Origin of the sequence: Streptomyces sp. NPDC007088, from assembly GCF_042869355.1 — a bacterium.
GTDB lineage: Bacteria > Actinomycetota > Actinomycetes > Streptomycetales > Streptomycetaceae > Streptomyces.
Window position 1 is genome coordinate 225,526 of record NZ_JBIAFO010000009.1, and the last position, 54,876, is coordinate 280,401.

The window sequence follows — 54,876 nt, forward strand, 5'->3', positions numbered from 1 at the left end:
GGTGCTGTACCGCGCGGCTCATGGCCTCCAGTAAACCCGGCGGCCCCCGGCCCGGGAACAGCGCCCCGCGACGAGGGCCTGCGTGGTCTCCCGCCCGCGACCGGGAGGGCCGCTCAGGCGTCCCGGCGGGCCAGCCGCCGCCCGCCCGCGGCGAGGGCCGCCGCCGTCCACAGCGCGAGGACGCCGAGACCGCTCCAGGGGCCGAGCGGACCGCCGTCCGCACGCAGGTGAAGGACGAGCTGGCCGGCCCGGTCGGGCAGGAAGGCGGCGGCGTCACCGACCTGCTCACCGATCACGAACGGCGTCATGAGCAGGAGCACCACCGTGAGGGCGAGGACCGCGACGCCGCTGCGCAGAAGGGCCGCGAGCCCCATGGCGAACCACGTGACGAGGGTCAGGTAGACCGCGCACCCCACGGTGGCCCGCCAGCCGGCCGCCGAGCCGAGCCCCACCGAGGCGTCCCCGGTGACCGCGGCCCCCAGGAGCGCGGAGGCGAGCCCGGCGAGGAGTCCGGCGGCGAAGGCGTACGCGCCGACGACCGCGATCTTCGCCCCGTACCAGCGTCCGCGGCGCGGCACGGCGGCGAACGCGAGCCGCAGTCCGCCCTCGCGGAAGTCGGAGGTCATCGCGAGGGTGCCGTGCGCGAGGGCGGCCACCTGGCCGAACAGGACGCCGAAGAAGGCCCTGAACAGAGGGTCGCCGCCGGCCCCGCTCGCGGCGTTCAGCGCCCCGAAGCCGGCCGTGACGAGGGGGACGAGGAGGAGCCCGGCCCGCAGGGCGGGCAGGGAGCCGTGCCGGATGTTCTCCGAGCGCAGTACGGCGACGGTGCTCACGAGGCGCTCTCCTGGTTCTCGGCGGTGTCGGTGGTGTGCTCCGGGCCGGGCCCCTGTTCGCGGCGCCCGCCGTCGTACTCGGTCCGTGTGCGGGTCAGTTCGAGATACGCCTGCTCCAAGGTGCCGTCCACGGCGTGGAGTTCCAGGATGGCGACGCCCTCGGTGGCGGCGATCGCCCCGACCTCGTCGGGGCGCGGCCCCTCGACGGTCCAGGCGCCGTCCTCCCCGGCCCCGGGCGCGTGGCCTCGGGCGCGCAGCGCCTGGGCGAGGCGGTCGGCGTCGGTGCTGCGGAAGCGCACGGCGGGCCGGGTCCCCTTGTCGACGAAGTCCCGGAGCGGCGTGTCGGCGAGCACCCGGCCCCGGCCGAGCACCACGAGGTGGTCGGCGTAGCCCGCGGTCTCCTGCATGAGGTGGCTGGAGACGAGGACGGTGCGGCCCTCGCGGGCGAGTTGGCGCAGCAGGTGCCGCAGCCAGATGATGCCCTCGGGGTCGAGGCCGTTGGAGGGTTCGTCGAGGATCAGTACGGCGGGGTCGCCCAGGAGCGCCGCGGCGATACCCAGGCGCTGGCGCATGCCGAGCGAGAAGGAGCCCGCGCGGCGCCGGGCCACCTCGCCGAGGCCCACGAGAGCGAGGACCTCCTCGACCCGGCGTCCGGGCACCCGGTTGCTCGCGGCGAGGACCCGCAGGTGGTCGCGGGCGGTACGGGAGTGGTGTGCGGCGCCCGCGTCGAGCAGCGCCCCGACGTGGCGCAGCGGCTCCTTCAGCCGGTGGTAGGGCGTGCCGCCGAGGGTCGCGGTGCCCGAGGTGGGCCGGTCGAGGCCGAGGACGAGGCGCAGGGTGGTCGACTTCCCGGACCCGTTGGGCCCGAGGAAGCCGGTCACCTTGCCGGGGAGGACGCTGAAGTCGAGGCCGTCCACGGCGCGGACGCCGCCGTACTCCTTGGTCAGCCCGGATACGTCGATGCTGGTCATGGCCTCAGCCTCACGTCCGCGGGGGCCGGGCACCTCCCCCGGGCGGGGGCTCCTTCTCCCCCGCGCGGGGGAAGCCGGTGCGCGGGGGCCGCGGCGATGATGGGGGTATGGCCCTCTCCTCCCCCACGGGCGCGGTGCGCTCCCTCGCGCGTCCGGCGTTCCGCGGGCTGACGTACGCGCGCTGGCTGCACCTGCTGATGGTGTGCGCGTGGCCGTCGCTGCTCATGTTCGTCTTCACCGACCCGCTCACGACGATGGCCGTGGCCGCCGTGTCGCTCGCGTGCGTCGCGCTGGTCCCCGCCATGCGCACCGCCGAGGCGCTCCAGGCGCGCCTGCTGTTGGCGCGGCACGGCCCGCGGGGGCCGAAGCCGGACATCGAGGTGGCGCCCTCGCGCGGTCTGCGGGACTGCTGGCGGCTGATGCTGTGGCTGGAGACGCGCCTGGTGGTCGGCGCGGTGGTGTCGGTCCTCTCCCTCCACCTGCCCGCCACCGCCCAGGCGCTGTTCACCGGTGAGACGTCGGCGGACTTTCTCCGGACGCCGCACGGCGGCTGGTGGCCGGTGCTGGCCCCCCTCCCGCTCCTCGCGCTGTACGCCCTCGTGGTGGGCGCGGGTGGTCTTATGGCGGTCCTCGCGGGAAGGCTGCTGGGCCCTTCGCCGCAGCAGCGGTTCGCCGCTCTGGAGGCGCGGGCCGAGCGGTTGCAGGAGCGCAACCGCATCGCGGCCGAACTGCACGACTCGATCGGTCACGCGCTGACCGTCGCGGTCCTTCAGGCGGGAGCGGCGCGGACGGCGGGCAGCGCCGAGTTCACCGACCGGGCGCTGACGGCGATCGAGGAGACCGGGCGGGCGGCGCTGGAGGACCTGGAGCGGGTGCTGCGGGTGTTGCGCGATCCGGAAGAGGGCGGGGGCGGGCGGCCGACGCTGAAGCAGGCGGAGGTCCTGTTCGACTCGGCGCGCGGGGCGGGCGCGACGGTGGACGTGGAGGTCACCGGGGCGCTGGAGCGGCTGCCCGGGGCGGTCTCGCGTGAGGGATACCGGATACTCCAGGAGTCGCTCACGAACGTGCTGCGGCACTCGGGCCCGGTTCCGGTGCGGGTGCGGATCGCGGTGGCGGACTCGCTCGCCCTGGAGGTCAGCAATCCGCTGCCGGGGGCCAGGGCCCCGTTTCCCGGTGGGGGCACGGGGCTTCGGGGCGTCAGGGAGCGGGCCGCGCTGCTGGGCGGCGCGGTGCGGGCGGGCAGGGAGGAGGACGAGTGGCGGGTGAGGGTGTCGCTGCCGCTGGGCTGAGTGGTACGGGTCCGGGCGGGCGCGAGGGTGCCCGGGAGGAGGACGCCTCCCGTGGCGCGACGGTGACGGTGCTGCTCGTGGACGACGAGCCCTTGGTGCGGGCCGGGCTGCGGGCCGTCCTGGAGGCGCGGCCCGGTATCGAGGTGGTCGGCGAGGCGGGGGACGGGGCGGCGGTGGTCCCGCTGGTGCGCCGGCTGCGGCCGGACGTGGTGGCCATGGACGTCCGGATGCCGCTGATGGACGGGATCGAGGCGACCCGCGCGGTCCTCGCCTCCGTGGACCGCCCGCCGAAGATCATCGTCGTGACGACCTTCGAGCAGGACGAGTACGTGTACGCGGCGCTGCGCGCGGGCGCGGACGGCTTCCTGCTGAAGCGGGCCAGGCCGGCCGAGATCGTGCACGCGGTGCGGCTGGTGGCTGAGGGCGAGTCGCTGCTGTTCCCGGCCGCCGTGCGGGCGCTCGCGGCGACGTACGGCAACGTGCGGGCGCGTACGGCCATGGAGCGCGCGGAGCTGACCGGCCGCGAGGAGGAGGTGCTGCGGCTGATGGCGCGGGGCCTGTCGAACGCGGAGATCGCCGCCCGGCTCGTGGTCGGGGCGGAGACGGTCAAGAGCCATGTGAGCGCACTCCTGGCGAAGCTGGGGGCCCGGGACCGCACCCAGGCGGTGATCGCGGCGTACGAGTCGGGGTTCGTGTCCCCGGGCTGAGTCCCGCGGCCGGGCCGGGCGGCGGCCCCGGGCGCCGGGACCGCGCCGGCCGGTGTGCCCGCAAACCCGTCCTCTGCTCTCGGAGTGCTGTGCCTCACGCCGTTGATAACAGGGCTGTGTACCTGCGGCCCCGAACCCTCCCGGCTGTCCCCTCGGCCTTGTACGATCCGGCCATCACGCGTGCGAGCTGGGAGGACGGGACCTTGGGGCAGCTGACCGGCGGCGATCCCTCGCTGCTGCGGCGGATCAACTCCGCGGTGGTGCTGCACACCTTGCGCGGCGGGGCCCGTACGACGCTCACCGAGATCGCCCGGGTCACCGGACTGTCCCGGCCGACCGTCGAGGGCGTCGTGGACGATCTGGTGTCCGGCGGGCTGGTCGTGGAGACGGCGGCCGAGGACGGCGGGGCGCGCCGGCAGGGCAGACCGGCCCGGATGTTCCGGTTCCGGGCCGAGGCGGGGCATCTGCTGGGTCTGGAGATCGGTCCGCACCGGGTCGCGGCGATGCTCGCGGACCTGGACGGGCGCATTCTGGGCACCGCGGCGAAGGACGTGGCCGCCTCCGACGCGGCCGACGAGCGGATCGACCGCTTGCGCGGGGCCGTCGCCGAACTGCTGAAGCGGTGCGGGGTGGCGCGCGGTTCGCTGCGCGCGGTCGGGGTGGGCAGCCCCGGCATCGTGGAGGCGGACGGCACGGTCCGGCTGGGCACGGCGATGCCGGAGTGGACGGGGCTGCGGCTCGGGGAGCGGCTGCGCCGTTCCTTCCGCTGCCCGGTGCTGGTCGAGAACGACGCGAACGCGGCGGCCGTCGCCGAGCACTGGAAGGGCGCCGCGAAGGACAGTGACGACGTGGTGTTCGTGCTCGCGGGGCTGAGCCCGGGGGCGGGTTCGCTGATCGGGGGCCGGCTGCACCGGGGCTTCGGCGGGGCGGCCGGGGAGATCGGCGCGCTGCACCTGCTGGGCCAGGAGGTCACCCCGGAGACGCTGCTCTCGACGACGGACCGGCCGCTGCATCCGCTGGACGAGCGGGCGGTGGCCGAGGTGTTCGCGCTGGCCCGGCGCGGGGACGCGCGGGCACGGGCCGCGATGGACCGCTTCATCCAGCGCCTCACGCACGACGTCGCGGCCCTGGTGCTGGCCCTGGACCCGGAACTCGTCGTCATCGGCGGCTGGGCGGCCGGACTGGACGGCGTACTGGAGCCGCTGCGTGACCAGTTGGAGAAGTACTGCCTGCGCGCCCCCCGGGTGGAGCTGTCCATCCTCGGGGAGGCGGCTGTCGCGACGGGGGCGCTGCGCGTGGCGCTGGACCACGTCGAGGAGGAGCTGTTCGCTGTGGAGAGCACGGTGTCGGCCCGGCGCCGCTGAGGGGCGGCGGGGGTTCGGGGGTGTCCGGGAAGTCCTGTGCCATGCCCGCGGTTTCCGGTGCTCCCCCGGTGTCCGGCCGGGAGGTGCTCCCGGGCCGTGGTGCCGCACCGAGTCCCCCGCGGCAGGGGCACCTGGAGCCTGGGCCGGGGCGGTGGGCGTGCGTGTCGAGCGCTCTGGGTGCTGTGGGGGCTTCGCGGGGACACCCGAGCGGCCGCGCCGACGGCCTCCGCCGCGGGGGCGCCGCCCGGCGGCCACTGGCCGGGTGCGGCGCGCCGGGGACCGGCGGGAACGCGAGGGCGGGCTCCCCGGCCATGTCCGGGGAGCCCGCCACGAGCGGGGCCGCGCCTGGTCAGGAGGCGCGGCGGTGAGCGGAGTCGATCTCGACCCCGGCGCCGGTGCCCGCGTCGCCGAAGGTGAGCCGGCAGGTGTCGGCGCGGTAGGTGGCGACGGACACCGCGACGATCTCGTCCCCGGCGAAGTAACGGGTGGTCACCACGAGCACCGGGGAGCCGGGCAGCCGGTCGAGCCGTTTGGCGTCGCGCGCTGCGGCCGAGCCCAGTTCCACCGAGCGGTCCTCGCCCGCGAGGTCGAGGTGCTGGAACTCGCGCAGGACCGCGCGGGCGCGGGCCGCTCCTGACGGCGCGTCGATGGCGCTCAGGCCGGGGACGGAGCGGGCGGGCAGGTAGAGGACCTCGGTGGCGACGGGCAGCCCGTCGTCGGTGCGGGTCCGGGTCACGGTGTGCACGGGCTCCTCGGCGCCGCCCAGCAGGGCGGCGACGGGCGCGGGGGCCGGTGCGAGGTGTGCGTCCTGCGGCTGCCACCCGTCACCGGTGCCGCCGTGGCCGTCCTGGCGGCGGCCGCCGACCGCGACGCCGACCCGGGGCGGGGCGACGGTGGTGCCGACACCGCGCCTGCGCTGGAGCCTGCCTTCGAGTTCGAGCTGTTCGAGGGCCTGCCGGAGCGTGGCGCGGGCCACACCGAAGCGGGCCGCGAGTTCGCGTTCGTTGGGCAGGATCTGCCCGATGGCGAACTCGGAGTCGAGCGCCTCGCCGATCACTGTCTTCAGATGCCGGTGCTTGGGCTCCGGCACCGTCTCCAGCCTGGTCCCCACCCTGTCCTCCGCTCTCCCCGTGGCCCCGCCGGCCCGATCGGTGCCTCGCGGTCCGCGCTCCCCGACGCCGTGACGGACACGCGCTTTTAATCGGTCTTCTTTATTAAAGGACCTTGCACTATCCGGCTCTCGCGACGATAGGCCCGGCCACACCCTTGGTCAAGACCAATCCTCCCCCGAAGGGGCAAGGAGGGGTCAGTTCCGGGCAAAGCGTTCATGAGGTGTTCGCGAACGGGCCCCGGAACGGGTGCCCGCCGCGAGCGGCTCGGGGGTGTCAGCCGGAGGCCGCGGACGGGACGGGTGACACCCGCGGCGCCGCCGCGGGGGCCGGCGTCCGGGCTCCGACGGCTACGCCGACGGCGACGAGGAGGCTGCCGAGGGCCTGGGCGGTCCCGTAGCCGCCGGTGCCGAGGAGGGGGGCGGTGGCGGCCGCGCTCACCGGGATGAGCCCGGAGAAGAGCGTGGCCCGCTCGGCGCCGATCCGGCTGATCCCGGCGTACCAGCACAGGAACCCGACGACGGTGACGACGGCCGCCTGCCACAACAGGGCGCCCGCCTCCACGGCGTTCGGGGCGCGCAGTGCGGCGCCGCCCCCGAAGGCGAGGGCCAGGCACGCGGACTGGACGGCGGCGAGCGCGCACACGGTCGCCGTCAGCCGCAGCGGTCCCAGCACCGGCAGGACGGGCACCGCGAGGAGGGCGAAGCCGCACTCACCGGCGAGCGCGGCCACCGAGAACACGAGCCCCGCCGTGTCCGTGCGCCCCCAGCCCTGCACGACGACCGCCCCGGCCGCGACGCACAGGGCCCCGGCGAGCAGGGCCCGGTGCGGGCGGCGGCGCGAGAGCAGGGGCACCAGGACGGCGACGACGACCGGGGCGCAGCCGACGAGGACCCCGGGCACGGCGGGTTCCGCCGAGCGTTCCGCGGCCAGCACGGCGAGGTTGAAGCCGACCATGCCGACGGCCGCGAGCACGGCGAGCCGCCCCCACTGCCGGGGGCCGAGTTCTCGTGGCACCCGGGGCAGGCCCCGGGGCAGGAACGGGAGGAGCAGGAGGGCGGCGAGCCCGTAGCGCAGGGCCTGCCCGTCCGCGTACGGGTAGTCGGCGAGCAGGCTGTTGGCGCTGAAGGACCCGCCGACGAGGACACAGGCGGAGGCGGCGAGGAGCGCGCCTCTGACGGGCGCGGTGGTGTGGAGGGGCATGCGTCGAAGGTAGGAGCGCGGGCGGACCGTTTTAAGGTCCACTGGGGCCCCGGGTTCGGGGACCACTTCGGCGTCGAGGGCAGGGGGCGGGGTCGCGTGGGCGACGAAAAGGCGGTTGTGGGAGGGGAGTTGCTGCTTCCGGCCGTGGCCGGTCCGGTGCGGGGGCGGGGCCGTGCGCTCCAGTCGGCGCTGCGTACCGCCGTACGGGAGGGGCGGCTGGCACCGGGCGCCCGGCTGCCGTCGAGCCGGGCGCTCGCCGCCGATCTGGGGGTGTCACGGGGCCTGGTGACGGAGGCGTACGAGCAGTTGACGGCCGAGGGCTATCTGCGCAGCGGTCACGGCTCGGGCACCTGGGTGAGCGGGGCGGCGCGGGAGGCGGAACGACCGCCCGTTTGGGACAGGGCACCCCGGCGGGAGGCGGCTGGGGCCGACTTCACCCCTGGGCTGCCCGATCTGTCGCTGTTCCCGCGGTCCGCGTGGGCGGCCGCGCAGCGGGCGGCGGTGAGCGGGACGCCCCACGCCGATCTGGGCTATCCCGATCCGCGCGGGGTGCCCCGGCTCCGTACGGAGCTGGCCGGGCTCCTGGCGCGGCGGCGGGGCGTGGCGGCCGATCCGGAGCGGCTCGTGGTGTGTGCCGGAGTGGCGCAGGCGCTGGCTCTGGTCTGCGCCGAACTGCGGGCGCGGGGGGAGCGGGTGATCGCGGTGGAGGACCCCGGAAGCCCCGGTCACGGAGCGCTGTTCGAGACCGCGGGGGTCGGGACGGTCGGCATCCCGGTGGACACCGAGGGCATCGACGTCGGGGCGCTGCGGCGGTCCGGGGCGCGGACGGTCGTGGTGACCCCCGCGCACCAGTTCCCGGTCGGCTGCGCGTACTCGCCCGGCCGGCGGGCCGAACTCCTGGACTGGGCACGGGAGGTGGACGGCCTGGTGCTGGAGGACGACTACGACGGGGACTTCCGCTACGACCGGGCCCCGGTGGGCGCGCTCCAGGGCCTCGATCCGGAGCGGGTGCTGTACTGCGGTTCGGCGAGCAAGTCCCTCGCGCCCGGACTGCGGCTGGGCTGGCTCCTGGCACCGGCACGGCACGCGGGAGCGCTCGCGGACCGCAAACGCACGACGGACCTCGGTGCGCCGGTACTGGAGCAGGAGGCCTTCGCGCATTTCCTCGAACGGGGCTCCTACGACCGCCAGTTGCGGCGCTGTCGACAGGTGTACCGGCAGCGCAGGGACGTCCTGGTCGCGGCGCTGGGCCGCCTGATCCCGCAGGCCGGGGTCACCGGGATCGCGGCCGGACTGCACGCTCTCGTCCAGTTGCCGCCCGGCTGCGGGGACGCCGCGGCGACGGTGGACCGCGCGGCGCGGCTGGGCGTGACCGTCGTTCCCCTGTCCGCGTACGGGGCCGCCGGGAGCACCGTGCGGCCCGCGCGGAGGGAGGAGGGCGCCGTCCTGGTCGTCGGCTACGCCCACCTGTCCGAGAGCCGGATCGAGGAGGGGGTCCGCCGCCTGGCCCGTGCCTGCGGAGCCTGAACTGCCGGGAGGGGGCGGAGGTCAGGCGTACGCCCCGCCGTACCCCTTCACCGGCCCTCCGGGCCCGCGTCGCCCTGCTCTTCCTCGGCGCCGGGCGCGGCCGGGAGTTCGGTGAAGGAGTACGGCGGCCACGGGCCCAGGTAGCGGATGACGGCGGCCGGTTGCTCCTCCTGGATGTCGGCGAGCAGCGCGCCGACGGTGTCGATGTCCTCGTGGCGCACCAGCAGGGCGCCCGCGAAGACGCTCACCTCGCCGGAGCCGGGGCCCCGGCCCGCGCGTTCGCTGATGTCGTCGGCGACCGCGGCGAGACGGCGGCGCACCGCCCCGTGGAGGGTGTCGGCGAGCCGGTCGGAGGCTTCCTTGCGCATCCGGTCGAGGCGTTTGGCGAGCATGCGGCGCAGCCCGGGAGAGCGGCCCGCCATCTCCTCCTGGATCGCCCTGGCCTCCTCGTCGTCCTCGGTCACCGCCTCGCGGTCCACGCTGATCTCGACCCGTACCTCGGCGCGTCCGCGCAGCGTGTCGAGCATGGCCCGCAGGACCTCCGCGCGGCCGGTCAGCCAGTTTCTGACGCGCTCCTCGGCGCTCGCCTCCGGTCCGGCGGGGACCAGGACGTTGAAGGTCATCGGCAGCGCGGTGCCCACGCGTTCCCACACGGCGACGAGGGCCGCGTCCTGCTCGGCGACCCACCGCCGCACCTGCTCGTCGGGGCCCTGGTAGGGGGCGGGGGCGCTGCGGTGCACGAGGGCGGCGAGGCCCGTGCCCGGCGCGGTGACGAGGTGCAGGGGGCGGCCGTCGAGGCCCGAGACGCGCGGCGGCAGCTCGGTGTCCTCGGGCACGAGGGCGTAGATGTAGAGGGCGGTGTCCGAGGTCGGCGCCTGGGCCTGCGCGGCGGCGTTCCCGGTCCGCTCCGGTATGCCCGCCGGGTCCCCGCTCGCTGCCGGGTCCTGCGGGCGGGCCTGCGCGAGCTGTTCGCGGGGGGTCGTCATCGTCCTGCCTCCTCGGCCCAGCGGGCGGGGTTCACCAGCTTGTCCACGACGTCGTCCACGACCTCGTCGAGTCCCCGGTGGAGGTCGGCGACGGAATCGGTGATGCCATGCTCCTCCTTGATGTCCTCCATCGCCTCGTCGAGTTCGAGGAGGGCGTCGCCGAGGCGTTCGAGCTCCTCGGTGGTGAGCGAACCGCCTTCCATTCGGCGCACGGCCTGGCGCTCCAGCGCCTCCTGGATCACCTCGACCAGGGTCACCACGAGGGACAGCACCCCGTGTTTCAGGCTTTTCTCGTCCACGGTGATGGCCATGGTGTCCTCCTTCGAAGGGCCTGCGGTGGGCCTGCGAGGGTCGTCAGCGGGCGGGGGCGGGCAGCGCCGTAGCGCCGGCCGCGTCCGCCGGCTCGTCCCCGCGGTCGGTCAGTTCGCGCAGCTTCTCGTACCAGTGCGCGGTGTCGGTGGCGGCGAGGCGGACCTCGCCGAGGCTGTGGGTGCGCAGCTCCAGGACGGTGCCGTCGCCACCCGGGCTGTGCCCCGAGGTCTGCCGTACGCCGAGCAGGTCGTCGGCGGGCAGCGCGAGCGCGGGGCGGGCGTCGAGGGGCGATTTCCAGACGAGTCCGCCGGGCGTGAGCTTTCCGGTACCGCCGCGCCACAACGGGCCTTCCCGGCGCGGCTCCTGGTACCACAGGTGGCCCTCGGCGAGCACCTGCTGGGCGGCGCCCGGCAGCAGCTCCCCACCGAGCACCCCGGGCAGGGCGCGGTCGAGCAGGTCGCACAGGGCGCGCGGGTCGGCGGCGGACAGCAGGGCGGTGGTCCCGCCGTCCAGGGTGAGCCGGACCCGGGTGCGCGGGGCGCCGCCCGCGCTGCGCTCCGTCTCCGGGCGCACCTCGCGGATCGCGCTCAGGTCGGACTGCCACATGATCTCGCGCGGATCGCGCCGCAGGACGACCAGTCGCCGGTCGGTGAGGAACACGGTGCCCGGACGCCAGGCGGTGTAGACGCCCTCCTCCAGGAGGTGTCCGCCGTGCATCTGCGCGACGTGCCGCTCACCCTCGCGCAGGTCGAGCCCCTCGCGGGCGGCCGAGCCCTCGACCCAGGCGCGGGTGTGCTCGTCCCACTGGCGCATCATGCCGTGTTCGAGCATCGTCTCCATGCCGGCGATCGCCGCGCGCAGGCTCACGCCGATGAGGGGGATGTCGGCGACCGAGATGATGAGGTCGAGATGGAGGACGGCGCCCTTGTTCAGCAGCACCTCGACGAGGTCGTCCAGCGTCACCCGCGGATCGCGGGTGGGCTTCACGGGAGGCCGCTCAGCCACCGTCCTCGGCCTCCTCGCGCGCCGACGCGGCCCCGGCGGACTCCCCGCCCGCCTCGTCGGCCTCCTGACCGCCGGACTTCCCGGTCCTGCGCCGTCCGGACTTCCCGGCGTCCTCGGCGTTCTCGGCGTTCTCGGTGTTCTCGGCGTCCGCGTCCGTCTTCCCGGAGTCGTCCCGGGCGTCCTTACGCGTCCCCCCGGCAGTCCCGTCCCCGTCCCCGTCCGCGGTCAGGGCGCCGGCGCCGCGCCCGTTCTCCAGGGACTGCGCGCTGCGCCAGCCGCACCACGGGCACCACTCCTCCAGCAACTGCTGGGTCGGGGACCGCTTACCGCACTGCGGGCACTCCTCCTTGTCGATCCGGGTCTCGCGCCACGCGGCGGTCTCCGTGTCCGTCCCGGCGGGGAACTCCAGTCCGTAGCGCGAGGCGGTCTCGAAGGAGGCGAGGGCGGCGCGCAGCCGGATACCGAGGAGTTCGACCCCGGCGACCGACACCATGATGTCGGCGTTGAGGACGAGGCCCTTGTCGAGCAGGGTCTCCACGACGTGTGCGAGGCTGCCCTCGCCCTCCCTGCTCGGTTCCATGATCCGGCCCTGGGCCATGGGGCTCGCGGAACCGCGCGCGCTCAGGGTGCCGCGCGGCCGGGGCGGCTCGCTCGGCACGACGGACCGCTGTCCGGGCGTCGGCTCTGGCTGGTTCGCTCTCATCTCGTTCGTATGTCCTGCTACGGACGCCTCATGCGGCGCGGTGAGGCGGCGCTCGTCACGGAACGGGGACGGAGCGGGGTGGCGGGAGGGTCCTGAGGGATTTCTGTTGTCGGGGACGGGCCGCTTCCGTCTCCCAGGGAGGGGCCGCGCGAACGCCGGGCGGCCGCCGAGGAACGCTGCACGTGGAGGAGCCGTTATGCGGGAAGCCGGTCACAGCGGGCCCGACACCGGGACGGTGCTCGCCGCCCGGTCCGGGGACGGGGAGGCCATGGACCGCCTGCTGGCGGACTGCCTCCCGCTGGTCTACAACATCGTGGGCCGCGCCCTCAACGGGCACAGCGACGTCGACGACGTCGTGCAGGAGACGCTGCTGCGGGTCGTGCGCGGGCTGCCCGAGCTGCGCGATCCGGCGGCGTTCCGCTCCTGGCTGATCGCGATAGCCGTACGCCGGATACGGGACCGGGAACGCACGCTGCGCTCGGCCGGCCGGCACCGCGCCGAGCTGGAGAGCGCCGAGCAACTGCCCGATCCGGCGGCGGACTTCGTGGGGCTCACCGTCCTGCGCCTGGGCCTGACCGATCAGCGCAGACAGCTCGCGGAGGCGACGCGCTGGCTGGACGGGGACGACCGGTCGCTGCTGGCCCTGTGGTGGCTGGAGGAGACCGGCGAGCTGAGCCGGGCGGAGCTGGCCGAGGCGCTCGGGGTGTCGCGGCGGCACGCGGCGGTCCGGGTGCAGCGGATGAAGGAGCAGATGCAGACCGCGCGGCTGGTGGTCGGGGCGCTCGCGGCGGCCGGGGACTGCGCCGAGCTGAGCGAGGTGCTGCGCGGCTGGGACGGCGTGCCCTCCCCGTTGTGGCGCAAGCGGATCGCGCGTCATGTGCGCGGCTGCGCCGAGTGCGGGCACGGGGGCCGGCTGCTGCCGATGGAACGGCTGCTGGCCGGTCTCCCGCTGCTGCCGGTGCCGTACGCGGGCCCGAGCCCGTGGGACGCGGCCTCGCTGTCCGACGGGTTCACGCCCTCCGGTCCCGGCCCGCACGGCGATCCGCACGCCTTCGCGCACCCGGACCCGTACCCCGCCGCGCCCGCCTCCCCCGCGCCGGTCCCGCGCACCACCGCGTCGAGCCCGCGGCGCGGTGGTGCGCACCGGGCCGGCCGGGGCGGGGCGCTGCGGCGTCACCCGGTGGCGAGCGCGGCGGCGGCCGCGGCCGTGGCGGCGGCGGTCGTCACGCCCTGGCTGCTGAGCGGCTCCCCCGCCGCGGACAGCGGGACGGTGCGTACGGCGGACGCGCCCGCCGCTCTCCCCTCGCCGGTGCCCCGTACCCCCGCGCCCTCCGCCTCCGCCTCCGTCTCCCCGGCCCCCCGTCCCACCGGCAGCGCGAGCGCCTCCCGTACCGCGAAGCCGGACCCCTCGCGCAAGCCGGCCGCGAGCCCCTCCCCAGCTCCCGTCCGGAGCGCCGGGGCGCCCGCCGCCCCACAGGTGAGCACGGTGTCCTCGGACCGCAAGGGCGTCGGGGTCTGGGCCTTCCCCGGCGCCGACCGGGCGCTGGCCCGGTCGGGAGCGGGCTGGTACTACACGTGGGCGGCGAGTCCGCGGGGCGTCGTCGGCTCCGGCGCCAAGGGCTTCGTGCCGATGGTGTGGGGCGAGAAGTCCGTGGACGCGGCGAACCTCGCGACGGCCAAGGCCAACGGCCCCTATCTGCTCGGCTTCAACGAACCCGACATGGCCGAGCAGTCGGACATGTCGGTCGACCGGGCGCTGGAGCTGTGGCCGAAGCTGATGGCCACCGGCAAGGTGCTCGGCAGCCCGGCCGTCGCGTACGGCGGGGACACGGCCGGCGGCTGGCTGGACCGTTTCATGACGGGGGCGGCCGCGCGCGGCTACCGCGTCGACTTCGTCGCCCTGCACTGGTACGGCGGCGACTTCCGGACCGGGCCGGCCGTCGAGCAGCTGCGGTCGTATCTCGAAGCGGTGCACCGCAAGTACGGCAAGCCCGTCTGGCTCACCGAGTACGCGCTCACGGACTTCTCCCACGGCACCCGCTTCCCGAGCGCGGAGCAACAGGCCGCCTTCGTGACGGCGTCCACGAGGATGCTGGACTCCCTGCCGTACGTGCGGCGCTACGCCTGGTTCGGCCTGCCGGCCGCCGACAGCGGGCCGAGCACCGGCCTGTACCGCTCCGGAGCGGTGGAGACGGAGGTCGGCCGCGCCTACCGGCAGGCCCGCTGACCCGGTCGCCCCGCGCCCCGCCCGGAGACCGGACTCACACCATACGACTTATTGAGTCTGGCTCAGTAAGTCGTATGGTGGCGTCATGAACGCGAGGGAGCGGGACGAGCGGGACGAGCGGGACGCCGCGCCGGCGCCCCGGCGCCGCCTCGGCGAGGCCGAGCGGCGCGCCGCCCTTCTGGCGGCGGCCGGGGACGCCTTCCGGGAGGCGGAGTACTCGCAGGTGTCGGTCGCGCGGATCGCCCGCGCCGCCGGGGCCTCGGAGGCGCTCGCACACCGGTACTTCGGCAGCAAGGCGGGGCTGTACGCGGCGATGGCCGAGCACGCCCTGGACCAGTTGCTGGAGCGCCAGGACGCGGGTGACCTGGCGCTCGGCCCGGAGGCGGACGGCTGGACGCGGCTGCGCGCGAGCCTCTCCGTCTATCTCGGCTTCGTCGCCGAGGGCGCCAACGGCTGGGCGACTCTTCTGCGCTCCCCCGGCTCCGTCCCGGCCTCGGCGCTCGCGGTGCGCGAACGCGGCCGCGCCGCCTACCGGGACCGGGTGAACGCGATGCTGGGTCTGGACCCCGCGGATCTCGCGGTGCGCCTCGTCGTGGACGGCTATCTGGCCTACGTCGACGCGGCCTGTCTGATCTGGTGGGAGGCGGGGCTGGAGGAGGAACTGCGCCGGCCTCTCGTCGAGGGCGCCCTCGCGGCGCTCGCCGCCGCCCTCGGCCGCGCCCGCCCCGGCACACCGCTTCCCGCGCCGCAGGACTCCGTCCGGGCCGCCTCCCCGGCGGTCCCCCGCAAGAACAAGCCCCAGAACTGGAACCAGGACAAGTGATGACCATGCTCGCCGGCCGGCTCAACGTGAAGACCCGTGAATTCGCCGTCAAGGAGGTCCCGACCCCGGTGCCGGGCCCGGGTGAGGTCCTGGTGAAGGTGGCGGCGGCCGGCGTGTGCCTGTCCGACGTGCACCTCATCGACGGGACCCTGACCCCGCTGTACCTGCCCGGCGACGAGGTGACGCTCGGCCACGAGGTGGCGGGCACGGTGGCGGCGACCGGACCGGGCGTCGGCGGCTGGACCGAGGGGCGGCGCGTGCTGCTCCAGGCCGGTGAGCACCGCGGCGGCGCGGTGTGGACGCGCGGGGTCGACTACGACGGCGGCTGGGCCGAGTACGCGATCGCCTCGGCGCAGACGCTGCTCGCGCTGCCGGACTCACTGTCCTTCGAGGAGGCCGCGATCATCCCGGACGCGGTGTCCACCCCGTGGGCCGCGATCACCACGACCGCCCAGGTGCGTCCGGCGCAGGCGGTCGGCGTGTGGGGGGTGGGCGGCCTCGGGGCGCACGGTGTGCAGTTGCTGCGGACGGTGGGCGCGGCGCCGATCATCGCCGTCGACCCCTCCCCGGAGGCGCGGGAGAGGGCCCTGGCCTTCGGCGCCGACCTCGCCCTCGACTCGGCCGACCCCGAGCTGCGGGCCCGGATCAGGACCGAGACCGCGGGCGTGGGCCTCGCGGTGGCCTTCGACTTCGCCGGGGTGCCCGCCGTCCGCGAGCAGGCCGTCACCTGCCTGGCCCCGGCGGGCAAGCTCGTGCTGGTCGGGCTGACGGACAAGCCGCTGACGATCAGCGGCGGCACGGCCTTCAGCTACTTCCAGCAGCAGATCCTGGGCCACTACGGCTCCTCGGACGCTCATGTGGACCAGCTCGTGCAGCTCGTGGGCCGCGGCCGCCTGGAGTTCTCCCGTTCCGTCAGCGGCGTCCTGCCGCTGGCCGAGGCCGGGCAGGCGGTGGACCGGCTGCTGCGCCGCGAGTCGCCCGCCCCGGTCCGCCTGGTCCTGAAGCCGTGACGGCGGGACGGTGAGGGGACCGGGGCGCGACAGGGCCAGTCCCGGCCCGTGAGGGAGGTCCACCGGGGGCCCGGGGCGGCGTCGGACGGGACGCTCCGGAGGCCCCCGGCCCCGGTCCCGGTCCCGGTCCCGGGACAGTGGGCAGCGGCGCCTACGGCTCGCGCAACAGCCGGTCGACCGCGCGCCCGAAGAGGAGCTGCCCGGACCGGCCCAGTACGGGGTCGGCGAGCCGGGGCAGTCCGCGCACCCGCAGGTCCTCCCGCCAGCGCACCAGACAGCCTCCGGCGGGCCGCGGGAGGACGTCGATACGGGCCCAGCCGGTGACGACCCGCCCGCGCTTGTCGAGCCGGCAGTGCCCGGCCCCGGCCCCCTCGGGCGGCTCCCAGCCGGTGACCTCCATCGGGTCGTCGAAGCCGAGCGGGCCCAGCCGGGTCCGCGCGACGAACAACGTGCCGAGGCCGCCGTCGGGGGGCGCGTGGCGCACCGTGACCGTGGTCAGCGGGGCGGTCCTGCCGTGCCGGCGCCAGTCGGTCAGCAGCCGCCACGCCTCGGCGACAGCCAGCGGAGAGCGGCGTTCGATCAGAAAGAGAGCCACAAATACCCACTATCACTCAATAGACGCACTAAAGGACCTTTTTCGGAACGGAACGACACTTAACCGCTCAGTCACACAGTGTTCGTGGCCACGCAACACCTGTGCCCCACAGTGACCTCATGGATGCTGAGACCGCTGTGCACCGCCCCTCCTCCCGCCGCGCCCGCCGACAGGGCCGCCGCGCTCCTCACTGGCGTCGCGATCTGGTCGAGCTGGCCGCGCTCTTCACCGCCGTGGCCGTGGCCGACGCGGTGGCCAACACCGTCGCCCACGGGCCGCGCGGGCCCGAGCTGCTCGTGACCTCGGCCGTCCTGCTGACCGCCACGACCGTCTTCCACGTCTGGTGGTCACGGCGCCACGGTCACGGCCACGCCCCGCCGAAGGAGGCCGACACCGCCTCCGGGGACACGGCGACGCCGGAGCCCTCCCAGGACGCGGAGCCGGCGCCCGTGCGCGCCGACGAGGAGACGACGCTGTGGCGGATGCGGACCACGGTGCGGGACGAGCCGGGCTCGCTCGCCGCGCTGTGCACGGCGCTGGCCACCCGGCACGTCGACATCCTGAGCCTGCAGACGCATCCGCTGGCCGAGGGCACCGTCGACGAGTTCTCGCTGCGCGCCCCGGCGAGCCTGACGGCGACCACGCTGAACCGGACCGTCGCGCGGGCCGGGGGCCGCTCCACCTGGATCGAGCGGGCCGACGCGCACGACCTTGTCGACGCCCCGGCCCGCATCCTGCACCTCGCGACCCGCACCGCCCTGGACGCGGCGGAACTCCCGCTCGCGCTGCGCGAACTGCTGGGCCGCTGCTCGATCCGTACGGTCCCCTCCGCGAGCCTGGCGGACGGTACCCCGCGTGAGGGCGTCCTGGACGGACCGGGCGGCACCGGCACCGTCCTGCGGCTGCGCGCGCCCGAAGGGGACGTCGTCACCGTGGAGCGGGCTTACCTGCCGTTCACCCCGACCGAGTTCGCCCGCGCACGGGCCCTGCTGGAGCTGGACGCCCGGCTCGGTCCCCGCCGGCCCTCGGGTGAGGAGGTCTGCACGCTGCCGCGCGGCGAGGAGGTCACCGTGGTCCGCGCGGACACCGGCGACCTGGCCGAGGCCCGCGCGATGCACGACCGCTGCTCGCCCGCGACGCTCACGCAGCGCTACCACGGCCCGGTACGTGACGCCGACCGCTATCTCCACCACCTGCTGAGCCCCCGGCACGGCCGGACCCTCGCGGCCCGCAACGCCTCGGGAGGGCTGGTGGCCCTAGGCCACCTGCTGTGGGACGGGGACGAGACGGAGGTGGCGCTGCTCGTCGAGGACGCGTGGCAGCGCAGGGGCGTCGGCGCGCGCCTGCTGGAACGGCTCGTCGCGATGGCCGGGACGGCGGGTGCGGACAGCGTCTACGCGGTGACCCGGGCGTCGAACAGCGGCATGGTCGCCGCGATGCGCGGTCTCGGACTGCCACTGGACTACCAGATCGAGGAGGGCACCCTCGTCATCACGGCGCGCCTGTCCCCTCTCCCCCCGCCCGCCGGGGCCGGGGAGGACCGGCGGCGCGCGGCGCTGCCCGGCGAGTGAGCCCGGCCCGCCGCGCCCCTCGCGTACGCGTCACCGCCCCGGTGGCGCGTACGCGCGCGTCCGGCCAGGACCGGCACATGCCCCTTTGCCACCCCGGATGACGCGAGGGTCTTCTCCGTACCAAGATGTGGGCCATGCCAGACACCCAGATCCCGCTGCCCCGCGAGGTGGCCGACGCCTATGTCGACGACCTCATCGCCCTCGACCCCATCACCGGCACCTACCTCGGTATCAAGGAGAGCGCGAGCAGACTGCCCGACTTCTCCCCCGAGGGGGCCGAGGCGCTCGCGCGGCTGGCCAGGAACACCCTGGACCGGCTGACGCGGGCCGAGCGGGCCCCGGGCGCGGACAGCGACATCGAACGACGCTGCGCCCGTCTGCTGCGCGAGCGGCTCACGGCTGAACTCGCCGTCCACGAGGCGCAGGAGAGCCTGCGCACGGTCGGCAACATGACCACCCCCGCGCACTCCGTGCGCGACGTGTTCACGGTGACCCCGGCCGAGACGGAGGAGGACTGGGCGGCCGTCGCCGAGCGGCTGCGCGCGGTGCCCGCCGCCATCGAGGGCTACCGCGCCTCCCTCGCGCTGGGCCTGGAGCGGAAGCTGTACGGCCAGCCGGAGCCGACCGCGACCTTCGTCGGGCAGCTCACCGAGTGGGCGGGCGAGGGCAGCGGCTGGTTCGACGAGTTCGTCGCGGCGGGCCCCGGGGCGCTGCGCGCCGAGCTGGACGAGGCGGCGCGCGGGGCGACCGCGGCGCTCGCGGGGCTGCGCGACTGGATGCGGGACGTGTACGCCCCGGCGATCGAGGGCGCCCCCGCCGTCGTGGGCCGCGAACGCTACGCGCGCTGGGCCCGTTTCTTCAACGGCACCGACCTGGACCTGGACGAGGCGTACGCGTACGGCTGGGCGGAGTTCCACCGTCTGCTCGGCGAGATGCGGACCGAGGCGGAGCGGGTGCTGCCGGGCGCCGACAGCCCGTGGACGGCGCTCGCCCACCTCGACGCGCACGGGACGCACATCGAGGGCGTGGATCAGGTGCGGGAGTGGCTCCAGGCCCTGATGGACGAGGCGATCGGGAAGCTGGACGGCACGCACTTCGAACTCGCCGAGCGGGTACGCCGGGTGGAGGCGCGGATCGCCCCGGCGGGCGGGGCCGCGGCGCCGTACTACACGGCTCCCTCGGAGGACTTCTCGCGGCCCGGCCAGACCTGGCTGCCGACGATGGGCGAGACCCGCTTCCCGGTGTACGACCTCGTGTCGACTTGGTACCACGAGGGCGTGCCCGGCCACCACCTCCAGCTCGCGCAGTGGGCGCACGTCGCCGACGACCTCTCCCGCTACCAGGCGGGCATCGGCATGGTCTCGGCCAACGTCGAGGGCTGGGCGCTGTACGCCGAGCGGCTCATGGACGAACTGGGTTTCCTGGACACGGCGGAGAAGCGGCTCGGCTATCTCGACGGCCAGATGATGCGCGCGCTGCGGGTCATCGTGGACATCGGGATGCACCTGGAGCTGGAGATCCCGGCCGACTCCCCGTTCCACCCCGGTGAGCGCTGGACCCCGGACCTGGCGCACGAGTTCTTCGCGACGCACTCCAGCCGGCCGGCCGCGTTCGTGGAGAGCGAGATGATCCGCTACCTGTCGATGCCGGGCCAGGCCATCGGCTACAAGCTCGGCGAGCGGGCCTGGCTGACCGGCCGGGCCAACGCCCGCCGCGCGCACGGCGACTCCTTCGACGCGAAGAAGTGGCACATGGCGGCGCTGTCCCAGGGCTCCCTGGGCCTGGACGATCTGGTGGACGAGCTGTCGAAGCTCTGAACCGGTTCAGCCCGCTCCCGCCCCCGTGCGCGCCCCTCCCGTGGGGCCGCGCGGGGGCGGGCGCGCGTCAGCAGCCGCAGTCCGCCGTGCCGAGCGGGGCGGTGAGCCGGTCCGGGAGGTCTTGCCGGCGTGCCGCTCCGCCGGCTCCGGCCGTCTCGTACGCGAACCCCTCCCGCACCCAGTACTCGAAGCCGCCCAGCAACTCCTTGACGCGGTAGCCCTGTCCGGCGAGGACGAGGGCGGCGCGCTGTGCCCCGTTGCAGCCGGGGCCCCAGCAGTGCACGACGACGGGTACGGCCGGGTCGAGGTGGGGTGCGGCCCCGGCGGCGAGTGTGGCGGTGGGCAGGTGCAGGGCGCCGGGGATGTGGCCCTGGCCCCAGGACTCGGCGGACCGTGTGTCGACCAGGACGAAGTCCGGCTCCCGCTCGCCGAGCAGCGCGCCGGCGACGTCGGACACGTCGGTGGTGCAGTCGAGCAGGGCACGGAAGTGCGCGGCGGCCCGCGCGGGTGCGGCGAGATGGCGCACGACGGCCGAGGGCGTGCCGGGGACGGACGGGGCGGGGGCGTCGGGCCCTCCGGGTGCGGTGTTCATGCGGAGAAACCTAGGTGGCCCGAGGGGCCGGCTGAAGGCGCGATCCCCGGCCCTTCACGCGTCCGCCCGGTGTTTCCCTGCTATACCTGCCCGATGACCGACTATTCCCCGGACGCCACCGACTGGCAGCTGCTGGACGCCCTCCAGCGGGACGGACGCGCCTCGTTCGCCGATCTGGCGCGCACGGTCTCGATGTCGCCGAGCGCCGTCACCGAGCGGGTCCGGCGGCTGGAGGAGGCGGGCGTCATCCAGGGCTACGCGGCCGTGGTGGACCCCGAACGCCTCGGGCTGCCGGTGCTCGCCTTCGTCCGGCTGCGCTACCCCCACGGCAACTACAAGCCCTTCCACGACCTGCTCGCGGTGACCCCGGAGATCCTGGAGGCGCACCACGTCACGGGGGACGACTGCTTCATGATCAAGGTGGCGGCGCGTTCCATGCGGGACCTGGAGGGCCTCGTGGGGCGGATCGGCGCGCTGGGCCCGGTCACCACGAGCGTCGTGTACTCCTCGCCCCTGACCCGCCGTCCGCTGGGCCGCTGAAGGGTCAGGGGGTGTCCGCGCCGTTCGCGTACTGCCGTACGGAGGAGCCCGAGCGTCCCTTGACGATCTCCAGCTGGGCGTGGACGCGGCGGCGCAGATCGCCCACGTGGCTCACGACGCCGACGCAGCGGTCGCGTTCGCGCAGGGAGTCGAGAACGTCCATGACCTCGTCGAGGGTCTGTTCGTCGAGGCTGCCGAAGCCCTCGTCGACGAAGAGGGTGTCGAGGCGTACGCCGCCCGCCTCGTCGGTCACGACGTCGGCGAGGCCGAGGGCGAGGGAGAGGGAGACGAAGAAGGTCTCCCCGCCCGACAGGCTCGCGGTGTCGCGTTCCCGGCCGGTCCAGGCGTCCACGACGTGCAGGCCGAGGCCGGAGCGGCGGCGGCCGCCGCGGTCGTCGGAGTGGACGAGGGTGTAGCGGCCGGCGGACATCCGCCCGAGCCGGGCGGAGGCCGCGGCGGCGACCTGTTCGAGGCGGGCGGCCAGTACGTAGGACTCCAGGCGCATCTTGCGTTCGTTGTCCGCCGAGCGCCCCGTGGCGAGGGCGGCGAGGGCGGCGATCCGTTCGTACTCGGCGCGCAACGGTCCCAGGGCCCGCACCTCGGAGGCCAGTCGCGCCGACAGCCCGTCGAGCGCGGCGCAGCGGCGCTGTGCCCCGTCGCGGGCGGACGCCGCGGCACGGGCGTGTTCCTCCGCCTGCGCGGCGCGGGCCAACGCCTGCGCGGTGCGGGCGGCGGGGCGGCCGGCCGCCGCGGCGACCTCCGGATCGGCGAGGACGGCACGGACCTCGGTGTCCCGTTGCCGCCACTGGTCGATCCGCCGGTTCAGCTCACGCAGCCGATCCTCGGGCAGCAGGGCGCGCGCCGCTTCCCGCGGGGTGGTGAACCCGGCCCGGAAGGCGGCGTCGGCGAGACGGGCGTCGGCGTCCTTGAGCCGCCGGGCGCCCTCCTCGGCCTCCCGCGCGCGCTCGGCGGCCTCGCCGAGCAGCGCGGTGAGCGTGTCGAGGTGCGCGGCGCGCGCCTCGACGCTCTCGGCGCCTTCGCGGGCCTGCTCGACCTCGGTGCGCAGACCGGCGGCCTCCCGCTCCAGCGCCTCCCGGGCGGCGGCCCGGGTGGCCGCGCGGGTACGGGCGGACTGCTGTGCGGCGCCGCGGCGTTCGTGCTCGCGCTCCGACCGGGCCTGTTCCTCCTGGGCCGCGTGCAGTCCGGAGGCGGTTCGGTGCGCGGCGGCGCGTTCCTGTTCCAGCGCGGTGACGGTGGCGGCGAAACCTTCGACGGGTCCCTCACCGGCCGCCTCGGCGGCGGCCTCGCGGGAGGCGACGAGGGCGGCCCGTTGACGGTCCGCCTCGGCCAGCCGCGCGTCGGCCCGCTGGTACACCTCGTGGGCTTCCTCCTCGGCGGCCGGGTCGACGTGGCGGGTGCCGCGCTCGCGGGGGGCCGGGTGCTCGGGGGAACCGCACACGGGGCAGGGCTGCCGGAGGGTCAGCCCTTCGGCGAGTTCGGCTGCGATGCCCTGGAGCCGCGCCTCGCGCAGGTCGAGCCAGTGCTGCCGCGCGTCGTCGCGCTCCGCTCGGGCCGAGGCCGCTCGGTCGGCGGCGCGGGCGTGCTCGGCGGTGAGGCGGTCCCTGCGGCGAGCGGCGTCCAGACGGGTCCGGGCGGGGTCGATCCGCGCGGTGAGCTGTTCGACGCGGGTGGCCGCCTCCTGGGCGCGGGTGACGCGGGCGCGCAGCTCGCTCTGGCGCTCGGGCCACGCGTCGAGCCACGCCTCGGCCTCGGCGCGCGTCTCCTCGTCGGCCTGCTCCTCGCGCTCCAGCCGCCGCAGTTCCTCCGCGATCGTGTACAGGCGTCGCTCGGCGCGGCGGGCGGCGGTGAGGGTGCCGCGTTCCTCGTGGGCGCGGCGGGCGGCGTCGGCGAGCGCGGCGGCGCCCGCCCCGGCGTGCGTGGCGGGCAGTGCGGCCCGCGCGCGGCGCTCGGCCTGGAGGACCTCCTCGTGTGCGACCGCCTCGCTCTCGCGCAGGTCGAGGGCGGGGGCGACGCTCTCCGCGCGGCGGGAGCGTTCGACGCGGTCCACCGTCTCCTGGTGCTCTCCCGCCTGGGCGGCGAGCGCCTCGGCGCGGGCGAGGGCTTCGGCGTGGCGGGCCTGGAGCCGTTCGCGCTCGCGCTGCTCGTCGAGGTCCTGGCGGGCGGCGGCGAGGTTGTGGCCCGCCTGCTCCTCGCGCAGACCGGCGAGGTCGCGGTGTTCGCGAGCCGTGCCGCGCGCGACGGCGGCGTAGGCGAGGGCCTGCGCCGCGAGCCCGGGATCACCTGCCTGCGCCTGGGGGACGGGCAGCTCCGCACTGGCCCCGGCGGCTTCCTGGAGGCGGTGCAGGAGGGTGAGGACGCGGGTGTCGCCCTCTTTCACTCCGGCGCCGGCCCGCTGCCCGAGTTCGACGAGCCGCGCTTCGACGTCGGCGAAGCGCCGGGTGTCGAAGAGGCGGCCGAGCAGGGTGCCGCGTTCCGCGGTGTCGGCGCGCAGGAATCGGGCGAACTCGCCCTGTGGGAGCAGTACCACCTGGCAGAACTGGTCCTTGCTCATGCCGAGCAGGGCGCCGATCTCCTCGCCGGCCTCCTGATGGGAGCGGCTGAGATCCGTCCAGCCGGTGCCGGGCCGGTGCTCGCGCAGCCAGGTCTGCGCCTTGTCGGGAGTGGTGCCGGTGCCTCGTTTCTTGGGGCGCTCCCAGGCGGGTTGCCGGGTCACTTCGAGGCGGCGTCCGGCGACGCTCATCTCCAGCTGGACCTCGGTGCGGACGGCGGGCGCCGCGTGGTCGCTGCGCAGCCCCTCGCCGCGTCCGCCCGAGGACTGCCGGGCGCCGGGCACGCTGCCGTAGAGCGCGTAGCACACGGCGTCGAGCACGGAGGTCTTCCCGGCTCCGGTGGGTCCGTGCAGGAGGAAGAGCCCGGCCTCGGAGAGGGAGTCGAAGTCCACGGTCTGGGTGCCGGCGAAGGGCCCGAAGGCGGTGACGCGCAGCCGGTGCAGTCTCATCGTCCGCGCTCCGTTCCCTGGACGTCCACGCGTACGGAGTCGACGGCCTCGCGCAGGACGTCGCGTTCGCGGGCGTCGGCGGCGGCTCCCCGGACGTGGGTCACGAAGTCCTCGGCGATCTGCTGGTCGCTGCGGCCGCGCACCCGTTCTCCGTAGGAGGTGTGCTCCTCGTCCAGGGTCCGGTCCGGGGCGAAGACCAGATGGAGGACGTGCGGGAACCGGGCGGCGAGCCGGGCCATGGGTTCGGCGGGCCGCAGCGTGTCGGTGAGGGTGGCCTCGACCCAGGACTCCTCGTGCGGGGTGTGCGCGGGGTCGCTGAGGAGCGCGGCGAGGGTGCCGCGCAGCCGGGCGAGGGGGCGTGGCCGCGGGCAGTCGATCCGTTCGGCGGCGATCTCCCCGCGCGGCCCGAGGTCGAGGAGCCACATGCTCTTGCGGTGTCCGGCCTCGGAGAAGGAGTAGGCGAGCGGGGAGCCCGAGTAGCGGACGCGTTCGGCGAGCACCTGGCTGCCGTGGAGGTGGCCGAGCGCGACGTAGTCGACGCCGTCGAAGACGGAGCGGGGCACGGCGGCGACCCCGCCGACGGTGATGTCCCGTTCACTGTCGCTGGGCAGGCCGCCGACGACGAAGGCGTGCGCGAGGACGACGGAGCGGGTGCCCGCGGGCCGGGTGGCGAGGTCGGCGCGCACCCGGTCCATGGCGGCGCCGAGGACCCCCTCGTGATCGGCGACGGCGGCGAACTCGTCCTTCACCAGGGCGGGTTCGAGGTAGGGCAGCCCGTAGAAGGCCACGTCGCCGTGGGCGTCGCGCAGGACGACGGGCTCCCCGCAGTGCTCGGGCCGGGTGCGCAGGTGAATCCCGGCCGCGCCGAGCAGCCGGGCGCCGACCCCGAGCCGGCGCGCCGAGTCGTGGTTGCCGGAGATCATCACCGTGGGCACGCCCAGCGCGGAGAGGCGGTGCAGCGCCTCGTCGTACAGCTCGACGGCGGCCAGCGAGGGCACCGCGCGGTCGTAGACGTCCCCGGCGACGACGACGGCGTCGACCGCCTGTTCCCGGACGGTCCGCACGAGGTGGTCGAGGAAGGCGGCCTGCGCGTCGATCAGGCCGACCCGGTGGAAGGACCGGCCGAGATGCCAGTCGGAGGTGTGCAGAATCCTCACGGTGCCGCTGAGCCCCCCATGCTTCCCCTCATACCGCCGTTTTGGGGACCGGCGGCGAGGCCGCTCGGCTCCCGCCGTCATCACCGGGCACGCCGGTGCGGTTCGTCCCCTGGTCCCTCACGGACCTCAGTCTGCCACCCGTGTCGGGGTGGCGCGGCCACGGGTGAGGGCCGCTACCGGCTCGCCCGGCCCCCGGCGCGGGGAGCCCACCACGGCATCCCGCTGTGTCATGAATCTGTAACAGGCGGTATCGGGCACAACCCTGGAGCGGGTCTCCTGGTCTGACATTGCGTGATTCACACCATGTTGTCCGTTCAGGAACCGGGCACCCGCCCGCAGGGCGCGTGGTGCCCCATCGAGGAAACGGGACGTGACATGACCACCCTGCGACGCGTATCAGCCATCGGCGCCACCGCCGCCGCCCTCACCTGTGCGGCGGCCGTCCTGGCGCCGGCCGCCGGCGCGGCCGAACCGGCGGCCCACCGCACCGACACGACGACCAAGGCCGCCGCCGCCAAGTACAACGGCGCCTGCGGCAAGGGCTACTCCGTGGTCAACTCCGCGCAGATCGGCACCAAGGGCACGGTGTTCCTCACCTACAGCTCGGCGACCGGCAAGAACTGCGTGGTCACCGTCCGCGCCACCCCGGGTGCGGCCGTGCACATGACGGCCTCCCTCGGATTCGCCTCCCCGACGACGACCGTCACGGACACCGGCTACTACACCTCCTACGCCGGGCCGGTGTACCTCGACGCACGGGGGCTGTGCGTGACGTGGCGTGGCGAGATCGCCGGCGAGGTGGCCGGCAAGGACGGCACCAACTGCGGAAAGCTGGCGGCGCGGCAGCACTGAGCCGACCCGGTCCGGCGTGCGGCCGCACGCCGGACCTCCCGCCTCTCCCCCGTCGGCCGCGCTTGAGGACCTTCACCGCGCTCGCCCCACCCACGTGTGCAGGCCAATCCCGCAACGGCAGACCCCTTTGACCGGGCGCCTGGCACGCCGTCCCTGGGGGCGCCACCGGCTCCCAGGTCCTCCTCGTGCTCCGCATCGTGTACGCCGTGGCCCGTATCGTGCCGTCCATCACGGTCACGGTCCGCCGCCCGCGCGACGCCGGGCGCCCCGACGACTGGTTCTTCCCCAGCCTCAGCCTCAGCCTGGGCTCGGCGCCCGGCGCCCGGCGCCCGGCGGGACCATCCTCTTTGTCTTCACCGTGCCGGACAGCGCGCCGGGGCCGGGCGGTGAGGCAGCGGGTCGCGGCCGGACGCGCCCGTTACGCTCACGGAATGCGCATCCCCACCCTCGCCGAGATCGAGGACCTGCACAGGAAGTACGCCCCGGACTCCGACGCCCACGCCAGTGTGCGCACGCACTGCGGGATCGTCTGGCGCATCGCGGAGCAGCTGATCGGGAGCAGCGGGGTGGCGGTGGACGCGGAGCTGGTGCGGGCCGGCTGCCTCCTGCACGACATCGGCGTGTACCTCCTCACCGCCGACGCCGAGCAGGGCGTCCTCGGCCAGGGCCACTACATCCGCCACGGTCTCCTCGGTCACCGCGTGCTCGCCGAGGAGGGCTGGCCCGAGGGCCTGTGCCGGTTCTGCTCGTGCCACACCGGAGTGGGTCTCACGAACGAGGACATCACGCGCCAGCAACTGCCGCTGCCGCCCGGCGACTACGTGGCGATCACCGAGGAGGAGCGGCTGGTGATGTACGCCGACAAGTTCCACAGCAAGTCCCGGCCGGCGAGATTCCACACGCCCGAGGGCTACGAGAAGATCGTGAGCCGCTTCGGCCCGGACAAGGTGGACGCCTTCCGGGAACTGCGCGAGCGCTTCGGCGACCCGGACGTCGAGGCCCTCTCCGCGGAGTTCGGTGAGCCGGCCGGAGCCACCCTCCGGGCGGGAGACAAGAGGCGGGAGCGCGGGTCCGGCGTCGGAGAACGCGCCCGGTGACCCCCGGTTCCGCTGTTACCAGATGCGGACACGAAACCGCGAACAAGTCCGGCGCGGGTGCCATCTCACTCGGTGTTGCCAACAGTTGATCCGGCCGGACGGCCCGCGGGAGCGGGCACGAGTGCCGGGTCCTGACACCCGTGGAGGTCTCCGCCATGACCACTCGCCGTACTCGCCGTACCGCTCGTTCCGCCGGTCTGGTGGCCGTCGCCGCCGCGGCCGCCCTCTCCCTGACCGCCTGCCAGACCGGAGGCGACGACAACGCCGCCGCTCCGCACACCACGATCGCCGGCTCCGTCTCCCACTCCGGCGGCGGCGCCGGTGCGCCCGCCGACGCCAAGCCCAGCGCAGACAGGACACACGACGGCACGCGCGCCGAGACGTCCGCCGCGCACACGACCGCCGCCCCGGCCACGAGCGCCGGGGCGGCGGGCCAGGTCCGCACCGAGACCCTGGTGGACGGCAGCGAGGCCAGGATTCACCAGCTCGGTGAGCAGCGCTACCGCCTCGAGATCGTCAGCCGCGGTGCGGTCGTGGCCACGCTGGAGACCAAGGGCCGGGACGCGGGGCTCGACGCCAACGACATGTTCGTGGTGCTCACGCTGGGCGGCGAGGTCCACTCCTGGATGGGCGGCGGTCACACCGGGCCGGGCACCTTCAAGCTCGCCGGCGGCTGGACGGCCAAGGTCACGAAGCTGGGCGAGCTGCGGTACCGCGCGCAGATCCTCGGCCGTGAGGGCGCGGTGGAGGCCACGCTGGAGACGGACGGCCACGATGCCGGGCTCGACGCCAACGCCTCGTACATCGTGCTGAGCGCCGGCGGTGTGATCAGCTCTCACCTGTGAGGCTCCCCCGGTGGACGCGGCCCCCCGGGCTCCGGCGGGCTCTGGAAGGTCCCGGCCGAGCCGGAACCGGGGCCGGGGGCGCGGTACAGGGTCCGGCACGGACCTCACGCGGATACGCGTGGTGGTGTCCGGCTTCCCCTCGGTCCACCGCTTCTGCCGCGACGTGCTCGGGCTGAGCCCGTAGTGCGCGGCAAAGAGCGGCCCGGACGCCAAGCTCAGCCCCGCTACCGGACGCCCCGCGCTCGCCTTGCAGGACCGTGCGGCGATGGCCGGGGTGCTGGGGCGGTTGGCGCGGCCGGAGGGATACCGCTCGCCGGTGGTACTGCGGGTGGCCGACCTGGACGCCATTCACGGCCAACTCCCCGGTCGTGGCGCGGAGTTCGCGCGGGCCCCGGCCCCGATGGGCGACCGGACGCGGGTCGCTACCTGGAGGGCCCGGAAGAGAACCCGGCCGAGTTCCAGGAGTGGCGAGCGCCGCGCGCGCGGGCGGGTGGTGCGTCGCGGTAGGAGGAGACGGGGAGGGGCCGCCGCGGAAGCTTCCCGTCAGGCGGCCGCGTGTGTCGGCCGGCCCACGAACCGCTCACCGGCCGGTACGCACGACGGCCCCCAGTCACTCACGGGTGGCGACGATCCGCGCGCCGTTCCACGGGCCGAGAGCGGGGGCCGTCAGGCCGGCTTCTTCCTGCCGCCACTGCGTGGGGCCGACTTCTTCGCGGCCGACTTCTTCGCCGTCGTCTTCTTGGCGGCAGTCTTCTTCGCCGGGGCCGACTTCTTCGCGGGCGCCTTCTTGCCCGGGGACTTCCGGGCGGCGGGTTTCTGGGCGGTGGGCTTCTGGGTGGCGGGCTTCTGGGTGGTGGACTCCTTCGTCCCCGCCCTCCTCGCGGTACGTCCACGCAGGTCGTGGACGGTCGCGTCCCCGCCCGGCTCCGGCTCTCCCCGGCTCTCGCGGGCGGTGCGGACGGAGTCCTGGAGGGCGGCCATGAGGTCCACGACCTGGCCCTTCTCGGGCTCCTCCGGCTCCTCGTGCGGGGGCTCACGGCCCTCGGACCGGGCCACGATCAGTTCCTCGACCGCCGCGCGGTACGCGTCGTGGAAGTCGTCCAGGTCCTCGCGGTGCATCGTGTCCATGAGGGAGACGGCCTGCTCGATCTCCTGGTCCGTCACCTCGGCCGGTTTCGGGGGCAGCCCGGAGCCGTCGCGGACCTCGTCGGGCCAGTGCAGGACCTGGAGCACGATCACCCGGTCCAGTACGCGGAGCATCGCGAGCCGTTCCTTGCCGCTGAACGCGTACTTCGCCAGGGCGACCTTCGCGCTGCGTTCCAGAGCCTTCCGCAGCAGCGTGTACGGCTTCGCGGCGACCTGGCCGTCGCCCTCCAGGTAGTAGCCGGCGCCCATCTGGATCGGGTCGATCTCGTCCGCGTCCACGAACGCCACGATCTCGATCGCCTTGGCGGTCGGCAGGGGAAGGTCCTCGAAGTCCTCGTCGGTCAGCGGCACGATCCGGTCCCGCGCGACCTCGAAGCCCTTGCCGATCTCGCTGTTGTCGAGCACCTTCCCGTCGATCTCGCAGATCTTCCGGTTGCGGACCCGGCCGCCGTCCTCCCGGTGCACCTGATGGAAGCGGATGCTGTGGTCACTGCTCGCGGGCAGCATCTTCACCGGAATGGTGACCAGGCCGAACGACACGGCACCGCTCCAGACGGGACGGGGCATGCGCACCTCCTGGTCTTCCGTGGCCGACCTCCAGCGTAGGAGCGTCGGCGGGGACGGGCGACTCGGCACCCGCGAGGCGGCGCACGACGGGGTCCCGCCCTCGGCGGGCCCCGCGAAAAGGCCCCGCCGCCCGCCGAGGGCGGGGGCGGGGCGCCTGCTCACGCCGTCTCGTCGTAGTCGTCCTCGACGGCGGGCGGGAGGTCCGGCTCCAGGAACGGCGTGATCGAGGGCACCGGCCGGTGCGCGGGCGCGACGTCGGTGTCCGCGCCTGCGAGGTGGTGCCGGCTGCCCTGGTCGGCGCCCTTCCGGCGCGGCTGCTGAACGGGCAGGGGGTCTGGCACGGGCTGCTCCTACGGGGTGTGGGCGCCGGATCGGATCGGGTCCGCCCCCGGCGATCGGGGATGACGAGGAAGACCACGGGTCCGCGAGGGCTTGGACGTGGCGCTGCTCCGCGACCCTCGCGGTCGCCCCGGGCAACCGGGCCCGCCCAGGGGGACGGGTGTCGCCTCGCGCTCGGCATCGCCGAGCCGTCGGTCAGTTTCTCACCTCGGGGGCACGAGTTCGCCCCATTCACCACGAAGTCCGCCCCGCCTTCTTCACCGCGCACCCCGTCCGGAGCCCGTACGGCGAGGCGGGGGCGTGCTCTCAGTCCGGCCAGGCGGGCCCCAGCGCCTCGCGCAGCGCCTCGGCCGTCTCCCGGTCGGCGGGCAGGAAGGTCTCCACCGCCAGTTCCGAAACGGTCACGTCCAGCGGGGTGTTGAAGGTCGTCGCGGTCGAGAGGAAGGTCAGTTCCCGGCCGCCCGCCTCGATCCGCAGAGGCAGGGCGTACGGGTGCGGGGTGCGCGGCCGCGGAGTGCGGGAACGCGGGGTCCGCGGCCGCTCCTCGGTTTCCGGTACCGGGTAGCTCAGCACCTCCTCGTGGATCGCGCGCAACCGGGGGTGCGCGCCCAGCGAGAGGTGCCGTTCGACGCGGTGCAGGAAATGGGCGCGCCATTCGGGGAGGTTGCGGATACGCGGGGCGAGGCCCTCGGGGTGCAGGGTCAGACGGATCGCGTTGAGCGGGGTGGTGGCGAGCGCGGGCGGCAGTTCGCCGAGCAAAAAGCGCACGCCCCGGTTGGCGGCCACGACGTCGTAGGAGCCGTCCACGACGAGGGCCGGGTTCGGTTCGTGGGCCCGCAGCAGGTCGTCGAGGGTCTCTCCGAGCGCCGCCATCTCCTCGGCGTCGAGCGGCGTCTGCGGATAGGCGGGGGCGTAACCGGCCGCGACGAACAGGGTGTTGCGCTCCCGGATGGGCAGGTCGAGCTGTTCGGCGAGGCGGGACAGCAGGTCCTCCCCCGGCCGGGCGCGGCCCGTCTCCACGAAGCTCAGGTGCCGTGCCGAGCTGCCGGCCCGCAGGGCCAGTTCGAGCTGGCTGACGCGGCGCTCCGCGCGCCAGTGGCGCAGCAGCTCCCCGACGGTGGGCGCGGTCCGGGCGGTGGTCGTGGCGTCGGCGGTCACGTCGGTGACGGTAGTCCACGGCGAGCCCTGGTGGGACGGGGCCGGGCGTTCACACCTCTCCGTACGCCTCCGCGCCGAGTTCGAAAGAGGCGGTGCCCGCGGTGGCGTCCGCGAGCCAGGCGCGGAAGCTCTCGATCTCGGTGCCGGGCAGGCCGATGTCGAGGGCGACCCGCTCCCCGTAGCGCACCTCGCGGACGGTACGGCCGGTCGAGCGCAGGTCGTTCTCGATCTTGCCGGCGCGCTGGTGGTCCACGGTGACGGTGGCGAGCCGGTAGCGGCGGCGGGTGACGGTGCCGAGCGCGTCGAGGGCCTCGCCGACCGCTCCCCCGTAGGCCCGGATGAGTCCCCCGGCGCCCAGTTTGATCCCGCCGTAGTAGCGGGTGACGACGGCGACGACGTAGCGCAGCTCGCGGCGGGTCAGCATCTGGAGCATCGGCACCCCGGCGGTGCCGCCGGGTTCGCCGTCGTCGCTCGCCTTCTGCACGGAGGCGTCGGCGCCGATGACGTAGGCGTAGCAGTGGTGGCTGGCGCCGGCGTGCTCCCGGGCGATCCGCGCCACGAACTCCTGGGCCTCGCGCTCCGTGGCGGCCGGGGCCAGGGAGCACAGGAACCTCGACCGGTTGATCTCGGTCTCATGGGTGCCGGCGCGGGCCACGGTGCGGTACTCGTCCTGCATACGGTCAGCGTAGGCGCAGGACCGCGGGCGGCACCGCCCGGGGACGGAGCTGGCCGCACCGCCCGGGGACGGAACGGCCCGGGAGGGCGGTCCGCGGGGAATCCTCCGGGCGCGGAGTTCGTTGGCGCCACCGACGCGACCACCGGAACCGACGGGGCCCGCCCGGCCCTTCCGCGCCGGCTCACCACTGACGGAGGCACCATGTACGGCACTCAGGACACCGTCCGCGAGATCCTCACCGAAAGCGGCGACACCTGGGCGGTGGTGGGACTCTCCCGTAACGAGGCACGCGCCGCGTACGGGGTCGCGGCGGTGCTCCAGCGCTTCGGCAAACGGATCGTCCCGGTCCACCCGAAGGCGGAGACGGTCCACGGCGAACAGGGCTACGCCTCGCTCGCGGACATCCCCTTCCCCGTGGACGTCGTGGACGTCTTCGTCAACAGCGAGCAGGCCGGGGCGGTCGCCGACCAGGCCGTCGCGGCCGGGGCCGGGGCCGTCTGGTTCCAGCTCGGCGTGGTCGACGAGGCGGCGTACGAAAGGACCCGGGCGGCCGGCCTGGAGATGGTCATGGACCGTTGCCCGGCCATCGAGATCCCCCGGCTCTGAGCGCCCCGGGCGCCGCCCTTTCAGGAGGCGCTGATCCCGAGCCCTTCGAGGACCACGGCCTGGGGCAGTCCGAGGAACGCCTTGCCGGGGACCAGCAGCTTGCCCCGGCGCCGGCCGCTGCCGACCAGGACGTACGGCAGTTCGGTGACCGCGGCGTCCACGAGCAACGGCCAGTCGCCCGGGAGCCCGACCGGGGTGATCCCGCCGTACTCCATGCCGCTCTCGCCGACCGCGAAGTCCGTCGCGGCGAAGGACACGCGGCGTGCTCCGAGCTGCTTGCGCACGACGCCGTTGACGTCGACGCGGGTGTGCGAGAGGACGACGCAGGCGGCGTGGGTGCGGGTCTGCCCGCGTTTGGCGGCGACGACGACGCAGTTCGCCGAGGTTTCCAGCAGCTCTTGTCCGTAGTGCTCGACGAACGCGGCGGTGTCGGCCACCTGCGGGTCGGTGTCCACGTAGACCAGTTCCTCGGCGGGCACCGGGCCGCGCCAGTGGCGTACGGCCTCGGCGACGGGCGCGACCAGATCGTCGAGGGCTTCGGGGGCGGTACGGACGTCGGTGAAGTTTCCGAGAGGAGCACGCATGGCGGCACGCTAGCAGCAGCCCGGCGGGGCGGGAGGGCCATCGCCGTCACCCTCCCGCCGGGGGCGCGCGCAGAGCGGCCGCGGGGCCGGGGGATCGGCCGGCGGCGCGGGTTCGGCCGGGCGGCGGCGCGGGTCACTCCGCGGCCGGGTCCTCCAGGTCGGCGAGCGCGACCAGTTGTTCGGGCGTGACGCCCTCGGGGACCGGCACGGGCGGCGGGGTGCGCAGCGGGGGCCGCCAGCCGTGCTCCTCGTCCCAGCGTCGTACGACCTTCGCCGGGGCGCCGGCGACGACGGCGTGGTCGGGCACCTCCCCACGGACGACGGCGCCCGCGGCGACCACGACGTTGCGGCCGAGCACGGCTCCGGGCAGGATCACCGCGCCCGTGCCTATCCAGCAGCCGGGGCCGATCCGTACCGGTTCCATGCGCGGCCACTGCTTGCCCACCGGCTGGTGCGGGTCGTCGTAGCTGTGGTTCGTGGACGTCACGTAGACGTAGGGGCCGAAGTAGCAGTCGTCCCCGATGGTGACCGAGGTGTCGGCCACGACGTGGCTGCCCCGGCCCAGCACCACCCCGTTGCCCAGGCGCAGGACCGGGTCGGGCCCCAGGTCGAGACCGGGCATGAGGCCGGCGGTCAGAGTGACCTGTTCGGCGATGATGCAGTGCGCGCCCAGGTGGATCCAGGGCTCCCCGAAGACCGTGCCCTGCGGGAAGGCGAGCCTCGTCCCGGCGCCGATGGAACCGAAGCGCAGGCGCCCCGGGGTGCGGGCGGTGACGGCTCCCGCCTCACGGACCAGGCGCCAGCCGGCCTGCACGGCGCGGTGGGCCAGCGCGCGGGACAGGGCGGCCGGAGTGGGGAGCGGGTTCCTGTTCCTCGGCACCCGCACACGGTACTCACCGGTAGCCGGTGGGGGCGGGTCACCGGCTGTGATCTTCGCCCCACGCCAGGCGCGGCGGGCCAGGGGGCCGCGCGCCGGTCCGGGGTGCGCTCAGCGCACCTCGCGGTGGGTGCGGGCGAGATCGCGGTAGACCTCGGCGTTGAGCCGGAGCCCGGCCCGCTCCTCCTCGGTGAGTGCGCGCCGGACCTTGGCGGGGACGCCGGCCACGAGCGAGCCCGGCGGGACCTCCATGCCCTGCGGCACGAGGGCCTGCGCGGCGACGAGGGAGCCGGCCCCGATCCGGGCCCCGTTCAGGACGGTCGCGCCCATGCCGATCAGGACGTCGTCCTCGACGACGCAGCCGTGCAGGACGGCGTTGTGGCCCACCGAGACGCCGGAGCCCAGCCGCACCGGGAACCCGGGGTCGGCGTGCACCGTGACGTTGTCCTGGACGTTGCTGCCCGCGCCGATCGTGATGCGCTCGACGTCGGCGCGCAGTACCGCGTGGTACCAGACGCTCGCCTCGCGCTGAAGGGTCACGGCGCCGAGCACCACGGAGGTGAGCGCGGTGAACGCCTCGGGATGGATCTCGGGGGTGTTCCCGCCCACCGGGGCGACGAGTGCTTCGGCCATCATCTGCTCCTGTGTGCCGGTGGCTGGGTGTCCGTGCCGGGGGCGGCGCCGGTGTCCGTGCTCGGCCCGGTCTTCCGCGCAGCGGGTCAGTCGGCGACGGCCGCGGGCTCGCTCTCCGGCTCCGCCGCCGGTGCGGGCCGCTTGGCGTTGCGGCGCTTCATGAGCAGCAGCGAGCCGAGGCCGAAGAGCAGGGCGGCCACCAGGCCGAGCCACGAGAAGCGCTTGAGCCAGTCCTCGGCGACGATGCCGACGTAGTAGATGACCGCGGTCGTCCCGCCGGCCCACGCGATCCCGCCGAGCAGGTTGGCGACGAAGAACTTCCAGTACGGCATGTGCAGGACGCCCGCGAGGGGGCCGGCGAAGATCCGCAGGAGGGCGATGAAGCGGCCGAAGAACACCGCCCACATGCCCCACCGGTGGAAGGAGCCCTCGGCCTGCGCGACGTGCGCGGGGCTGAAGTGCTTGGGGAATCTGCGGGCGAGCCAGGCGAGCAGGGGCCTGCCGCCCTTACGGCCGATGAGGTACCCGAGGGAGTCACCGACCACGGCTCCGGCGACGGCGCAGGCGCCGAGGACCACCGGGTCGATGTGGCCCTGCTGGGAGGCGAGGAGCGCGGCGGAGACGAGCACGATCTCGCCGGGCAGGGGAACACCGAGGCTCTCCAGCCCGATCACACCCGCCACCAGGACGTAGATGGCGACGGCGGGTACGGTCTCCAGCCACCCTTGCACGTCCACGGCGGGCCTCCCAGAAGACTTCGCGTCGCGCCTCCCGCGCGCACGCACGCCGGGAAGCCTACTGGATGGCTGTGCCAGGCGGTCGCGGCCCGTCGGGCCACCCGGGCCGCCCGGCACCGCCCTCACCAGCGGCCACGTGCTCATGTCACAGAGTGGTGGCGGCGGGTCACGAGCCTGTCTCACGCGTGGCGCACGCCCCCGGTGCGCCCGTAGGGTGCCGCCCATGTGGCCAGGACAGCAGCCGCCCGGGGGCGAGCAGAACCCGCAGGACCCGCACCAGCAGCCCAACCCGTACCAGCAACCGGGGTACCCGCAGGCGAACCCGAACCAGCCCGGCTCCCCGCAGCCCGGCCCCAACCCGTACCAGCAGCCCGGCTCCCCGCAGCCGAACCCGTACGAGCGGCACTCCGGCTACGCGCAGCCGAACCCCTACCAGCAGCCGGGTGCGGGCTGGTCGGCGCCGACCACCCCGCAGGGGCCGGGCGTACCGCCGCCCGGCAACGGCCGGAACACGACGCGGACCGTCGCGATCGTGTCCGCGCTCGCGGTCCTGGTCGCGGCGGGGGTGACCGCCTTCGTCGTGCTCGGCGAGGACGACGGGAAGGACGTGGCGAAGGGCGACGACAAGAAGCCGGGGGCGAGCGCCTCGGCGCCGTCCGCGAGCACGAGTGCGAGTGCGAGCCCGAGTAGCGGTACCGACCGCGGCGGCCCGGGGATCGAGCCGACTATCCCCGGCTGGCAGGTCGTGGTCAACGCCCGGTTCGGCACCGTCTTCGAGGTGCCGGGGGACTGGGAGGTCGAGACCTCCGACACCAGCCGGGGCTTCGAGTGGAAGGACAAGAGCCAGCCGGACGGCACCGACGCGACCACCGTCAACCGGCCGGCCCTCTACAAGTCCAAGTGGTGCACGACCGACGAGGACAAGGACGGAACGCTCGACGACACCGCGCTGGCGCTGACCGGCACCCGGGGTGAGGAGGGCGCGAAGAGCACGGACATGGCCGCGGAGGCGCGCGTGCCCTGGTGGATCTACGGCGGTTACACCAACCCCGACCGCAAGAGCGTCAAGCACGAGAAGCCGAAGCCCTACACGACCAGATCCGGTCTGACCGGCAGTGTCGCGGTCGCCCACTCGGAGAACACCCCGCAGACCGGCAAGTGCAAGAGCGACGGGAAGGCCATCACCTTCGCGTTCAAGAACGGCGGCGGGGACTACGTGAGCTGGAACCTGGCCGCCGCCAAGGGGGTCAAGGACGAGGTGCCCGAGGAGACGATCCAGCGCATCCTGAGCACGGTGCGCCTGACGGACGAGCCGCCCACCGGCTGAGCGGGGTCTGTGCCGCACCGGTTTGGCAGCCGGGCGGGCGAGCGGCGATAGTCCCTGGGTGACTCCCGAACAGCCGATACGTTCCGCCGGGCGCCCCGCCTGGGCCTCGCGGAACTACAGCCTGCTGACCGCCGCCGCGATCGTGACCAACCTGGGCAGCCAGGGGGCGCTGATCGCGGCGGCGTTCGCGGTCCTGGGGTCGGGCGGGGACAGCGGGGACGTGGGGCTGGTCGCGGCGGCCCGCACCCTGCCCCTGGTCCTGTTCCTGCTGGTCGGCGGGGCGCTCGCGGACCGGCTCCCCCGGCACCGCGTCATGGTCGCGGCCAACGCGCTCAGCTGCGTGTCCCAGGGCTTGTTCGCGCTCGCCGTGCTGAGCGGCCGGGCCGAGCTGTGGCAGATGGCGCTGTTCGCCGCGCTGGGCGGCACCGGGCAGGCGTTCTTCTCCCCGGCCTCCGAGGGCATGCTCCTGTCGAGCGTGCGGGGCGAGCAGGCGGGCCGGGCCTTCGCGGTGTACCGGATGGCGATGCACGGCGCCGGGATCGGCGGGGCCGCTCTCGGCGGGGCGCTGGTCGCCCTGGCCGGCCCCGGCTGGGTGCTCGCGGTGGACGCGGGAGCCTTCGCGGTGGCCGGTGCGCTGCGCGCCTTCCTCGACGTACGGGGTCTGCCCGTGCGGCCCGCGGGCGCCGGGATGCTCGCGGATCTGCGCGAGGGCTGGCGGGAGGTGACCGGGCGGCCCTGGCTGTGGTCGATCGTGCTCCAGTTCGCCGTCGTGAACGCCGTGATCGGGGCGGCCGAGGCGGTGTACGGGCCGCTGGTCGCCGAGGACAGCCTCGGCGGACCGGGCCCGTGGGGCACCGCTCTGGCGGCCTTCGGCGCGGGCACCGTGATCGGGGCGCTGGTGATGACCCGGTGGCGGCCGCGGCGCCCCCTGTTCGCGGGCGTCCTGTGCGTACTCCCGCTCGCGCTGCCCTCCGCGGGCCTGGCGCTGCCCCTGCACATCGCCCCGCTGATCGCCGTGATGTTCGTGAGCGGTGTCAGTGTGGAGGTGTTCGGGGTCTCGTGGATGACGGTGCTGCACCAGGAGATCCCCGAGGACAAGTTCTCCCGGGTCTCCTCGTACGACTGGCTGGGCTCGCTCGCGCTGCTGCCGGTGGCGACGGCGCTCGCGGGGCCGGTCGAGTCGGCGGTGGGCCGCGGCACGGCGCTGTGGGGCTGTGCCGCGCTGGTGTTGCTGCTGACGCTCGCGGTCCTGTTCGTGCCGGACGTACGACGGCTGCGCCGGGCACCGCACGGGGCCGTGGCCGCGGGAGCGCCGACGGAGGTGCCGACCGCCGCCCCGGTCGGCGAGATGGCGCAGTCCGCTCCGGTCGAGGTGCCGCCGCCGGGCAGTGGCCCGGGTTCAGCCGATGCCGAAGGAGCCGCCGGGCGGCAGGGGTGAGGCGAGCGCCTGCCCGTCCCGCACCGGCCGGGCCCCGCCGATCACCCGGCGCAGCGCGGCGGGCTCGTCGACCACCCGGGCCGCGAAGGCGTCGCGGGCGCAGCGGCGGGCGAGTTCCGCCGTGTCGAGGGGGCGGCGCGAGGCGAGGACCACGGCGTTGCCGAAGCGCCGGCCGCGCAGGACGGCGGGCTCGGCGATCAGCGCGAGCTGGTCGAAGACCGTGCCGAGCGTGGCGAGCTGCGCGCCGAGGAAGGCGAAGGGCGCGGTGTCGGCGAGGTTCGCGACGTACCACCCGTCGGGCCGCAGGACGCGGCCGGCGGCTTCGGCGTAGGCGACGGTGGTGAGGTGGGCGGGCACGCTGGAACCGCCGAACACGTCGGCGATCAGCAGGTCGGCGCCGGCCGCGGGCGCCGCCTCCAGCCAGTCGAGCGCGTCCGCCGCGTGCACGGTGATCCGCTCCCGCGGCGCGGTCGGCAGCTTCTCGGCGACCAGCTCGACCAGTCCCCGGTCTGCGTCCACGACGTCCTGCCGGGAACCGGGGCGGGTAGCGGCGACGTAGCGGGGCAGGGAGAGGGCGCCGCCGCCGAGGTGCAGCACGTCGAGCGGGGCGCCCGCCGGGGCGGCGCAGTCCACGGCGTGCCCGATGCGGCGGGCGTACTCGAACTCCAGGTGTCCGGGCTCGTCGAGGTCGACGTACGACTGCGGGGCACCGTCCACGGTGAGCAGCCAGGCCCGTGCGCGGTCCACGTCGGGCATGAGCCGGGCCACGCCGTGGTCGACGGTACGGGTCACGGGGATCGGCTCCTGCCGGGATGCGCTCACCCGCCCAGTGTGCCGGGTCGCGCGGCGGACCGAGCCCTGAGGACGGGTTCGCCGTCCACCGCGCGCACGGGCCGAGGCCGGCCCCTCACGGGGCCGGCCTCCTCGCTCAGCCGGACAGGACCTCCGTCACCGTGCCCGCGCCCACGGTCCTGCCGCCCTCGCGGATCGCGAAGCCGAGGCCCGGCTCCAGCGGCACCGGGCGCCCAAGTCCGACCGTCATCGTGACCGTCTCGCCGGGGCGGGCGACGGCCGCCTCACCGAGGTCGATGTCGCCCACGACGTCGGCGGTGCGGAGGTAGAACTGCGGCCGGTAGCCGCTGGTGACCGGGGTGCTGCGGCCTCCCTCGCGGGCCGGGAGGACGTACACCCGCGCGGTGAAGCGGCTGCTGGGCGCCGCGCTGCCGGGCGCGGCGACGACGTGCCCCCGGCGAACCGCGTCCCGGGGCAGACCGCGCAGCAGCAGTGCCACGTTGTCGCCCGCCTGCGCGGACTCCATCGGCTTGCCGAAGGTCTCCAGACCGGTGACGACGGTCTCCGTGCCGGGCCCGAGCACGGCGACCCGGTCCCCCACGCGTACGGTCCCGCGCTCGACGGCACCGGTGACGACGGTGCCGCGCCCGGTGATGGTCAGGACGTTCTCGACCGGCAGCAGGAACGGCGCGTCGACGTACCTCTCGGGCAGGGGTACGTACGTGTCGACGGCGTCGAGCAGCGCCTCCACGGAGGCCGTCCAGCGCGGGTCGCCCTCCAGCGCGCGCAGGCCGGAGACCCGGACCACGGGCGCGCTGTCCCCGCCGTAGCCGTGCGCGGTAAGCAGTTCGCGCACCTCCAGTTCCACGAGGTCGGTCAGCTCCTCGTCACCCGCGTCGGCCTTGTTGATCGCCACCACGATGTGGTCGACGCCGACCTGACGGGCCAACAGGACGTGCTCGGCGGTCTGCGGCATGATCCCGTCGGTCGCCGAGACCACCAGGATCGCCCCGTCGAGCTGGGCCGCTCCCGTGACCATGTTCTTGACGTAGTCGGCGTGACCGGGCATGTCGACGTGGGCGTAGTGGCGGGTGTCGGTCTCGTACTCGACGTGCGCGAGGTTGATGGTGATGCCGCGCCGGGCCTCCTCGGGCGCCCGGTCGATGCGGTCGAAGGGCACGAAGCCCGCGGTGCCGCGCTCGGCGAGGACCTTGGTGATGGCGGCGGTGAGGGTGGTCTTGCCGTGGTCGACGTGGCCCATGGTGCCGATGTTGAGGTGCGGCTTGGTGCGCGCGTACGTGGTCTTGGACATGATGGTGTGCTGTTCCTTCCCGTGAACACGTGGTTCCGGGACCCCGGGGCCGGACCGACCCTCCCCCTGCGGGGTCCGCCGGTCTGTCCGGGGAGGGTCAGCGTCGAGCGCCGTCGAGAAGGGTCGCGGCAGCCCTCGCGGCGTCCGCGACCGCGGACGCTGCTGCGAGGTTCAGGTGCCGGAACATGCGGCCGATTCTTCCGCTCCCGCGTCCGCCCGTCGACGGGTTTTCCGCCTGGCCGGAGGTACGCGCCCCGGCAACGGGGCCCGGACGAAGGGGGGCTGACGCCGGGGCGGGTCCCCGGGGCCGCGGATGGCGCGTCCGGGTCCCGGCGGGCCGGGACGGGGCGGGAGAGACGCACCACACTCGCCCGTCCCGGGGTACGCGGTGCGGCGATCACCGCCCCATGTCGGTTAGTCTCCCGAGATGTTCGACCATGCCGCGGCACGGCCCACAGGTTTCGCCGGACGCTGCGTACGGGTGTTGTTCTCCCCCTGGTCCCGGCTCGGCCTGCTGGTGACCCTGCTCGCCGCCGCCGGTTGTCTCGTGCTGTTGCTGCGGCCGCAGCGGCTGCTGTCCGGTGGCTGGCCCAACCAGTTCACGGGCGCCGCCGCCGTCGTGGTCTTCGCCGCGGCCTACGGGATATGCACGGCCGCGTTCGTGCCCAGACCGCTGCTGAATCTCGCGGCGGGTGCCCTGTTCGGCTCCCAGGCGGGGCTGCTCGCCGCGGTCGGCGGTTCGGTGCTCGGCGCGGGGATCGCCTTCGGCCTGGGCCGGATACTCGGGCAGGAGGCGCTGCGCCCGCTGCTGCGCGCCAGATGGCTGCGGGCGGCGGACGGCCAGCTCAGCCGGCACGGGTTCCGGACGATGCTCGCGCTGCGTCTGTTCCCGGGCGTGCCCTTCTGGGCGGCGAACTACTGCGCCTCGGTCTCACGGATGCGCTGGTCGGCCTTCCTCCTCGCGACCGGTGTCGGGGTGATCCCCAACACCGGGGCCTACGTGGTGGCGGGCAGCCGCGCGGCGACCCCGACCTCCCCGGTCTTCCTGGTCGCCATGGGCTTCATCGCCCTCACGGCGCTCGGCGGCCTCCTGGTCGCCTGGCGCAAACGGCACCGGCTGCGCGGCGCGGGCACCTCCGCGGACCGCTGAACACCCCCGGACGGTCGCCCCGCCCACCTGGCGGAGGGCCCGTTCTCCCGTTGGCCTGAGCTTCCCGCGCCGTTCACCCGCCCGTCCCCGTTCGTGTCCTACGCTCCCCACCGACCGGCGCGTGATCTTCTTCCCCACCCCCACACCCCGTACGGGTGTGTCAGGCGGCGACGGTCGTCCACCACCGGCCTCGGGCCCGTCCGCACGGGTCCCTGCGTGATGATCTCTGGGATGGCTGCGCGTCCATGTCTTGGTTCGAATCCTTCATTCTCGGTCTGCTCCAGGGCCTGACCGAGTTCCTGCCGATCTCCTCCAGCGCCCATCTGCGGCTGGCCGCCGCCTTCGCGGGCTGGCACGATCCGGGCGCGGCCTTCACCGCCGTCACCCAGATCGGCACCGAGCTGGCCGTGATCCTGTACTTCCGCAAGGACATCGCGCGCATCGTCTCGGCCTGGTTCCGCTCGCTGGGCAGCCGTCAGTGGCGGCAGGACCACGACGCGAGGACGGGCTGGCTGGTCGTCGTCGGCTCGATCCCGATCGGCGTGCTCGGGATCACCTTCCAGGACCAGATCGAGGGGCCCTTCCGCGATCTGCGGCTCATCGCCACCACGCTCGTCGTGATGGGCCTCGTGCTGGGCGCCGCCGACTGGCTGGCCGCCCGCGAGGAGCAGGGCGGACGGCACCGGGCCGGCAGACGGCGGAAGACCCTCGCCGACCTCGGGGTGCGCGACGGTCTCGTCTACGGTTTCTGCCAGGCGCTCGCCCTGGTGCCCGGCGTGTCCCGTTCCGGCGCGACGATCAGCGGCGGCCTGTTCATGGGCTACACCAGGGAGGCAGCGGCACGCTACTCCTTCCTGCTCGCGATCCCCGCCGTGCTCGCCTCCGGCGTGTTCGAGCTGAAGGACGCGGGCGAGGGCCACGTGTCCTGGGGGCCGACGATCTTCGCGACCCTCATCGCCTTCGTCGTGGGCTACGCCGTCATCGCGTGGTTCATGAAGTACATCTCCCAACGCAGCTTCCTGCCCTTCGTCGTCTACCGGGTCCTGCTCGGCGTCGCCCTGTTCGCCCTGGTCGGCGCCGGAGCGCTGAGTCCGCACGCGGGCGAGTCCGCGGGCTGAGCGGCGGCCACTCGCCGACGGGCGCCGGGGACGGGCCCGGCCGAGCCACCGGGATTGGCATCACAGCAGGTCAGGAGCGGTGCGCGGGGCCGGTGACGGAGGAGGGGGCCAGGTGGTTCCGTCCCGTACGGAGAGAATATGAGGCCGACGTCACAATACCCCCGTATCAGGGGAGGTTTGGGGGGTGATTCGGCTGGTCAGAAGGGGTTCACGCGGGCAGCGGGAACGCGACGGGCGGTATCGGGGACGCAGCGGACTGTCACATCGAGGCCCTAAGCTTGTGGTCATGTCCGCCAACCCCCTGACCCCCGCCTCGACCGTTCGCTCCGCCGCCGCCGTCAACGAGCAGATCCGCAGCCTGTGGCTCCGGGCCGGTGGCCATCTCACGACGAGTCAGCGCGGCGAGTACGAGCGGCTGGTCACGGAGTGGGCCGAGGCCGTACGGCGCGAGGTCGTCCCGGCGGCCTGAAGCGGGGCCCCAGCCGCCGGACTCACTCCTGCCTCCTGGCCCCTTCCGCACGCGCACCCGCCCGCCGGGCGGTCTCCGCCATCGCGCGCAACGCCTCCAGGTGCCCGCTGAAGGCCGCCCGGCCCTCCGGGGTCAGGGAGAGCCAAGTGCGCGGACGGCGGCCCACGTAGCCCTTGCGCACGCGCAGATAGCCCGCCGCCTCCAGCGCGGAGGCGATCCGGCTCACGCTCGCGTCGGACACCTGCGCGTACTCCCGTACGGCGGCGAACTCGGCCTCGGCGCAGCCGGAGAGGAAGGCCATGACGGTGAGCCGGGTGGGGTGCTGGATGACCTCGTCCAGCTCGTTCACCGGATCGCCGCCCCGCCCGCGCGTCGCGCCCGGCCGTTGTGGCGGGCCGCCTGGACCCACAGGCACGCCCCGAGCAGCACCCCGGAGGCCACCGCGCCCGCCGCCCGGCCCAGGGGCAGCGCGAGCAGCCAGCCCGCCCCGTAGCATCCGGCCTGCCACAGCGAGGGCAGCAGCCGCGCCCACGTGCCGCCGGGCGGTGGCCACAGGACGACGCCCACCTGGCGCACCGCGAGGTAGTGCGCGGCGACGAACGCCGCCGCCGCCGTCACGAGCACCCCGGACACGAGGGGCCCGCTCCCCTCGTCCCACGGCAGGCCCACCGTGGCGAACACGACCACGGCCAGCAGCCCCCGAGAGGGGCCGAACCACCCGGGCCACGGTCGTGGTGCGCGCGCCGCCGTCCGGGCCCGCTCGACCCGCGCGAGCATCCGCGCCGCCTCGTTCGCCCCGCCCCGCGCTCCCGGCTCGGTCGCCACACCCAACACCTCCCCGTCGTCGGCCCGTTGACGTCCACCGCGTCGGGCCCGCCCTCAGCCTGCCAGATACTTTCGCGAGACGGAAGTACTTCCGTACACCGAGGATGAGCCGGTCGCGGGGGGTCGTTCCCGCCGCGTCGCTCACTCGTGCAGCAGTCGCTCCAGTTGGGTCAGGGAGTCGATACGCCAGTCCGCCGCCTCGATCACCGAGGGGTCGTCGGCCCACCAGTGCCCCCAGGGCCCGCGCCGCAGGTGGGCCACGCGCAGTCCGGCGGCCTTCGCGGGGAAGACGTCGTTGACCGGGTGGTCGCCGACGTACACCGTGTCGCGAGGGGCGGTGCCCGCCTCCTGGAGCACCCGCGCGAAGAACTCCGGGGAGGGCTTCGCGACACCCCACACGCCCGAGCTGGTCACGAGGTCGGCCGGCAGGTCGAGGCCGCGCAGCAACTCGGCCGCCCGCGCCGTCTGGTTGCCGACGACCAGGACGCGGTGACCGCGCTGACGCAGTTTCCCGAGCGCGGGGCGCACGTCCGGGTACAGATCGCTCTCGTCGAGGTACTCGCCGCGCCCCACCGCGTCCCGGGCACCGTTGGCCTCGTGCACGTCCATGCCGGGACGCAGCAGGCGCAGCGCGTCCGCGCTGTCGCGGCCCTGGACCACGGCGGCGCCCACGAGCGCGGACAGGGTGTGCCGGGGCACACCGAGCCAGTCGGCCCAGCCCGACCAGTGGCGATCGTCTTTTGTAAGGGTTTCACCGATGTCGAACACAATCGTCTCGTTCACCCGGCGCAGCCTACGGGCCGGGAGGGTCTACCCGGGCCGGGCAACGCCCGCGCGGCTCCTGGCCCGTCGGCGCCGGCGGCGAGGACCGGCCGGATGACGCAGCGCGGGGACCTCCCTTCCGTGATGGACCGGCTCGCCCTCGGCTCCTTGCCGACGGCCTGCGCCGTCGCCGTGGACGACGGGGACTGGCCCGCGTACGAGGCGCTGTGCACGCCTTCCGGCCGCGTCGGCCCGCGGGGCGCGGGCGGGCAGGAGGGAGCGGCCGGGGAGGTGGCCTGCGGTACGCCGGGCGGCCGGACGCCGGGCTAGCGGGCGCGTGGGGCGGCCCGTGGACGCCTCCGGAGGCCGCGGGCGCGCGCGACACCGGCCGGCCGGTCAGCGCGCCGCGTCCTCCTCGGCCACCTGGACGACGCGCTCGCACAGCTCGTGGGTCTCCAGCGCGTCCCGGGCGCTCAGCTCCTCACCGGCGGCCACGGCGTCGAGGAAGGCGTGGACGGTCTGCTCGATCCCGCGCTGGCGGACCACCGGAGTCCAGTCGCCCCGCCGCCGCAGAGTCGGCTGTCCCTTGTGGTCGATGACCTCGGACAGGTTGAGCACCTGCCGTTTGGTGTCCTGGCCGGAGATCTCGAGGATCTCCTCGGTGGAACCGCTGACCCGGTTCATGATGCCGATCGCGGTGAAACCGGGCCCGGCGAGCTGCAACACGACGTGGGCGAGCAGCCCGTCCTGCGAGCGAGTGTGGACGCGCACCTCATCGGGCGTGCCGGGGACGAGGAAGCGCAGTGTGTCGACGACGTGGACGAAGTCGTCGAACACGAAGGTGCGGGCCGCCTCGGGCAGTCCGTGCCGGTTCTTCTGGAGGAGGACGAGGTCCCGGGGCTGCTCCAGACACTGCACGTAGCCGGGGGCCCGGCGCCGGTTGAAGCCGACCATGAGCGGCACGCCCCGGTCCTCGGCCAGTTCCACGAGCTGCCGTGCCTGCGCCAGTTCGTAGGCGAGCGGCTTGTCGACGTAGGTCGGTACACCCGCTTCGATCAGCCGGGTGACGAGGGCCGGGTGCGCGGCGGTCGCGGCGTGCACGAAGGCGGCGTCCAGCCCCTGGGCGAGCAGTTCGTCGAGGCCGCGGTGGAGCCGGGAGGCCGGGAGGTGGTACTGCGCGCCGATCCGCTCCAGCGTCTCGTGGGTACGGGTGTGCAGGTGCAGTTCCGTGTCGGGGAGCGTGGTGAGTACCGGGAGGTACGCCTTCTCCGCGATGTCCCCGAGCCCGATGCAGCCGATCCTCACGGCAACTCCTTCTTCCGGTGTCCGCACCTGACTCCGGCGGAGCGGTCCGCCTGCCGGGCGGTGCGGGTGGTGAGCGGGCGGACGGCCCGAGCGCGCAGCTTACGGGCCGGGGGCCGGGCTGGGCGGGGCGGGGCGGGGCCCGCACCGGAGGGGCGAGGTGAGCCCCGGTCCGGGCGGGCGGGGGCGGCGGCCGGGCACACGGGGCGAGTCCGCCGGAGGGGAGTCACCGGCGACGCGCCGGCTCTCCGTCAGCCGCCGGTGAGCCGCCACCCCACCCGTCCGGGGGACGCGGCCCCGTCCGGCTTTGCCGGGGGCTCGTGGGGCAGCAGAGTTGGCGGGTGCACCGAACCAAGACCACCGCCGCCGCGGCCCTCCTGGCCACGATGGCCGTGTCCGCCCTCTCCGGATGTGTGAGCGTGCGGCCTCCCGCGCCCAGCGAGGCTTCGGGGTCCGTCACCTCTGCCCGTGCCTCCGCCCCACCGGCACCGCTCACGTTCAGCGGTCCCTTCCAGGAGGTCCTGCTCCTGCTCGACGGGGCGGCCCCCCGCCCGGCCGGTCCGGTGCCGCTGGAGGAGGCGGAGACGAGACAGTGGCTCGCGCGGCCGGACGCGGAACTCCGGGCTGCCCCACCGGCCGCCACGCCCGACGTCCGGGCCCCGGAGCCCGGACCGGCCCGGACCGCCGTGCCCCGGCCCGCCCGGCCGGCGCCCGTGGTGGTGCCGCCCGCCAGACGGGAGCTCCAGCGGCCCCGTCCCACGCCCCCGGCGCCCGCGCCCCGCACCGGTGGTGGGGGCGGCTCCCCGAGGGGCGGGGACGGCGGTGTGTGCGGACTCGGCCGGACGTACGGCGGCTGGCCCGCGGACAGTCCGCAGGCGCGGATCTGCGGCCAGGCGTACGGCCGCTGACGGGGCGCCCGGTCTCTGCCGCGCTCAGCCCCGGGGCCCCTCCGGCGTTCCGTCCAGCCGGTGGCCGAGCCGGGTGAGTGCGGCGCGCACCCCGTCGCCGTACGGATCGTCGCCGAGCGCCTCGGAGGCGGCTCGGGCCCGGCCCAGGTGGGCCCGTGCCTCCCGCGGGCGATCGAGTTTCAGGTAGTCCGCCGCGAGGTTGAGGTGCAGCGTGGGCGCCAGGGACCGGACCTCCGGGGCGAGCCTGCCGCGGGAGAGCCGGTCGGCGCGGAGGGACGCGGCGGCGGCCAGTGCCCGGAGGTCCCAGTCCAGCTCGCGTCGTGGGTCGTCCTGGGCGTCGGCCATGTAGTGGGCGAGGGTGCAGCGGTGCAGCGGGTCGCCGTCCTCGCCGATCTCGGCCCACAGCGCGGTGAACCGGGAACGGGCCTCCTCGCGGTCCCCGGCGTGCAGCAGGATCGCCACCTGGCCGATACGGGTCAGCACCGCGTCCCCGTCGTCGGGGCCGGGGGGTTCGTCCCCGGGACCCGGGCCGCCCGCCACGCCACCCGTCCGCCGCTGTGCCACCACACCTCCATCAGGTACCGGTGTCACCGCTCGCCGGGCCGGTGACCACCGCCGACGCTAGCGGCCCGGCGGCCCCGATCGGCTCAGGCGGCGCTCAGCCGAGGTCCGGGATACGCCAGTCGATCGGCTCGTGGCCCTGGGCGGCGACCGCCGCGTCGATCTGGCTGAAGGGCCGCGAGCCGAAGAACTTCTTCGCGGACAGCGGGGAGGGATGGGCGCCCTTCACCACGGTGTGCCGCTCGGTGTCGATGAGCGGCAGCTTCTTCTGCGCGTAGGCGCCCCACAGCACGAACACCGCCGGGTCGGGGCGGTGGGCGACGGCGCGGATCACCGCGTCGGTGAACTGTTCCCATCCCTTGCCCTTGTGCGAGTTGGCCTCGCCGGAGCGGACGGTGAGGACCGCGTTGAGCAGGAGGACGCCCTGCTCGGCCCACGGCATCAGGTATCCGTTGTCCGGGACGGGGTGGCCGAGGTCGGCGTGCATCTCCTTGTAGATGTTGCGCAGCGACGGCGGTACGCGCACGCCGGGCCGCACCGAGAAGCACAGGCCGTGCCCCTGGCCCTCGCCGTGGTACGGGTCCTGGCCGAGCACGAGGACCTTGACCTGCTCGAAGGGGGTGGCCTCCAGCGCGGCGAAGACCTCCTCGCGCGGCGGGAAGACCGGGCCGTTCGCCCGCTCGGCCTCGACGAAGGCCATGAGTTCGGCGAAGTACGGCTTCGTCTGCTCCTCGCCGAGCGGCCCGCGCCAGGACTCGGGCAACAGGTCGGGCAGCAGAGCGGTTTCGGTCACGGCGACTACCTCCGGAATGCGGTCGGTTCTGTCCCCAGAACCTACCGGTCGCCACTGACAGCGCCCCCGCCGACGGTGGCGACGGGGGCGCGAAGGGCGCGCGGACCCGGCTCAGCCGATTCCGGCGTTGAGGAAGATCCCGCCGTCGACCACGAGGGTCTGGCCGGTGATCCACCCCGCCTTGTCGGAGGTGAGGAACTCGGCGGCCCCGCCGATGTCCTCGGGGACGCCGAGGCGGCCCATCGGGTACGCGGCGGCGGCCTCGGCCTCGCGGCCCTCGTACAGGGCCTCGGCGAACTTCGTCCTCACGACGGCCGGGGCGATCGCGTTGACCCGTACGACCGGGGCGAACTCGTGCGCGAGCTGGGCGGTCAGGTTGATCATCGCGGCCTTGCTCATGCCGTAGGCCCCGATGAACGGGGACGCGGAGAGGCCCGCGACGGAGGCGATGTTGACGATCGCCCCGCCGTTGGCGGCCTGCCACGCCTTCCAGGTGCGCTGCGCGAAGCCGAGCGCGGAGAGCACGTTGGTCTCGTACACCTTGCGCGCCACGTTCAGGTCCACTTCGGCCATCGGGCCGAAGACCGGGTTGGTGCCCGCGTTGTTGACCAGATAGTCGACCCGGCCGAAGGCGTCCATGGTCGCCTCGACGGCGGCGGCCTGGTGGGCCTCGTCGTGCGCCTTGCCCGCGACACCGATCGCCCGGTCGGCACCGAGGCGTTCGACGGCCTCCCTGAGGGCCTCCTCACCGCGTCCGGTGATGCACACCCGGTCGCCGCGCGCCACCAGCGCCTCGGCCACTCCGTAGCCGATCCCCCGGCTGGCGCCCGTGATCAGGGCGACCCTGCCGCTGTCGGGACGGTTCTGCTCGCTCATCGTGTCTGCTCACTCATCGTGTCTGCCCGCCCGTCGTGCGGGGGGTTCGTCGTGCGGGAACTCTTCGTGCGAGGGCCCCGTCCGGGTCAGTTGAGCGGGCCGCCGGCCACGTACATGACCTGCCCGGAGACGAATCCGGCCGCCTCGCCGGTGAAGAAGGCGATGGCGTTGGCGACGTCGGCGGGCGTGCCGACCCGCTGCACGGGGATCTGGCTCGCGGCGGCCTTCTGGAAGTCCTCGAAGCCCATGCCGACCCGCTCGGCGGTCGCGGCCGTCATGTCGGTGGCGATGAAACCGGGGGCGACGGCGTTGGCGGTGACCCCGAACTTGCCCAGCTCGATCGCCAGGGTCTTGGTCAGGCCCTGCATACCGGCCTTCGCGGCCGAGTAGTTGATCTGGCCCCGGTTGCCGAGCGCGGAGGAGCTGGAGAGGTTGACGATGCGGCCGAAGCCCGCGTCCACCATGTGCTTCTGGACGGCCCTGGCCATCAGGAAGGCGCCGCGCAGGTGCACGTTGAGGACGGTGTCCCAGTCGTTCGCGCTCATCTTGAACAGCAGGTTGTCGCGCAGCACCCCGGCGTTGTTCACGAGGATGGTGGGCGCGCCCAGCTCCCGCTCGACACGCGCGACGGCGGCCTCCACCTGGGCCTCGTCCGAGACGTCGGCGCCGATCGCGACGGCCCTGCCACCGGCCGCGGTGATCTGCTCGACGGTGTCCTTGCACGCCGACTCGTCCAGGTCCAGGACGGCCACGGCACGCCCCTCCCGCGCGAGGCGTACGGCGGTGGCGGCGCCGATCCCCCGCGCGGCTCCCGTCACGACGGCTACGCGCTGCTCGGTGGTGGACATGGTGTTCTCCTCGCCCTAGGGAAGCCTCATCGCCTCGGTACGGCGGTGCCGTACGGGCCCTCGTCGGTACGGCGGTGCCGTACGGGCCCTCACCGTACCGCTCACGGGTGAGCGACCGCTTAGTACCTTCGGTGTAGGTGACGCTAGAAGGCAGGGCACCGGGTGTCAACGGCGCGGCCCCGACCGGCCGTGTGATCCCGCTTTCAGGTGCGCGCACCGGGCCGCTCCGGCACCGCGCTCAGGGCACCAGCAGGTCCAGCAGGTGGTCGAGTTCGGCCTGCGGGGAGCGGGTCAGCCCGGTGTGCACGGGGCCGGGGCGCACGAGCGCCGAGCGGGGGGCCACCAGCCAGCGGAAGCGGCGCCCCGCGTCGTCCCCGGCGGCCGGTCCGGCCACGGCACCGCCCCGGCACACGGCCTGAACGGCGTGCAGGGCGGCGCGCACCCCTTCGACGTCGGCGTCCGGGTCGAGGGCAGCGAGCCGGTTCTCGTCCAGCCGGGTGCGGGCGGCGAGGAATCCGGTGGCGCGGCTGTAGACGAGGACCCCGGCGTTGAGGTGTTCTCCGCGTTCGGCGCGCGGGACGAGGCGCAGCGGGGCGTACTCGAACACCTGCGGTTCCCCGGTCACGGGGGCTTCCGGGGCGGGGGCGGGCGGCTGCTGTGCGGGCCGCGTCCAGCCGGAGGCGGTGACCCGGTGGCCGCCCACCCGCGCGGAACCGAAGTCGACGCGTCCCGCCAGCCCGTCCGCGCGCGCGAGCAGCGCCTCGACATGGGCGCGCCGGACGTCGTCGGGGTGGCCGAATCCGCGTTCACCGGCCAGCCACGCCACGGGGACGCGGGCGGCGGCCTCCGTCAGCAGGTCCTCGGTGACCAGGGGGCCGAGTTCGGCGGCGGCCCCCGCGAGGTCGGGGGCGAAGGGGAGCAGGACGTGGTCGGAGGCGTCGTACGGGCGCAGCGCGCTGGTGGCGGCGGTGGGCCAGTTGTGCTGCCAGATCATGCTGGCGCCGTGGTCGATGAGCCACAACCGGCCTTCGTGCACGAGGAGGTTGGGGTTGCGCCAGGAGCGGTCGACATTGCCGATGAGCGCGTCGAACCACAGGACGCGCCCCGCCTCGGCCGGTTCCACGGCGTAGGCGAGCGGGTCCATGCCGAGCGCCCCGGAGAGGTAGCGCATGCCGAGGTTGAGCCCGCCGCTGGACTTGAGGAGTTCCTGCACCTGTTCGTCGGGTTCGCCGAGCCCCACGACGGGGTCGAGGTCGATCCCGGTGAGAGCGGGCACCCGCAGCCCGAGCGCGCGGGCGAGTTCCCCGGCCAGCACCTCGGCCACCAGCGTCTTGCGCCCCTGCCCGGCCCCGGTGAACTTCATGACGTACAGCGCGCGGTCGTCGGCCTCGACGAGACCGGGCAGCGAACCGCCCTCGCGCAGCGGGGCGACATAGCGGGTCGCGGTGACTTCTGCCAGCATTTCCCCAGGCTATACGGCCGCCGGCCGGCCGGGCGACGGCCGCGGAACCGGCCCCGCGCCAGGGGTTGCCCGCCGCGGCCCGCCTCCGGCCTCAGGGCCGCCCCGCCGGCCGGCCGTGCTCCGGACCCGCCGTTCGGTCGCCGGCCGGCCCCGCCCCGCCGTGCCCGGGATCGGGCAGGACGGGCCGGTGCAGACCGGCGCGGGCGGCCTCCAGCTGAGCGGCGAGAGCGAGACCGAGGAAGAGGGAGACACCGGCCAGGTTGGACCACAGCAGCAGGGCGACGAAGGCCGTCAACGGCCCGTACACGGCGCCGAAGGTCCCGCTCAGGCCGATGTACAGGGACAGGAGCCAGGTCGCGCCCACCCACAGCAGCAGATGGACGGCGGAGCCGAAGGCGAGCCAGGTGTAACCGGGCTGGTCGCGGCGGGGCGACCAGCGGAACAGGACCGCCGAGGCCACCCAGGTGAGCAGTACGCCCACCGGTATCCGCAGCCACCGCCAGGCCGTACCGGCGGCGGGGCCCCAGTGGTAGGTCCGCGCGAGGGCGTCCCCCACCGCCGGGCCGCCGAGCAGTACCAGGAAGCCGCCGACCAGGGGCAGTCCGGCCGTCACGGCCAGCGCGAGGGCGCGCGGGTACTTCCGGGGGAAGGGCCGGTCGCGTTCCACTCCGTAGAGGCGGTTGGCGCCCCGTTCGATCTGCGCCATCGCGGTGGCCAGGTTCAGCGTGGCGAAGCCGAGTCCCAGCCACAGGGCGAGCGCCCCTCCGGCCCCCGCGCCGGCGTCCTTTCGGACACGGTCCAGCGAGGTCCGGATCAGGTCCGCGCTCGGGCCCGGCGCGATCCCCGTCAGGGTGCGTTCCACCACTCTTCCCACGCTCTCGGTGTGCAGGCTCGTCGCCACCCCCACGAGGGCGATACTGAACGGGACCAGGGCCAGCACGATCTGGAAGGCCAGGGCCCGGGAGTGGCTGAAGCCGTCCGCGTAGCGAAAGCGCAGGAAGGCGTCCGCGAGCAACTTGCGTCCCCCGTAGGCGCGCAGCGCCGTCCACGCCTCGTCACCGGACAGTTCCTCGCCGATCATGTCCCTGGTCTGGGGTACCCGCACCGCGGTGCCCACGGCCCCGCCTCCCTCACGTGTCGTCGGTCAACGGGGCTGTTCCGTCGCGTCCTGTGGGCCCGTGCCCGGTCCGTGGGGTCAGCCGCGGGGCGGTCGTGGGCGCCGGAACCGCTTGTTGCCCGAACGGGGACCCTTACTCCACGCACGGGTGCCGAAGCCCGTCAGCGGCCGGGGCGCGCGGGGGAATTCCGGTGAGCCGCCCCCGGGGACTCGCCCCGGCGTCGCCGCTCAGCCGGACGGCGTGCTCGCGAACCCGTATTCACCGGACCGCGTGCTCACCGGACCGCGTGGCCGTGGCGCGTCGGGCCGGCCGCACCACAGGCCACCGGACCGCGTGGCCGTGGCACGTCGGGCCGGCCGCACCACAGGCCACCGGGCCGCCCGCCTTCCGCCGCCGCCCGTGTCGAAGCGCGCACCGCGGGTGGCGCCGGGTAACCCGGTTTCCGGACGGTCGCGCGTCTGCCTAATGTGCCCCATGACTCCCACTCCCCCCGCCACGGCAGAACTCCGCCTCTTTCCCGACCAGTTCGCGCGGACCCGTCGCTTCTCTCTCGGCGTGCCGCACTCCTTCACCGTCCTACCGGGCGGGCGCGGTGTGCTCTTCCTGCGCGCGGCGGCGGGCGACGACCCGGCCGGGCTGCTGTGGCGCGCCGCCCCGGACGGCACCGAACGACTGCTCGCCGATCCGCGCCCGCTCGGTGCCGCGCGGGGCGCGGAGCCCCGGCAGGAGCGGGACCGCAGGGAGCGCGCCCGGGTGTCCGGGGAGGGCTTCGTCGGCTACTGCGCGGACCTCGCGGCACAGCGCGTGGTCCTCGGCCTGGGAGGTGGCCTGTGGCTCGTGGACGGGGTGGACCGCGAGGTGCCCGCCGCGCCGCGCCCGGTGCCGGTCGCGTATCCCGCGCTCGCTCCCCTGCTCTCCCCGGACGGCTCCCGCGTCGCCTACGTCAGCGGGGGCGCCCTCCACGTGGTCGGCGTGGACGACGGACTCGATGTGACACTCGCCGCGCCCGAGGGGCCCGACGTCGCCTACGGGCTCTGCGACCACGTCTCGGCGGAGGAGATCGGACGGGAGCGCGGCGTGTGGTGGTCCCCCGGCGGCGACGCCCTCCTGGTGGCGCGGGTCGACGTGAGCGGCGTCGGGGTGCGGTGGATCGCCGATCCCGCGCACCCGGAGCGCCCGCCGCGCGCCGTGCGCTATCCGGCGGCCGGGACCGCGAACGCCGTCACCACGCTGCACGTCCTGCGTCTCGACGGCGGCCGCGTCGACGTGGACCTGCCGGCACGGGCCGAAGCGGGGCACCCGGTGAGCGGCCCGTGGACCGACCGCGCCTTCGAGTACGTGACCTCGGGAGGCTGGGACGCGCACGGACCGCTGGTGGGGGTGCAGACCCGCGACCAGCGCACGGTGCTGACCCTCGCGGTGGACCCCTCGGACGGCACGGTCCGGGAGCTGGCCGCCGAACACGACGAGCGGTGGGTCGCGCTCCTGCCCGGCGCCCCCGCGCGCACCGCCTCGGGAACGCTGGTCCGCTCCCGGCTGCTGCCCGACGGCACGCGGGGCCTCGCCCTGGGCGGGGACACCACACCCCCGGGCCTCCAGGTCCGCGAACTGCTCGGGGTGGACGGGGAGCGCGTGCTGCTGCGGGCGGGCTCCGATCCGGCCGAGGTCCACGTGTGGGAGTACACGGCGGGAGGCGTGCCGCGCCGGCTGAGCGACGGGCCGGGGCTGCACTCGGGCGTCCGGACGGGAGACACCCTCGTCCTCGACGGGACGACCCCGAGCGGAACGTACGCACGGGTCCTGCGCCCCGGCGCGCCCTGCGCGCCGATCGCCTCGCACGCCGAGGAGCCCGTGGTCGACCCGCGCCCACGGATGCTCACGCTGGGCCCGCGCGCCCTGCGCTCCGCGCTGTTCCTGCCGTCCTGGCACACCGAGGGAGCGGGCCGGCTGCCGGTCCTGCTGTGCCCGTACGGCGGTTACGGGCTGGGGCTCGTGGTGCGGGCCCGCGCCTGGTGGACGCTGGTGGCGCAGTGGTTCGCCGAGCAGGGCTTCGCGGTGCTGATCACGGACGGGCGGGGCACCCCGGGACGTGGCGCCGACTGGGAGAAGTCAATCTTCGGCGACCGGCTCACCCCCGTACTGGAGGATCAGGTGGACGCCTTGCGGGAGGCGGCCCGGCGGTACCCGGAACTGGACCTCGGGCGGGTCGGGATCCGGGGCTGGTCGTACGGCGGCTATCTCGCGGCGGCGGCGGTGCTGTACCGGCCCGACGTGTTCCACGCGGCGGTGGCGGGGGCCGCGCCGACCGACCGGCGGCTGTACGACACGCACTGGGAGG

Annotated in this window: 55 protein-coding genes and 1 pseudogene (2 of these 56 cut by a window edge); 22 read left to right on the forward strand and 34 right to left on the reverse strand. The window is 74.8% G+C overall.

The genetic code is table 11. From position 1 onward, the window contains the following. The 3 genes from ACFYMP_RS16935 to ACFYMP_RS16945 all read right to left on the reverse strand — a co-directional run. Positions 1-22 carry the beginning of a hypothetical protein gene (locus tag ACFYMP_RS16935; RefSeq protein ID WP_388857302.1) on the reverse strand. 425 nt of this gene lie to the left of the window's left edge, so the window shows 22 of its 447 coding nt (coding positions 1-22); the start codon lies at positions 20-22; the stop codon falls past the left edge of the window. Positions 23-113: 91 nt separating this feature from the next. Further along, on the reverse strand, positions 114-833 hold the full coding sequence (locus ACFYMP_RS16940; RefSeq protein ID WP_388857305.1) for an ABC transporter permease: 720 nt from the start codon (positions 831-833) through the stop codon (positions 114-116). Next, entirely contained in the window at positions 830-1,804 is a 975-nt protein-coding gene (locus tag ACFYMP_RS16945; RefSeq protein WP_388857307.1) for an ABC transporter ATP-binding protein, read from the reverse strand. The genes ACFYMP_RS16940 and ACFYMP_RS16945 overlap by 4 nt, the downstream gene beginning before the upstream one ends. A 107-nt stretch (positions 1,805-1,911) precedes the next feature. Between ACFYMP_RS16945 and ACFYMP_RS16950 the strand changes: the two genes are divergently transcribed. The 3 genes from ACFYMP_RS16950 (at position 1,912) to ACFYMP_RS16960 (ending at position 5,164) form a co-directional block, all read left to right on the forward strand. Continuing rightward, positions 1,912-3,093, forward strand: a complete 1,182-nt coding sequence (locus ACFYMP_RS16950; protein ID WP_388857310.1) for a sensor histidine kinase — start codon at positions 1,912-1,914, stop codon at positions 3,091-3,093. 62 nt (positions 3,094-3,155) lie between these two features. Continuing rightward, positions 3,156-3,800 (forward strand): response regulator, encoded by a 645-nt coding sequence (locus tag ACFYMP_RS16955; RefSeq protein ID WP_388857542.1) that lies wholly within the window; start codon positions 3,156-3,158, stop codon positions 3,798-3,800. 203 nt (positions 3,801-4,003) lie between these two features. After that, a complete protein-coding gene (locus ACFYMP_RS16960; protein WP_388857313.1) occupies positions 4,004-5,164 on the forward strand; it encodes an ROK family transcriptional regulator in 1,161 nt (386 codons plus the stop codon). A gap of 349 nt (positions 5,165-5,513) precedes the next feature. On the opposite strand, the gene ACFYMP_RS16965 is transcribed toward ACFYMP_RS16960, so the two are convergent. Together ACFYMP_RS16965 and ACFYMP_RS16970 are read right to left on the reverse strand one after the other, a co-directional pair. Further along, a complete protein-coding gene (locus tag ACFYMP_RS16965; protein WP_388857316.1) occupies positions 5,514-6,275 on the reverse strand; it encodes a GntR family transcriptional regulator in 762 nt (253 codons plus the stop codon). 274 nt (positions 6,276-6,549) lie between these two features. After that, positions 6,550-7,476 (reverse strand): DMT family transporter, encoded by a 927-nt coding sequence (locus ACFYMP_RS16970; protein ID WP_388857324.1) that lies wholly within the window; start codon positions 7,474-7,476, stop codon positions 6,550-6,552. Between the two features lie 96 nt (positions 7,477-7,572). On the opposite strand from ACFYMP_RS16970, the gene ACFYMP_RS16975 reads away from it, so the two are divergent. Beyond that, entirely contained in the window at positions 7,573-9,003 is a 1,431-nt protein-coding gene (locus ACFYMP_RS16975; protein ID WP_388857327.1) for a PLP-dependent aminotransferase family protein, read from the forward strand. A 47-nt stretch (positions 9,004-9,050) separates the two neighbouring features. On the opposite strand, the gene ACFYMP_RS16980 is transcribed toward ACFYMP_RS16975, so the two are convergent. From ACFYMP_RS16980 to ACFYMP_RS16995, 4 genes are read right to left on the reverse strand one after another with little or no spacing between them, the layout of a single operon-like run. Then, the gene (locus tag ACFYMP_RS16980) at positions 9,051-9,989 is read right to left on the reverse strand and encodes a GvpL/GvpF family gas vesicle protein (RefSeq protein ID WP_388857329.1); all 939 of its coding nucleotides are present in this window, start codon (positions 9,987-9,989) and stop codon (positions 9,051-9,053) included. Beyond that, positions 9,986-10,300 (reverse strand): gas vesicle protein K, encoded by a 315-nt coding sequence (locus ACFYMP_RS16985; RefSeq protein ID WP_363149522.1) that lies wholly within the window; start codon positions 10,298-10,300, stop codon positions 9,986-9,988. Before ACFYMP_RS16985 ends, ACFYMP_RS16980 begins: the two co-directional genes overlap by 4 nt. A 43-nt stretch (positions 10,301-10,343) precedes the next feature. Beyond that, positions 10,344-11,306: a gas vesicle protein gene (locus tag ACFYMP_RS16990; RefSeq protein ID WP_388857332.1), complete on the reverse strand. Its 963-nt coding sequence runs from the start codon at positions 11,304-11,306 to the stop codon at positions 10,344-10,346. Continuing rightward, on the reverse strand, positions 11,299-12,009 hold the full coding sequence (locus ACFYMP_RS16995; RefSeq protein ID WP_388857335.1) for a gas vesicle protein: 711 nt from the start codon (positions 12,007-12,009) through the stop codon (positions 11,299-11,301). Before ACFYMP_RS16995 ends, ACFYMP_RS16990 begins: the two co-directional genes overlap by 8 nt. A gap of 196 nt (positions 12,010-12,205) precedes the next feature. Here ACFYMP_RS16995 and ACFYMP_RS17000 point away from each other — a divergent pair, with 196 nt between their 5' ends. The 3 genes from ACFYMP_RS17000 (at position 12,206) to ACFYMP_RS17010 (ending at position 16,069) form a co-directional block, all read left to right on the forward strand. Further along, positions 12,206-14,236, forward strand: coding sequence for a sigma-70 family RNA polymerase sigma factor (locus ACFYMP_RS17000; RefSeq protein WP_388857338.1), 2,031 nt, complete (start codon positions 12,206-12,208; stop codon positions 14,234-14,236). A gap of 85 nt (positions 14,237-14,321) precedes the next feature. Then, on the forward strand, positions 14,322-15,059 hold the full coding sequence (locus ACFYMP_RS17005; RefSeq protein ID WP_388857341.1) for a TetR/AcrR family transcriptional regulator: 738 nt from the start codon (positions 14,322-14,324) through the stop codon (positions 15,057-15,059). Continuing rightward, positions 15,056-16,069, forward strand: a complete 1,014-nt coding sequence (locus ACFYMP_RS17010; RefSeq protein WP_388857344.1) for a zinc-binding dehydrogenase — start codon at positions 15,056-15,058, stop codon at positions 16,067-16,069. The genes ACFYMP_RS17005 and ACFYMP_RS17010 overlap by 4 nt, the downstream gene beginning before the upstream one ends. Before the next feature lie 151 nt (positions 16,070-16,220). Here the strand turns inward: ACFYMP_RS17010 and ACFYMP_RS17015 are convergent, their stop codons facing one another. After that, positions 16,221-16,664, reverse strand: coding sequence for an SRPBCC family protein (locus tag ACFYMP_RS17015; RefSeq protein WP_388857347.1), 444 nt, complete (start codon positions 16,662-16,664; stop codon positions 16,221-16,223). Positions 16,665-16,783: 119 nt separating this feature from the next. Here ACFYMP_RS17015 and ACFYMP_RS17020 point away from each other — a divergent pair, with 119 nt between their 5' ends. Together ACFYMP_RS17020 and ACFYMP_RS17025 are read left to right on the forward strand one after the other, a co-directional pair. After that, on the forward strand, positions 16,784-18,235 hold the full coding sequence (locus ACFYMP_RS17020) for a GNAT family N-acetyltransferase (protein ID WP_388857350.1): 1,452 nt from the start codon (positions 16,784-16,786) through the stop codon (positions 18,233-18,235). 134 nt (positions 18,236-18,369) lie between these two features. Continuing rightward, positions 18,370-20,052, forward strand: coding sequence for a DUF885 domain-containing protein (locus ACFYMP_RS17025; RefSeq protein ID WP_388857353.1), 1,683 nt, complete (start codon positions 18,370-18,372; stop codon positions 20,050-20,052). Positions 20,053-20,119: 67 nt separating this feature from the next. On the opposite strand, the gene ACFYMP_RS17030 is transcribed toward ACFYMP_RS17025, so the two are convergent. Continuing rightward, the gene (locus ACFYMP_RS17030) at positions 20,120-20,644 is read right to left on the reverse strand and encodes a rhodanese-like domain-containing protein (RefSeq protein WP_388857356.1); all 525 of its coding nucleotides are present in this window, start codon (positions 20,642-20,644) and stop codon (positions 20,120-20,122) included. Between the two features lie 93 nt (positions 20,645-20,737). Here ACFYMP_RS17030 and ACFYMP_RS17035 point away from each other — a divergent pair, with 93 nt between their 5' ends. Beyond that, the gene (locus tag ACFYMP_RS17035; RefSeq protein ID WP_388857359.1) at positions 20,738-21,184 is read left to right on the forward strand and encodes an Lrp/AsnC family transcriptional regulator; all 447 of its coding nucleotides are present in this window, start codon (positions 20,738-20,740) and stop codon (positions 21,182-21,184) included. Positions 21,185-21,188: 4 nt separating this feature from the next. On the opposite strand, the gene ACFYMP_RS17040 is transcribed toward ACFYMP_RS17035, so the two are convergent. Beyond that, on the reverse strand, positions 21,189-24,203 hold the full coding sequence (locus ACFYMP_RS17040; RefSeq protein WP_388857362.1) for an AAA family ATPase: 3,015 nt from the start codon (positions 24,201-24,203) through the stop codon (positions 21,189-21,191). Further along, the gene (locus tag ACFYMP_RS17045; protein WP_388857365.1) at positions 24,200-25,360 is read right to left on the reverse strand and encodes an exonuclease SbcCD subunit D; all 1,161 of its coding nucleotides are present in this window, start codon (positions 25,358-25,360) and stop codon (positions 24,200-24,202) included. The genes ACFYMP_RS17040 and ACFYMP_RS17045 overlap by 4 nt, the downstream gene beginning before the upstream one ends. Before the next feature lie 375 nt (positions 25,361-25,735). Here ACFYMP_RS17045 and ACFYMP_RS17050 point away from each other — a divergent pair, with 375 nt between their 5' ends. The 3 genes from ACFYMP_RS17050 (at position 25,736) to ACFYMP_RS17060 (ending at position 28,154) form a co-directional block, all read left to right on the forward strand. After that, complete coding sequence (locus ACFYMP_RS17050; RefSeq protein ID WP_388857368.1) at positions 25,736-26,212, forward strand: spore-associated protein A; 477 nt, start codon at positions 25,736-25,738, stop codon at positions 26,210-26,212. A gap of 431 nt (positions 26,213-26,643) precedes the next feature. After that, the gene (locus ACFYMP_RS17055; protein ID WP_388857371.1) at positions 26,644-27,309 is read left to right on the forward strand and encodes an HD domain-containing protein; all 666 of its coding nucleotides are present in this window, start codon (positions 26,644-26,646) and stop codon (positions 27,307-27,309) included. Positions 27,310-27,464: 155 nt separating this feature from the next. Further along, positions 27,465-28,154, forward strand: coding sequence for a hypothetical protein (locus ACFYMP_RS17060; protein ID WP_388857374.1), 690 nt, complete (start codon positions 27,465-27,467; stop codon positions 28,152-28,154). Between the two features lie 666 nt (positions 28,155-28,820). Here the strand turns inward: ACFYMP_RS17060 and ACFYMP_RS17065 are convergent. The 4 genes from ACFYMP_RS17065 to ACFYMP_RS17080 form a co-directional block, all read right to left on the reverse strand. Then, a complete protein-coding gene (locus tag ACFYMP_RS17065; RefSeq protein WP_388857377.1) occupies positions 28,821-29,867 on the reverse strand; it encodes a Ku protein in 1,047 nt (348 codons plus the stop codon). 158 nt (positions 29,868-30,025) lie between these two features. Further along, positions 30,026-30,208: a hypothetical protein gene (locus tag ACFYMP_RS17070; protein WP_388857380.1), complete on the reverse strand. Its 183-nt coding sequence runs from the start codon at positions 30,206-30,208 to the stop codon at positions 30,026-30,028. A 304-nt stretch (positions 30,209-30,512) separates the two neighbouring features. Beyond that, positions 30,513-31,364, reverse strand: coding sequence for a helix-turn-helix domain-containing protein (locus tag ACFYMP_RS17075; protein ID WP_388857382.1), 852 nt, complete (start codon positions 31,362-31,364; stop codon positions 30,513-30,515). A gap of 49 nt (positions 31,365-31,413) precedes the next feature. Then, a complete protein-coding gene (locus ACFYMP_RS17080; RefSeq protein WP_388857385.1) occupies positions 31,414-32,040 on the reverse strand; it encodes a YigZ family protein in 627 nt (208 codons plus the stop codon). A gap of 201 nt (positions 32,041-32,241) precedes the next feature. On the opposite strand from ACFYMP_RS17080, the gene ACFYMP_RS17085 reads away from it, so the two are divergent. Next, positions 32,242-32,646 (forward strand): CoA-binding protein, encoded by a 405-nt coding sequence (locus ACFYMP_RS17085; RefSeq protein ID WP_388857388.1) that lies wholly within the window; start codon positions 32,242-32,244, stop codon positions 32,644-32,646. Between the two features lie 20 nt (positions 32,647-32,666). Here ACFYMP_RS17085 and ACFYMP_RS17090 read toward each other — a convergent pair whose 3' ends face one another. The 4 genes from ACFYMP_RS17090 to ACFYMP_RS17105 all read right to left on the reverse strand — a co-directional run bounded on the left by ACFYMP_RS17090 (position 32,667) and on the right by ACFYMP_RS17105 (position 35,477). Beyond that, positions 32,667-33,230 (reverse strand): YbaK/EbsC family protein, encoded by a 564-nt coding sequence (locus ACFYMP_RS17090; RefSeq protein ID WP_388857391.1) that lies wholly within the window; start codon positions 33,228-33,230, stop codon positions 32,667-32,669. A 133-nt stretch (positions 33,231-33,363) separates the two neighbouring features. Further along, positions 33,364-34,110 carry an acyltransferase gene (locus ACFYMP_RS17095; RefSeq protein ID WP_388857394.1) on the reverse strand — a complete coding sequence of 249 codons (747 nt, stop codon included), beginning with the start codon at positions 34,108-34,110 and terminating at the stop codon, positions 33,364-33,366. A gap of 108 nt (positions 34,111-34,218) precedes the next feature. Beyond that, positions 34,219-34,740 (reverse strand): gamma carbonic anhydrase family protein, encoded by a 522-nt coding sequence (locus tag ACFYMP_RS17100; protein ID WP_388857397.1) that lies wholly within the window; start codon positions 34,738-34,740, stop codon positions 34,219-34,221. Between the two features lie 86 nt (positions 34,741-34,826). Then, positions 34,827-35,477, reverse strand: coding sequence for a DedA family protein (locus ACFYMP_RS17105; protein ID WP_388857400.1), 651 nt, complete (start codon positions 35,475-35,477; stop codon positions 34,827-34,829). A gap of 223 nt (positions 35,478-35,700) precedes the next feature. On the opposite strand from ACFYMP_RS17105, the gene ACFYMP_RS17110 reads away from it, so the two are divergent. Together ACFYMP_RS17110 and ACFYMP_RS17115 are read left to right on the forward strand one after the other, a co-directional pair. Next, positions 35,701-36,804 (forward strand): hypothetical protein, encoded by a 1,104-nt coding sequence (locus ACFYMP_RS17110; RefSeq protein WP_388857403.1) that lies wholly within the window; start codon positions 35,701-35,703, stop codon positions 36,802-36,804. A gap of 58 nt (positions 36,805-36,862) precedes the next feature. Further along, a complete protein-coding gene (locus ACFYMP_RS17115) occupies positions 36,863-38,242 on the forward strand; it encodes an MFS transporter (RefSeq protein WP_388857406.1) in 1,380 nt (459 codons plus the stop codon). Here ACFYMP_RS17115 and ACFYMP_RS17120 read toward each other — a convergent pair. After that, positions 38,204-38,998: a spermidine synthase gene (locus ACFYMP_RS17120; protein ID WP_388857545.1), complete on the reverse strand. Its 795-nt coding sequence runs from the start codon at positions 38,996-38,998 to the stop codon at positions 38,204-38,206. The genes ACFYMP_RS17115 and ACFYMP_RS17120 overlap by 39 nt on opposite strands. Before the next feature lie 172 nt (positions 38,999-39,170). Next, entirely contained in the window at positions 39,171-40,346 is a 1,176-nt protein-coding gene (gene tuf, locus ACFYMP_RS17125) for an elongation factor Tu (protein ID WP_388857408.1), read from the reverse strand. A gap of 427 nt (positions 40,347-40,773) precedes the next feature. On the opposite strand from tuf, the gene ACFYMP_RS17130 reads away from it, so the two are divergent. The 3 genes from ACFYMP_RS17130 (at position 40,774) to ACFYMP_RS17140 (ending at position 43,083) form a co-directional block, all read left to right on the forward strand. Then, positions 40,774-41,496 (forward strand): TVP38/TMEM64 family protein, encoded by a 723-nt coding sequence (locus ACFYMP_RS17130; RefSeq protein ID WP_388857411.1) that lies wholly within the window; start codon positions 40,774-40,776, stop codon positions 41,494-41,496. Positions 41,497-41,741: 245 nt separating this feature from the next. Then, positions 41,742-42,614, forward strand: a complete 873-nt coding sequence (locus ACFYMP_RS17135; protein ID WP_388857414.1) for an undecaprenyl-diphosphate phosphatase — start codon at positions 41,742-41,744, stop codon at positions 42,612-42,614. A 286-nt stretch (positions 42,615-42,900) separates the two neighbouring features. Continuing rightward, a complete protein-coding gene (locus ACFYMP_RS17140; protein WP_388857417.1) occupies positions 42,901-43,083 on the forward strand; it encodes a hypothetical protein in 183 nt (60 codons plus the stop codon). 22 nt (positions 43,084-43,105) lie between these two features. Here the strand turns inward: ACFYMP_RS17140 and ACFYMP_RS17145 are convergent, their stop codons facing one another. The 3 genes from ACFYMP_RS17145 to ACFYMP_RS17155 all read right to left on the reverse strand — a co-directional run bounded on the left by ACFYMP_RS17145 (position 43,106) and on the right by ACFYMP_RS17155 (position 44,691). Beyond that, complete coding sequence (locus ACFYMP_RS17145) at positions 43,106-43,384, reverse strand: transcriptional regulator (RefSeq protein ID WP_388857548.1); 279 nt, start codon at positions 43,382-43,384, stop codon at positions 43,106-43,108. A 44-nt stretch (positions 43,385-43,428) separates the two neighbouring features. Then, positions 43,429-43,908, reverse strand: a complete 480-nt coding sequence (locus ACFYMP_RS17150; protein WP_388857420.1) for a hypothetical protein — start codon at positions 43,906-43,908, stop codon at positions 43,429-43,431. A gap of 141 nt (positions 43,909-44,049) precedes the next feature. Further along, on the reverse strand, positions 44,050-44,691 hold the full coding sequence (locus tag ACFYMP_RS17155) for an HAD family hydrolase (protein WP_388857423.1): 642 nt from the start codon (positions 44,689-44,691) through the stop codon (positions 44,050-44,052). A gap of 93 nt (positions 44,692-44,784) precedes the next feature. On the opposite strand from ACFYMP_RS17155, the gene ACFYMP_RS17160 reads away from it, so the two are divergent. Continuing rightward, positions 44,785-45,000, forward strand: coding sequence for a hypothetical protein (locus tag ACFYMP_RS17160; protein ID WP_388857426.1), 216 nt, complete (start codon positions 44,785-44,787; stop codon positions 44,998-45,000). A gap of 66 nt (positions 45,001-45,066) precedes the next feature. Here ACFYMP_RS17160 and ACFYMP_RS17165 read toward each other — a convergent pair whose 3' ends face one another. Then, positions 45,067-45,975 (reverse strand): Gfo/Idh/MocA family protein, encoded by a 909-nt coding sequence (locus ACFYMP_RS17165; protein ID WP_388857429.1) that lies wholly within the window; start codon positions 45,973-45,975, stop codon positions 45,067-45,069. Between the two features lie 338 nt (positions 45,976-46,313). Here ACFYMP_RS17165 and ACFYMP_RS17170 point away from each other — a divergent pair, with 338 nt between their 5' ends. Further along, complete coding sequence (locus ACFYMP_RS17170) at positions 46,314-46,880, forward strand: hypothetical protein (RefSeq protein WP_388857432.1); 567 nt, start codon at positions 46,314-46,316, stop codon at positions 46,878-46,880. Positions 46,881-46,904: 24 nt separating this feature from the next. Here the strand turns inward: ACFYMP_RS17170 and ACFYMP_RS17175 are convergent, their stop codons facing one another. The 7 genes and pseudogenes from ACFYMP_RS17175 to ACFYMP_RS17205 form a co-directional block, all read right to left on the reverse strand. Further along, positions 46,905-47,420, reverse strand: coding sequence for a hypothetical protein (locus ACFYMP_RS17175; RefSeq protein ID WP_388857551.1), 516 nt, complete (start codon positions 47,418-47,420; stop codon positions 46,905-46,907). Between the two features lie 118 nt (positions 47,421-47,538). After that, a complete protein-coding gene (gene ung, locus ACFYMP_RS17180) occupies positions 47,539-48,216 on the reverse strand; it encodes a uracil-DNA glycosylase (protein WP_388857554.1) in 678 nt (225 codons plus the stop codon). A gap of 129 nt (positions 48,217-48,345) precedes the next feature. Next, the gene (locus ACFYMP_RS17185; RefSeq protein WP_388857435.1) at positions 48,346-49,110 is read right to left on the reverse strand and encodes an SDR family oxidoreductase; all 765 of its coding nucleotides are present in this window, start codon (positions 49,108-49,110) and stop codon (positions 48,346-48,348) included. A gap of 86 nt (positions 49,111-49,196) precedes the next feature. Then, positions 49,197-49,958, reverse strand: a complete 762-nt coding sequence (gene fabG / locus ACFYMP_RS17190) for a 3-oxoacyl-ACP reductase FabG (protein ID WP_388857438.1) — start codon at positions 49,956-49,958, stop codon at positions 49,197-49,199. Positions 49,959-50,196: 238 nt separating this feature from the next. Next, positions 50,197-50,661, reverse strand: a complete 465-nt coding sequence (locus tag ACFYMP_RS17195; protein ID WP_388857557.1) for a DUF3037 domain-containing protein — start codon at positions 50,659-50,661, stop codon at positions 50,197-50,199. 35 nt (positions 50,662-50,696) lie between these two features. Beyond that, positions 50,697-51,420, reverse strand: a pseudogene (locus ACFYMP_RS17200) (HipA family kinase); the annotation flags it as partial. A gap of 91 nt (positions 51,421-51,511) precedes the next feature. Beyond that, the gene (locus ACFYMP_RS17205) at positions 51,512-52,537 is read right to left on the reverse strand and encodes a YihY/virulence factor BrkB family protein (RefSeq protein ID WP_388857440.1); all 1,026 of its coding nucleotides are present in this window, start codon (positions 52,535-52,537) and stop codon (positions 51,512-51,514) included. A 475-nt stretch (positions 52,538-53,012) separates the two neighbouring features. Between ACFYMP_RS17205 and ACFYMP_RS17210 the strand changes: the two genes are divergently transcribed. Then, on the forward strand, positions 53,013-54,876 hold the 5' portion of the coding sequence (locus ACFYMP_RS17210) for a prolyl oligopeptidase family serine peptidase (protein WP_388857443.1). 389 nt of this gene lie beyond the right edge of the window; only the first 1,864 of its 2,253 coding nucleotides appear in the window; the start codon lies at positions 53,013-53,015; the stop codon falls past the right edge of the window.

What these genes read in the sequence shown, in the direction of transcription:
- ACFYMP_RS16945 (WP_388857307.1), bottom strand. Translation starts at nt 1,804, where the DNA reads ATGACCAGCATCGACGTATCCGGGCTGACCAAGGAGTACGGCGGCGTC.
- ACFYMP_RS16950 (WP_388857310.1), top strand. Translation starts at nt 1,912, where the DNA reads ATGGCCCTCTCCTCCCCCACGGGCGCGGTGCGCTCCCTCGCGCGTCCG.
- ACFYMP_RS16970 (WP_388857324.1), bottom strand. Translation starts at nt 7,476, where the DNA reads ATGCCCCTCCACACCACCGCGCCCGTCAGAGGCGCGCTCCTCGCCGCC.
- ACFYMP_RS16980 (WP_388857329.1), bottom strand. Translation starts at nt 9,989, where the DNA reads ATGACGACCCCCCGCGAACAGCTCGCGCAGGCCCGCCCGCAGGACCCG.
- ACFYMP_RS16985 (WP_363149522.1), bottom strand. Translation starts at nt 10,300, where the DNA reads ATGGCCATCACCGTGGACGAGAAAAGCCTGAAACACGGGGTGCTGTCC.
- ACFYMP_RS16995 (WP_388857335.1), bottom strand. Translation starts at nt 12,009, where the DNA reads ATGAGAGCGAACCAGCCAGAGCCGACGCCCGGACAGCGGTCCGTCGTG.
- ACFYMP_RS17000 (WP_388857338.1), top strand. Translation starts at nt 12,206, where the DNA reads ATGCGGGAAGCCGGTCACAGCGGGCCCGACACCGGGACGGTGCTCGCC.
- ACFYMP_RS17005 (WP_388857341.1), top strand. Translation starts at nt 14,322, where the DNA reads ATGAACGCGAGGGAGCGGGACGAGCGGGACGAGCGGGACGCCGCGCCG.
- ACFYMP_RS17020 (WP_388857350.1), top strand. Translation starts at nt 16,784, where the DNA reads ATGGATGCTGAGACCGCTGTGCACCGCCCCTCCTCCCGCCGCGCCCGC.
- ACFYMP_RS17025 (WP_388857353.1), top strand. Translation starts at nt 18,370, where the DNA reads ATGCCAGACACCCAGATCCCGCTGCCCCGCGAGGTGGCCGACGCCTAT.
- ACFYMP_RS17030 (WP_388857356.1), bottom strand. Translation starts at nt 20,644, where the DNA reads ATGAACACCGCACCCGGAGGGCCCGACGCCCCCGCCCCGTCCGTCCCC.
- ACFYMP_RS17035 (WP_388857359.1), top strand. Translation starts at nt 20,738, where the DNA reads ATGACCGACTATTCCCCGGACGCCACCGACTGGCAGCTGCTGGACGCC.
- ACFYMP_RS17040 (WP_388857362.1), bottom strand. Translation starts at nt 24,203, where the DNA reads ATGAGACTGCACCGGCTGCGCGTCACCGCCTTCGGGCCCTTCGCCGGC.
- ACFYMP_RS17050 (WP_388857368.1), top strand. Translation starts at nt 25,736, where the DNA reads ATGACCACCCTGCGACGCGTATCAGCCATCGGCGCCACCGCCGCCGCC.
- ACFYMP_RS17055 (WP_388857371.1), top strand. Translation starts at nt 26,644, where the DNA reads ATGCGCATCCCCACCCTCGCCGAGATCGAGGACCTGCACAGGAAGTAC.
- ACFYMP_RS17060 (WP_388857374.1), top strand. Translation starts at nt 27,465, where the DNA reads ATGACCACTCGCCGTACTCGCCGTACCGCTCGTTCCGCCGGTCTGGTG.
- ACFYMP_RS17065 (WP_388857377.1), bottom strand. Translation starts at nt 29,867, where the DNA reads ATGCCCCGTCCCGTCTGGAGCGGTGCCGTGTCGTTCGGCCTGGTCACC.
- ACFYMP_RS17080 (WP_388857385.1), bottom strand. Translation starts at nt 32,040, where the DNA reads ATGCAGGACGAGTACCGCACCGTGGCCCGCGCCGGCACCCATGAGACC.
- ACFYMP_RS17085 (WP_388857388.1), top strand. Translation starts at nt 32,242, where the DNA reads ATGTACGGCACTCAGGACACCGTCCGCGAGATCCTCACCGAAAGCGGC.
- ACFYMP_RS17090 (WP_388857391.1), bottom strand. Translation starts at nt 33,230, where the DNA reads ATGCGTGCTCCTCTCGGAAACTTCACCGACGTCCGTACCGCCCCCGAA.
- ACFYMP_RS17100 (WP_388857397.1), bottom strand. Translation starts at nt 34,740, where the DNA reads ATGGCCGAAGCACTCGTCGCCCCGGTGGGCGGGAACACCCCCGAGATC.
- ACFYMP_RS17110 (WP_388857403.1), top strand. Translation starts at nt 35,701, where the DNA reads ATGTGGCCAGGACAGCAGCCGCCCGGGGGCGAGCAGAACCCGCAGGAC.
- ACFYMP_RS17120 (WP_388857545.1), bottom strand. Translation starts at nt 38,998, where the DNA reads ATGCCCGACGTGGACCGCGCACGGGCCTGGCTGCTCACCGTGGACGGT.
- tuf (WP_388857408.1), bottom strand. Translation starts at nt 40,346, where the DNA reads ATGTCCAAGACCACGTACGCGCGCACCAAGCCGCACCTCAACATCGGC.
- ACFYMP_RS17130 (WP_388857411.1), top strand. Translation starts at nt 40,774, where the DNA reads ATGTTCGACCATGCCGCGGCACGGCCCACAGGTTTCGCCGGACGCTGC.
- ACFYMP_RS17135 (WP_388857414.1), top strand. Translation starts at nt 41,742, where the DNA reads ATGTCTTGGTTCGAATCCTTCATTCTCGGTCTGCTCCAGGGCCTGACC.
- ACFYMP_RS17140 (WP_388857417.1), top strand. Translation starts at nt 42,901, where the DNA reads ATGTCCGCCAACCCCCTGACCCCCGCCTCGACCGTTCGCTCCGCCGCC.
- ACFYMP_RS17145 (WP_388857548.1), bottom strand. Translation starts at nt 43,384, where the DNA reads ATGGCCTTCCTCTCCGGCTGCGCCGAGGCCGAGTTCGCCGCCGTACGG.
- ACFYMP_RS17160 (WP_388857426.1), top strand. Translation starts at nt 44,785, where the DNA reads ATGACGCAGCGCGGGGACCTCCCTTCCGTGATGGACCGGCTCGCCCTC.
- ACFYMP_RS17185 (WP_388857435.1), bottom strand. Translation starts at nt 49,110, where the DNA reads ATGAGCGAGCAGAACCGTCCCGACAGCGGCAGGGTCGCCCTGATCACG.
- fabG (WP_388857438.1), bottom strand. Translation starts at nt 49,958, where the DNA reads ATGTCCACCACCGAGCAGCGCGTAGCCGTCGTGACGGGAGCCGCGCGG.